We start from the raw sequence: 57,671 nt of genomic DNA on the forward strand, positions 1-57,671 counted from the left end.
GGCAGCCTTTGCTGCATCGTTGAGTATGAACGTACCTTGTGATCCAGCAATCAGGCAATCTATCAAATGGCCTGCACCGTAAAAGTCTTCCAGACTGAATTCACCTGAATTCCCCGAACAAACGATGAGGATCGTTTCTGTTTTATGATATTTTTTTATTTTTTCCGCAACAGACGGATTATTCAACAAAGAAGCAATATAAACCCTTTTGGCAGCGGCTGAATTCCTCAACGCGACCGTTCCATTAGTAGTGGACAATATTAAAGTTTTGCCGCGTACCAACTTACTCAATAGCGTCGGACTTGGATACATTAAATCATCAACCGGCTTTGCTTTTAGTTCTCCTGCCACTACAAAATCCCCATGGTCCAAGTCCTGGCTTTTCACCAAGGCATCCAGTGGATCCATGACAGGTATCACCTGGCGTGCTCCATCATGAAGTGCTGAAATAATCGTTGTGGTCGCTAATAACACATCCAGGATGACCGCAACTTTCTCCCCTTCTTGAAGCTTTTCCACATCTATCTCTTCTTTTTTTAGTAGTAAATGAATGTTTTGAATATATTCCATTTTATTAAACTTCCTTCGCAGCTACATTTGCAGCATGAGTGAGTAAGCTTTTCACCGTTTTTCCAAGATTGGAAAAACGGGGATCATCAGTCTGGCCTTTTTTATATCGATAATAGATTTGCTGAAGGATGACAGCCAACTTAAAATAACCAAAGGTTAAATAAAAATCGACGTTGGTAACATCCCTGCCACTTCTTGCTGCATACGTCTCGATAAATTCCCTACGAGTCAGGAAACCAGTTAAAGTCGTGACGGACGCTTGACCCACACCGATTTTGATAAGTTCCGGGTCACCGCTTTCCGCCCAGTAGCTTAATGCCACTCCTAGATCGGCTAGCGGATCACCAACGGTGGACATTTCCCAATCAAATAAACCAACCATCTCTGTAAGGTCCTGATTGAACATGGCATTATTGATCTTATAGTCATAATGGATTATTGAAGTCTGGCTATACTTCGGGATATTCTGTTGAAAATAATTAATAAGCGGACGAATTTCCTTGATTTCATCAGTCTTTGCTCTCTCATAGCGGGAAATCCATCCGTGTACTTGTCTTTCAATGAACCCTTCAGGTTTGGATATTTCGACCAAACCCGTTTTCTCATAGGGAATCGAGTGAAGATCAGCAAGCCGATTCACCATCACATATGAAAGCTGTCGGCACTTTTCAACAGTAGGATCGATTCCTTTGGGAAATTCAGTATCTATTACAATTCCATGTTTCCTTTCCATTAGGAAAAAAGGGGCCCCCGCAACCGATTCATCATCCGAGAACAGAATAGGCTCGGGAGCTGCTTGGAAATATGGGTTGATTGAGGAAAGGATATGATGTTCACGCTTCATATCATGTGCCTTTGGAGCAACAGGGCCAAGCGGCGGCCTTCTGAGCACAGCCTCCCACTCACCAACTTTCAGCTGATAGGTCAAATTGGAATAGCCCATAGAAAATTGTTGTAATTCCAACGGTTCATTTGGAAGGTCCAATACATTTTTTCTTAGGAAACCTTCTAACGCACCAATATTCAATTCCTCGCCGGGCCGAACAGGAATCGTATCGTCAACCATGTTCTTCCACTCCTTTAGACTTTGTCATTCTAATTATGAACAAGATGTGAAATGAGCTTTTCTTTAATAAATTCAGGAATAGGTTCACTTTTTTGTTTCAAAAAATTAAAACAGACTAAAACTGCACTTCCTTTAGCAATCACTTCCCCAGTTTGTGAACAGAGGATATCATGGACCATATCAAAGCTTTTCGTACCTACCTTTGTCAAAGATGTACGAATGGTCAAGAGTTGATTGAAATATCCTTGAGCAATAAAGTCGCATTTAGTGGAGGCTAACAAAAAATTCCAAGATTCTACATTTGTCGCTAGGCCTAAAGCTTCAAAAAATTTCATGCGTGCTTCTTCGAGGTATACGAAATAGCTTGTGTTATTGATGTGGCCCAAAGCGTCCGTTTCGGAAAAACGGACGTTGACTTCCATTTCATGCATAAGACCCCTCCTTGATTAACGATGTACGAAAGCAGGTTTACGTTTATCCAAGAAAGCGGAAACCCCTTCTTTAACATCTTCAGTTTGGAAGATTTCTTCAAAAAGATTCGCTTCAATCTCTAGACCTTGTTCAAGTGTTGCCTCACTTCCTTCATTAATCGCCTTCTTGATTCTCGAAAGTGCCTGAAGTGAGTGCCTTGTCATTCGTGAGGCCAAGATTTTCGCTTCCGATAAGCCGCAGCCTTGCTCAACGACTTTATTGACAAGCCCGATCTTTTCCGCTTCCGCGGCACCAAGCGGATCACCGGTAAATATAATCTCTTTTGCCTTTGCATTACCTACAAGTCTTGACAAACGCTGTGTACCGCCAGCCCCAGGGAATAAGCCTAATTTCACTTCCGGCAGTCCGATTTGAACTTGTGTTTTAGCCACTCGCAAATCACAGGCCAGTGCCAGTTCGCATCCGCCGCCCAAGGTCAAGCCATTTAATACAGCTATCGTAGGTTTAGGAAACTGTTCGATTTTAGTTAGGACAGCATGACTTTCCTTTACCATTTCTTTTATATTCGGGTTCCCCATCATGCTAGGGAATTCTTTTATATCAGCGCCGGCCGCAAATGCGATATTGCCTGCACCGGTTATTAGTACCCCAACAGTTTCAGTATCTTTTGAAAGTTCATCGAAAGTTTCTCCCAATTCTCTGAATACTTGTTTGCTGATTACATTTAATGGAGGATTATCGATGGTGATGACCGCAAGCTTATTTTCCTTAACCACTTTAATTAATTTCGTCATCAATTCTTCACTCCTTCGTTTTGATAATCATACCAGCCTTTTCCTGTTTTCCTGCCTAAATGTCCTTTATTCACCTTTTCTTCTATACAAGCATTTGGCCTGTCTTCTGGATTTCCCGTTTCATTGAAACGCTGCTGCATGACAAAATATCCCACATCAATACCTGATAGATCCATCAGTTCAAAAGGACCAATTGGATGGCCTAAAGCTTTCCTGCAAATCAAATCGATATCCTTATAGTCAACAATTCCTTCTTCATACAAATATAAGGCCTCACGCTGCAACGCTCCCAAAATTCGGTTGGCTACGAATCCCGATATCTCTTTCCTCAACAAAACTCCTGTCCTATTCATATTCTCTGTGACTTCCATTGCAAGCTTCGCTGTTTCCTCGGATGTTTGGTCACTCATTACAACCTCAACACAATCCATTACTAGAGGCGGGAAAAAGAAATGCATATTAATGAACTTATCCGGACGATTCGTCACACTCGCAATCAGGCTATTGACAATCGTTGAACTATTCGTGGCAAAGATGGTTTCTGCTGGGGCCAGTTCCTCAAGTTTGGCGAAAACCTCCTGCTTCACATCAAGTTTTTCAATTACCGCTTCAATGATCAAATCAGCTCCACTGGCCGCTTTCTCAAGATCGGTGGTATATTGAAGACGACTAAAAGCAGCCAATTTACGATCTTCAGTCAATTTTCCTTTTTGGACCCATTTAGTCAAAATGACTTCCAATTTTTCTTTGGCTGCATTCAACGCGTTTTCATGAACATCCTGAAGAATCGTTTCGTAACCTCCTAGTGCAGCAAGCATCGCAATTTGATGCCCCATCTGCCCAGCCCCAATAACGGTAATTGATTGAATTTGCTTGTTGGCCATGCCTTCTATCTCCCTTCGACTAACCGGTTAGTATGTAACCTGGTCACGCTTCAATTCCCTGCAGAATCATCCCCATAAAAATGGCTGCAACTTCCTGTTCGGTTTTTTCACCTTCTGGGTCGAACCAATGATAGCTCCAATTTGCCACACCTAAAATTGCAAAAGAGATGATGGATGCATCGAGATTGGAACGCAGTTCTCCACTCTCGATGCCACTAACCAGAACTTGCTCGATTTTATGTCGGAACTCATCCCGCTTAGGAAGGATTTGTGCAAGCTTATCGTCACTTAGATTCTTCATTTCACGAAAAAAGACCGTTGCGCTGGATTTTTTGGTTTTAATGCTCTTTAAAAGCATCAAGACCATATCGAATAGTTTATCCTTGCAGCTTTTCCCAGGTTCCAACATGATTCTCTCCTGCTCACTAAGCAACTCGTCTATATATGCTAGATGAATATCCATAAGCAACTGCTCTTTGCTCGTAAAGTAATAATAAAACGTTCCCTTCGTCACCCCGACCGATTCGACGATATCTGAAATCGACGTTTCACTAAAGCCCTTCTTTTCAAATAAGCGTATGCTATGTTCTGTCATTTTTTCTTTCATGTATGCATCCTCGCAATCTGTTAAAATTTCAGCTGAATTGATATCATACGCTTTCGTGCCATCAAAGCCCTCTTATTTCCTGGAAAGTTCTTCTCTTAAAGCCCGCCTTAAAATCTTTCCGACATTTGTTTTCGGTAACTCTTCACGAAATTCAACGAAATGCGGAACTTTATAAGCCGATAGGTTTGCACGGCAGTATTCGATGATTTCCCTTTCATTGACCGTTTTATTATTTTTAAGTACAAGCACCGCTTTTACCGACTCCCCTCGGTAAGCATCTGGAACTCCGATGACAACCGCTTCCTGGACAGCTGGATGTTCATAGAGAACTTCCTCGACATCTCGCGGATATATATTATAACCACTTGCGATGATCAAATCTTTTTTCCTGTCGACAATATAGAGGTACCCATCTTCATCAACTTTGGCGATATCACCCGTATAAAGCCAACCATCCCTTAAGGTCACCGCCGTTTCCTCCGGCATATTCCAGTAACCTTTCATCACTTGAGGTCCTTTGACGACCAATTCCCCCAATTTGCCAGATGCCACTTCTTTTGTTCCATCTCCAAGGTCCATCACTTTATATTCAGTCGAAGGGACACCAATCCCGACGCTCCCAGGTTTCCTTTTTGCAAATGCCGGGTTACAATGCGTTGTTGGCGAAGCTTCCGTAAGACCGTAGCCTTCCAATATCTTCGCACCTGATTTTCGTTCGAACTCACGCAGCAGTTCCACTGGCATCGGGGCACTTCCGCTGTTACAGACCTGAATGGAGCCCATTCCATATTCTTCTGCCTTCGGATGATTCGTCAACGCTACATACATGGTCGGTACACCAGGAAAAGTGGTCGGCTGTTCACGCTTAATCGTTTCCAGCACTTCTTCTATTTCAAAACGTGGCAGCATGATGGAGTCACCCGAGATATACACGGATAAATTCATTGCGGACGACATTCCAAAAACATGAAAAAGCGGGATGACCGACAACGTTCTTTCAGTGCCTATTTTTAATTCATGCTTGAAGAATTCATACGTTTGAACGACATTGGCCAGAATATTGCTGTGTGTCAGCATCGCCCCTTTTGAACGGCCAGTCGTTCCTCCTGTATACTGAAGAACGGCTATATCATTTTCCGGATCGATTGATACGGGATTGATTTTGCCGTCTCCTGCCTTCATGAATTGATCAAAAGACGCATCAGGCTGAAAATCTGCACCCGAATTCTGCAGGCTAACTACGATAATATTTTTCAAATTTGCATGTTGCTGCACACTTTTCACTTTCGGGTATAATCCATCCAATACAACGATCGTTTCTGCACCGGAGTCCTGTAAAATATGCTGCAGCTCCCTTTCAACCAGCATTGGGTTGATTTGGGTGATAATGGCCCCTGTTGTCAATGATCCATAATAAGCTATTACGTACTGCGGACAGTTAGGCAGCATGATTGCGACACGATCACCTTTTTGAACACCTTTTTTTTGCAAGGCTGAAGCAAAGGCTCGCGACGCATGAAAAAGTTCCTGATAAGATATCTTTTGGTCATAAAAAGTAATAGCTGTATTGTTTGGATGGGACTCACATGCATTTTGAAGGATTCTTTGCATCGGGAACTCAGGGACTTTTATTTCCTTTGAAATTGAATCAGGATAAACGGAAAGCCATTTTTTTTCATTCATCATTTCAAACCCTCCAGCCATATTTACTTACCTTTCATTACTTTGCATGTGAACCCCCATCGACGATCAAAATATTTCCAGTCACAAAATCAGATGCCTTTGAGGCCAGGAAAACCGCTGCCCCTTTCAAATCATCATCACTCCCTAACCTTTTTAGCGGCGTGGAATCCAAAATAGGATTCTTTCCTTGCTCAAGAACCCCTTTTGTCATTTTTGTCGGAAAGAATCCGGGTGCGATTGCATTAACATTAATATTATGCTGACCCCATTTAACGGCTAAATCCTTCGTTAAAGTAATGACCGCCCCTTTACTCGTATTATATCCGACCGTATCGAGGACCCTCGGGTCGGTACCCCCTAATCCGGCAACGGAAGCGATGTTTATGATTTTCCCATGTCCCTGCTCAATCATGACCCTGCCTGTTGTCTGGCTCATGATAAAGGTTCCGGTTACATTGACATTCATCACCTTCTGCCACGCTTCAAGGGGCATGTCGACGGCTGGTGCCCCCCAGGATGCCCCGCTATTGTTCACTAATATGTCGATGGCACCAAATTCACGGTAAGTTTCGTTAACGACTTCCTGTACATCTGACGGATTGGTGATATCACACTTGAAGGAAAGCGCCTTGACCCCAAGCTTTTGGATTTGCGAAGCAACTTCATCACATGCTTCCTTCTTCCTTGAACAAAGTACGACATTTGCCCCAGCTTCGGCAAAGCCGGTCGCTATTTGTGCTCCCAACCCTCTCCCTCCACCGGTTATGATCGCCGTCTTTCCAGTTAGATCGAATAAGTCGGTAACTTTCATATTTTCACCTCATGCTTTTGTTGGTATTTTCGAAGTTCTATTTTAGCAACTTGTGAGCGATGAACTTCATCGGGACCATCAGCAAGCCTTAAAGTCCGGGCATTGGCCCAATGAGCAGCAAAAGGGAAATCATCGGAAATCCCTGCAGCTCCAAAGGCTTGTATGGCCCTGTCCAGCACATTCAATGCCATATTTGGTGCCACCACTTTTATCATCGCGATCTCCGCCTTCGCTTCCTTGTTCCCGACAGTATCCATCATATAGGCAGCTTTTAAGGTCAGAAGTCTTGCTTGTTCGATTTCAATCCGTGAATCAGCAACCCACTCCATGATTACACCTTGTCTCGCCAATGTTTTACCAAAGGCGACACGCCCTTGAATGCGCTTACATAATTCTTCAAGTGCTCTTTCAGCAGCGCCGATCAGCCTCATGCAATGATGTATCCTTCCCGGTCCGAGCCTTCCTTGGGCAATCGCAAACCCTTTTCCTTCACCCCATAGAATATTCGTTGCCGGGACCCTCACATTTTCAAACGTGATTTCGGCATGGCCATGCGGGGCATGATCATAACCAAACACAGGGAGCATTCTCTCGATTTTGACACCCGGTGTATCGAGCGGGACAAGAATCATTGACTGTTGTTCATGCTTGGCCGCCTCAGGATCTGTCTTACCCATGACGATGGCAATCTTGCATCGGGGATCGCCTGCTCCTGAAGACCACCATTTTCGGCCGTTGATGACATACTCATTACCCGTCCTTTCAATCCTGCATTCGATATTGGTCGCATCGGAAGACGCCACTTCCGGTTCCGTCATCGAGAAGCATGAACGGATTTCCCCAGCAAGCAAGGGCTTCAGCCAGCGCTCTTTATGTTCATCCGATCCATACCTCACCAACACTTCCATATTACCAGTGTCCGGCGCATTACAGTTGAAGATTTCAGGTCCTATCGTCGACCTACCCATGATCTCGCAAAGCGGGGCATATTCCATATTTGTTAAACCCGCACCATAACTGCTATCAGGTAAAAATAAATTCCATAATCCTTCTTCTTTTGCTTTTGCCGTCAATTCAGATAAAATCGGGGGGATTTCACTCCAGCGGCTTTCCTGTGCTTCGAGCTGCTTTTTGTATATTGATTCATTTGGGTAAACGTGCTTCTCCATGAATTCCGTTAACTTCTTTTCCAGATTTTTCACCTTTACAGTATGTTCAAAGTTCAAATTGAATTCCTCCTTTTAAACTTACTAACCGGTTAGTATGTTATTACCTTTAAAGTATATACATAAAATTCTGATTTTTTCAACAATTAAACTTTTGTTTTCTTGTCATTCAAGCTCCCGTATCTTGACCTCTTCGTTCTCACTATATTGCTTTTGTTGGACGGTTGGAAATATACAAACGATTTTCGTACCCTTTTTCAGTTCACTTGTGATGAAAACTTTTCCTCCATGCTTTTCGATGATTCTAAAACAAACGGAAAGACCCAAACCCGTTCCTGAAGTTTTTGTAGTGAAAAATGGTTCTCCTACTTTTTGAAGGGAGTTTTCCGGAATACCATCCCCTTCATCCAAAATGCTCAAAAAAACTTCCCCATTTTTTTCATTTATGCTCACAAAAATATTTCCGCCATTCGGCATCGATTCTATGGAATTTTTTATCATGTTTATTAGTACTTGCTTGATTTGGTTTTCATCAAAGTACATAAAAATTGGTTCTGAATCATAATTTTTATGAATTTGAATATTGTTCAGTACGGCATTTGTCTCCAACAGCGTTACGGCATGGTTGCAGCTTTCCTTTATATCCTTCTCAAGAAATACCGCCCCAGTGGGTTTCGATAGCAGCAAGAGTTCATTCAGCACTTTCTCGATTCGATTTATTTCCGAAAAAATAATATCGTAGTATTCCTCCTTTTCGGCACCGCCATCTTTAATCAGCTTCACGAATCCCATTATCGCCGTCATCGGATTCCTGACCTCATGTGCAATTCCAGCCGCAAGTTGGGCAGCCGTTGATAACTTGCTTGATGTGATTGCCAAATGTTCGTTTAGGCTCACAAGCTTTTCCTCTGCATGTTTTCGTTCATTAATTTCCGATAATATGCCCGCTGTCCCGATGAATTTCCCAGCGTCATCGTAAATAAGTTTAACGAATGCCTCAACCCAGCTTGTTCCCTTTTTCGCATTTAGTTTAATGTCCGCACGAAAATATTTATCCCCTCGATGAAAGGAGTCCGCAAAGGCCTTTAATACGTCTTGATAAGAATTGTTATCCATATGTTTAGAAAAGTGAAGCCCCAGGGATTCATTCACGGATGCACCACTCATCGATTTCCATGCCGGGTTTAAGTACAACCATTTTCCTTTATCATCCGTTTGGAAAATAACCTCATTGAAGCTATTGACCAATTCTTTAGAGTAATTGGAGAAAATGCGATAACGCCCTTCGCTATCCTGCAATATGGCTATCGTTTTCCGTTTATGGTCATAGATGGCACCCAAACACCAGGCTATGGTTAAAATTACGACTAAATATATTCCTGCAAAGGCGGAAAACCTGCGTTCTTCATGACCCAGCCACCCTATATAGGGTAATATCAATACAAAAAAAAGAGCAGGGACAATGATCCTTCCAGTATATTTTTTCACATTCTCCACCTCCTTTACTTCATCCGATCGAATTCCAAGTAAGGAATCAAATTATGCACTTATAGGTAAATTTCAACATTTTATCCATGATTCCTGCTAACAACACAAAAAACCTTCCCACGAGTGGAAAGGTCACTGTTCAACTTAAATCCTTTACCCAATGATGACGCGTTCTTTTGGATAATGGAAATTTTCCGTAACTTCTTTATGGCCTATGATATACAGGAGGGAGGTTATCCCGACACGGCCAATGAACATAATGATCATAATGACAATTTTACCGGTATTGCTGAGGTCAGGCGTAATTCCCATCGAAAGGCCGACTGAACCGAAAGCCGAACATACCTCAAAAATGATTTGCATCAAAGTGAAATTTTCGGTAATGGATAATATGAAGACCGCCATTATGCAAAGAAGCGATCCCATGATCATAACCGCTGTCGCTTTTCGGATATCATCGGGATGAATCTCCCGTTTGAAAACTTTTATGGAACGCCTTCCTCTCATGAAATTCCATAAAAATAGAATCATGATGGCCAGTGTAGTTGTCCGGATTCCTCCCCCGACTGAACTTGGGGAGGCTCCGATGAACATCAATATGCTCAACAATAAAAGGGTCGGTTCCGAAAAGTCACTCACATTCATGGTTGCCAAACCGCCGCTCCGCGTATTGGAGGACATAAATAATGAGTAAAAGAACGATTCATGCCAGTTCTTATTTTTAAAGAACCCATTTATTTCTAGAAGGTAAATCAGGATCGTTCCCCCAACGATAAGGGAAAAGAATGTGACTGAGGTCAGCTTCGTGAACAAAGAAAAATGAAACTTATAAGTTCGGGCCTTATTGGACAAAAACTCTTTCAGCTCAATCAAGACAGGAAACCCAATGGCTCCAAGGGTAAGCAGGATAATCGTAATGAACTGTACAAAATAATCGTCTTTAAATGGAATCATCGAAATACCGGTAATATCAAAACCAGCATTCGTGGTGGCACTTACGGCTAAAAATAAGCCATTTAAAAAGGCTTCTTTCCCGTTTGGAAAATAACTCAGAAAGTAAATGCCTAAAACGAGAGCCCCAATCATTTCAATTACGACAAATATCTGAATGATTTGGATCAATAATTTAACTAGCCCGGAAAGATTCGATTGGTTTTGATCTGTCATGATCAATTGTCTTTCCTTCAAGCCGATTTTCTTGCCCACTATAAGCCAGAAAAAGGTTCCGAGTGTCATGATGCCAATACCGCCAAATTGGAGAACGAACATGAGAATGAAATAGCCTACCTCATTATACACTTCGGGCAAACTTACCACTGTTAAACCTGTTACACTAACTGCACTTACGGCTGTGAATAAAGCATCCATGAATCCAAATTCCACGCCTGGCTTAAGAGCGACCGGCAGACTCAACAGTACGGTTGAGATGCTGACTGCCAAAACATAATAACCGACGATAAGCTGAGCTGGTGTTAACTTTGATAATATTTTTTTGATAGCAAACATAAAGAGTTTCCTTTCTTGCTCCTTTATAGTTATGCAAATCACATAACCATTAAATATCTAGTTTACCCTTTTTTCATTCTTTTTTCCATTCTCTTTTAAAACTGACTTACTTACAACAAAAAGGCAGGTTTACCAATAAGTTTGATGCTGCTCGTATAAGTAAAACTCCACATTCTACTTATACTATCATTACAGCGGCAAAAGCCGTTGAAAAAGTAAAGGGGAGATTCAAATGGCTAACAGCAGTAACAACCTTCTTGTTCCAGGAATCGAACAAGCATTAGAACAAATCAAATATGAAATTGCATCTGAATTCGGTGTACAATTAGGTTCCGATACTTCAGCACGTGCCAATGGTTCGGTTGGCGGAGAAATCACGAAGCGTCTTGTACAACAAGCACAATCTCAACTTAAAGGTCAATAATTCACAATTAAATATCCATGGCTAAGAGTCCAGCTGCATGCTGGACTCTTTTTAATGATTATGTCCATTTCCATTATTGCCTTTACCCCTTTTCGACTTATCCCAATCTTTCCTATCTTGTTTATACTGCTCACCCTGTTTACCTTGTTTAACTTGTTTTTCCTGTTTATCTTGTCTATCATGCCTACCCTGTTTATTTTGCTTATTTTTATTGTCGGGCTTTATAGAATCATCACTATTCTTTTCTTTGAGTGATGAAACTTTTTTTTCATCGATCTTTTTATCATTCTGTTCATTTTTCTGCTTGTCCTTTGATTGGTTGCTGTGATATCTATCCGATTTTCCTTTTGACTCGTTGCTTTTTTCCTTATATCCATTTATCGCATTCCGTTTTCCACTTGTATCTTCCCGTTCGGTTTGTTCCTTAATTTCGGTAACTTCCGTGTTTTTCCGTTCAGTCGGTTTGGCTTCATTGGCCGGCTTTTGTTTTATTTCAATTTCATTATTCTCTTTTTTCTTTTCTCCATCCGATTTGTTTTCCTTACTTAACGTTCCCCGCTTTTCTTTCGGAATAACAACGTTTTCCTCGACTTTTTTAACTGGCGCTGGGGCAGGCTCCCTCTTATTGACCTTTATCTTATCTTTATCTTCATTCAACTTCTTTTCGAGATACTTACCCGTGGATATGCCTTGTTCCCTAGCTTGCTTCCGATCGTTTTTTGTTGCCTGGATCACTTTCATTTTTGTTTTGGAAACATTATCCTGATCAGATATTTCTTTTATTTCCTTTTTTAAATTCTTATCCAGTTCTTTATTTTTTTCCATTAACGTTGTGGAAACGACTATTTGTTTATTTCCTTTCAAATAACCAAGTTGCTTCGTCGTTTCAACGATTCGGTTTGTGACAGCCTTTATATCCTTGCCTTTCCAGTCCTTCAGCTGACCGATCACAAGCTTTCCGTCTTCATTTAATCCGGTAAGCTTGAGAACTTCTAAATCATCATCAAGCTCCAATTCAATGCTTGGATTCACATCTATCGTCATATATGCCGACACAGGACCAGAGAAATAAGAAGGAAGAATTGAAAAGAGAATCAGGAAGGTGGAGGCAATGCTTAGCACGGCCGTTTTTTTGAAAGGTGAATGAATATTGGAAAAGGCTAAAGTGAATTTTTGTTTTGCAGGTAAAAAAGTGATTTCCTCACCCACTTCATATTCCCTTTCCTGCCTTTTGGTTTTCAGAAATTCACCCTCGGGGGTCAATAGGGTTACAAATCGTTTATTAACTGAAAGAATAACTCCTTTTTTCATTCATCGATAGCCCCTTTTATATAATCATTCAAATACAAAAAATCTCCGTTTATTATGATTGCCACTGCAATGATGTATTTTCTGTTCCGCTCAATCGTTTTTCTGCTAACTTCCACTTTTCCCTCAAGCTGTTTTACGGGCAGCCGCTTTTTTGCAAACAGGTTTTCCTTCAGTTCGTCATCTTCCATTAACAATTTAGCGATCATAATAGCTCCCTTCCTGGCATCTGCATGTTTGGGAGAGTTTTCAACTAAATCCTCAAATGACAGACCAAAATCCTCTAGATGGCTTATATAAAGCTGAATTTCTTCTTTTCTTCTTTCCGATTCCTTCTGCATTTCGTATTCATTGATGGAATTTTCATTATCGATATATATTTGGCTTTGATCATTATCATCATTCAGTGATAAATCCAATAGGATTTCTTTTTGTTTGGACTGGCTTCTTAAATAATCTATAACCCTTCGTTTAACGAGGGTTTCGGCAAATGCCAATAAAGAACGGCCTTTTTCCGGGGAATATTTTTCAATTGCCTCGTTAAAAGCAATCATTCCAATACTGAATTCATCATCTGATTCGTATATGTAACGTTTGCAAACCGATGAGACTGTTTTTGCAATAAAAGGTTTGAATGACTCTATAGTATCATTACGAAGGCTATTATCGCCTTGTTGAATTTTCAATACAGTTTCTTCTAAAGAACGCTTTTTTTTGAATGCTGTAAACAACAAACCAAGCATTTGCTCACCTCGCTCCTGTTGAACATAAAATACGCATCAACATACTTATCTTAAGCGGAGGGAGTCTAAAAGACAGTACCAAAAGAACTATTTTTACGATAAAAATGAAATCACACAATATATCAACATGATAAAATACTTAGTTTTTTCTCATTTGTTACAGTGCAATTACAGTAAAATATCTTTTTCCGTTTTTTGCCCAATACAATGGGACAATTGTCATTTTTATAACCGGAATTTAATATTCACATCTTTTAACATATCATTCGTAAACATACCTGCGCTTTTGAGGGTCATCTCCATAAATACTTTAAGAAGCAAAAAAAATAGGCGTGACCGGCACGCCTGTTTTTTACGCTTCCTGTATTTTTTTCTCTTCTTTCTCTTTTTTTTCTTTTTTGCTTGAAATGATCCATGCACCTGCTGCAATTCCAATCAATACAGTCCAGAAAATCGATTTCCAAAGAGTTGATTCAGGGAAATGATGATCAATGAAAGCAAGTGAAGGGTGTGCAAGTGTGTGTACCGCCAATTTCACACCAACCCAACCCACAATCAAAAATGCTGCCGTTTCAAGTGAAGGACGCCGATGAAGCAGCTTAACGAACGCATTTGCTGCAAATCGCATAATGATCAACCCGATCATGCCGCCGAGGAACATGACCGCGAATTGCCCTCCGTCAATACCGCCGACTTTCATCCAGCCTGTTGCAGGAAGTGTAACAGCCAGCGCGACGGCAGCCAACATCGAATCGATTGCGAAAGCGATATCAGCCGCTTCAACCTTTACCACGGTCATCCAGAAGCCGGATTGCTTTTTAGGTTTCGTGATTTCCTTCTCACCTTTACCAGCGTATTTTTTGTAAATGTGCTGAAAAGCGATGAAAAGTAAATAAATTGCACCGATTGCTTGAACTTGCCATACCTCGACAAGAAAGGAAATAAGGAATAGACTGGCAAAGCGGAAAACAAAAGCTCCCATCAGCCCATAAAACAAAGCTTTCCGCTGTTGTTCTTTTGGCAAATGCTTAACCATGACAGCCATGACGACTGCATTATCAGCAGCCAGTATCCCTTCTAATCCAACCAAGATAAGAAGGACCCAGCCATATTCCAATAACATTGATGCTTCCATCCATTCAACCTCCAATAGTAGTATTCCCTTCCTATTGGCATTGGCAAAATAAAAAGACCTCTGCCGTATAGGCAAAGGTCTTGCTGAACATGAAATCATGTCAACAAAGCCGATGAATGTTTGACATTCACGTAATGACGACTTTGTTTTAGGGCGAACCCTAACGCTACTCCCCTTTGAAAAGGAAAATCAGTTATTAAGTATATTAATAGTATACGCGCTCGTTATGAAAATAACAATCTTTTTTATAAATGGATCTCATTTTCTGCTCCTTTTGGATAATTTTATTAACGAAAAATATTCTTTGCCGAAACGAATCCAGTTCGGTTTGGCAGAAAAATAGTTCTGAAACAGCGCTAAAAAACTCGTGTATTTCCCTTCATATGGATACCATTGTATTTCTGTATCGTTTTTACCTTTATCGATCATGATCGCTTTTTCATGGCAGAAAATCTTCAATCCATGCTCGCCATGATAGCGGCCAACCCCACTTTGTTTGGCACCGCCAAATGGTAAATGATGATTAGCAACCGTAATCAGCACATCATTGATCGTCACCGCACCGGTTACTAACCGTGATGCAATCCGACTTGCCTTTTCCCTATCCATCGTCCAAACGCTGGAATTGAGTCCATATTCACTTTCATTTGCCAGGGCAATCACTTCTTCCTCCGTATCGAAAGGCACAACAGGCAACACGGGGCCGAACGTTTCTTCTTTCATGATTTTCATGGAATGATCGACATTGGAAAGAATCGTCGGCGGAATGAAATGAGTCTGCCCCGTTTTCCACTCTTTCGGAGGTGTTCCGGTTTCAAGTACGGCCCCTTTATTCAGTGCATCCTCCAGTTGGTCAGCCACAATATCGACCTGTTTAGGGAAGGTCATTGAACCGATATCATCCTGCGATTGCACCCCCTGCCTCATGGACTTCGTTTTTTCTTTAAGAAGCATTAGGAATTCCTTATAAACAGGACGTTCCACATAAACCCTTTCAACACTCATGCACACCTGCCCACTATTTGTGAAAGCACCCCAAAGAGCCCCGTTCACAGCCCGTTCCAGGTTAGCATCACGCAAAACGATCATCGGATCCTTACCGCCAAGCTCCAAAGTCGTTGGGATCAGGTCTCTTGCTGCAACCTCACCAATCATTTTTCCGGTCCTTACAGATCCAGTAAAAAATATATAATCTGGTTTTTGCTCAGTTAATGCCGCACCCAATTCTTTCCCTCCATGGGCAAACTGTATAGTTCCCTCTGGGAAACCAGCTTCAAGAAACAGGTTTTCGATGCACGTCCCAACTAAAGGAGTTACCTCTGATGGTTTGGCGATGACAGTATTTCCAGCCGCTAGGGCATTAAGAATGGGAACCATGGAAAGCTGCAGCGGATAATTCCATGGTGAAATGACGAGAATCGTTCCACGGGGCATATAATGGACATAAGATTTTTTACCAATTAACATGAGTGGAGTGGTGACCTTCCGTCCGGAAAGAGTTTTCACTGCATGCTTCTCGATATGCTTGATTGCATCGATCGTTGGCATGATGTCAGCAACCAGCGCTTCAATTTTCACTTTTCCCGCATCTTTTGAAATGACTTCTGCTATTTCATCCATCCTTTCAACCATCAATAAACGGAGCCGTTTTAAATAGTGCAGCCGTTCCTTGATGGGAAGATTCGACCATGATTGGAACGCATGTCTTGATTTCATATATATATGAGGAATCGACTTCAATGGTGTTGGGACGATTTCCGCAATCTTCTCACCTGTTGCCGGAGAAAACACTTCCAACTTGTCATGTATTTCTTCCATAACTACTCCCCTTGCTTTAACTTATTTTCATCGGTATATCAATTTTATACTTTTATATAAAGATCGACCGAGGAGGAAGCCCTCCTCTGAAATGCAGCAAAACTTCTCGGCTGCACTGCTGTCAAAACGCCCTTTTCAAGTGAAATTAGGATGTCAGGAAGAATTGATAAGAGCGCCTGAGCACTTTCCCTGAACAGTAATACGTTCATATACTTACTATACGTACAAAAATCCTTCCCCTGACCCTCTTTATATATGCTGGAGACGTAGCAGCCTGTATAATATAATCGCTTGGAACTAACTTCACAATCGGTTCCTTCTCTTCACAAGGTTCCTGACCGATTCCCTGCCTCCTAATCGGTGTATTCCCCTTAAGATGAATTACACTAACAAATTCGTTTACAGTATACAGTATCCACTGCATCACATCACGTTTTACAACTCAATGGTGAAGCTCCATGAAATCCATCCCCATCGCAAATACCATTAACTAGTAATCTCCCAGACATGATAGCACTCCGAAATGGAATATATAGTAAATTTTTTCGTTATTAAAAGGATTATTCACGTTTGTTATCGAAGGTAATGTATATAAGAATCGAAATTCTGATAATCCGGCAGACAAGTTTATCGGTTTTAGTGTTTAATACTGGGTACGGGAGGATAAATTCATATTATCGAATAAAAATTATTATCTATATAACCGATTTTCCGTTACTATATAAGAAGGCGATTTTTTCGCGCATACATATTTGAGGTGAGCGCACAAGTGAAAAGAATAATTAAAGCATACGACTTCCCTATTTTCATCGCTGTCGTATTACTCTGTTTGTTTGGTTTAGTCATGATTTACAGTTCGAGCATGATCACTGCTGTCGCTCGATACGGCTGGCCTATGGATTTCTTCTTTGAGAAACAAAAAACGGCCTTTCTCATTTCATTCGTGGCAATGATCGTCACGATGATTCTTCCTTATAAGATGTACAAAAACAAAATGTTCTTGATGTCTATGATGTTTGGAATGGCCGGTATCCTTTTGCTGCTCTTTATCTTCGGCCATACAGCAGGAAATGCCACAAGCTGGTTCAGGTTAGGGACAGCATCGATACAACCTGCGGAATTTTCCAAGTTAGCCATAATCATTTATCTGGCAGCCATTTACGGAAAAAGGCAGGATCGAATCAATAGTATTGATAAAGCCGTCATCCCGCCGATTTTCTTCCTGGTATTCATCTGCTTTTTAATCGGAATACAGCCTGATTATGGAACGGCAGCGGTCATTTTCCTGATTTCAAGTACTATGATCATTTCATCCGGGATGTCTTTTAAGAGTATATTCAAACTCTCTTTGATCACTGCGATATTCATAGCGATATTTGCATTGGGGGTACTCCTGACAGGAAATTTCTCAGCCGTTCTTTCTGAAAATAAGATGTCTCGTTTTACCGGATTTGCAGACCCTTTCGGAAAGGCAGGAGAAAGCGGGTATCAACTCGTGAATTCCTTGTTCGCAATAGGATCCGGCGGCCTTACTGGAGTGGGACTTGGTGACAGTGTACAAAAATACGGGTATCTGCCTGAATCACATACTGATTTCATCATGGCCGTCATTGCAGAAGAGCTCGGGATATTCGGAGTGGGATTCGTTCTATTGACACTAGGTTTTATCGTCCTGAGGGGATTTGTACTTTCAGCCAAATGCAAGGATCCATTTGGAAGTCTTTTATTGATCGGCATCTCATCCATGATCGGCATTCAAGTCGCTATCAACGTCGGCGGAGTGACCGGACTTATCCCAATTACAGGAATCACCCTTCCATTCATCAGTTATGGAGGATCTTCCTTACTGCTGCTCATGCTATCAATGGGCATATTCCAAAATGTCGTCATGCGAATGAATTTACTTGAACAGAAAGAAAAAGTCATATCCATCCCAAAAGATGAGATCGCGTCTTCAAAATAAACGATCAAATACCCCTGGCATTTCTGTTCATGTCAGTGGGTTCCCTTCTCTGTAGTTATGTAAGTTATCATGAAAAAACAGGCAGTCGAATCCGACCGCCTGTTTTTTTTTCATTTATAATGGATACCGATTTTAGTAAAGCCAGAAATCAGGCTGAGCAAAGGACAAAGTAGGCAGAAAAATGCAAATGGAGCATATTCAAGGGTTGAAACACCCAATACCTGTGTCAGGAATACACCGCAGACACCCCAAGGAACAAGAGGATTCACAACTGTTCCCGCATCTTCAAGCACCCTCGCAAGCGTTTTGGGCTGCAAGCCTAAATCTTCATATTTCTGCTGAAAGGCTTTCCCAGGCAGTATAACTGACAAATACTGTTCACCCACTAGGAAATTCACGCTGATACCTGCAAATACAGTAGCCGAAATCACTTTCGCTACACTCGTCAATGAATCCTGGATTGCATTTAAAATAGAAGGAATGACTCCCAATTCAAACAATAGTCCGCCCATCGCCAATGCCAACAACACCATCGAAACGGAGAACATCATACTTTCAATTCCGCCCCGCGATAGGATTGAGTCAAGTTGTTCCATTCCACTCTTCAGTACAAAACCGCCGTATAAGATATCCGCTAGTTTTGCAACCGTCAAACTTGGGGTTTGTATGAAAGCAATGACAGCCGCCGAAATGATTCCTGCTGACAATGTCGGAATCGCTGACACCTTTTTCAAAGCCATGATTAGAACGATGACAAACGGAATCAAACTCCATATGCTTATATTCGTTTCCATTTCCAGTGCTTTGGTCATGGCTTCGATTTCCTCAACGCGAGCAACTTTGACATTCGGTGAAAGGAAGTAAAAGATGATTAGCGATATGAAAAAACCTGGAATCGTAGTCCAAAGCATATTATTAATATGTTCAAATAATGGTGCTCCAACCGTTCCCGATGCAAGGTTGGTAGAGTCGGATAATGGAGACATTTTATCTCCAAGAAATGCACCGGAAATGATTGCACCGGCTGTAATCGCCAACGATAAATCCATCGCCGCCGCCATCCCTATCATAGCAACGCCGATTGTGGCTGATGTTGTAAGTGAACTCCCGATACAGAGCCCAATTAGCGAGCACACCAGAAATGTGATTGCATAGAAATATTCACCGGAAATCCAGTCAAACCCATAGAACATGATGGTAGGGATTGTCCCGCTTGCCATCCAGATCGAAATTAGCATTCCAATGAAAAAGAATATATAAATGGCTCCCATACCAGTGCCTGCACCTTTGACGATAGCCGCCTCCATAATCGAAAATGGCAGCTTCTTGAACTTTCCATAAACAAATAGAAATAGGATTGCCGCTATAATTGGAATATGGGGGGCAAGTCCATAATGAATGATACCAGTTGCAATGATTAAGAAAAGAATGGCCAAAACCCCAATTGCTTCAGGTAAGGAGAGTTTTAGCTTTGCATCTTCAAGACGCATGATGTATTTCCCCACTTTCATGTTGTGTATTCTCTGAGGTAAGGCTCGCACCTTTTAATTCCTCACAATTACTGAAACGCTTTTAAGTACTAAAGCACTAGCTAAATATAAAGGAGTTTCAGGAGATTGTCAAAGGAATAATAATCTATTTTAGTAGAATTCGATTCTTCATTCCTTTTTATCACAAAAAGAAAACCCATACTTTGCTTCGTATCGGCTCAGCCTAGTATACCCCTAAGATATAAGTCCTCTTCTTTGCTTTGCCCCCAAATAAGGCCCTGTCTTAATCCAATACCGGTGTCCTACAATTCTTTCAGTTATGTCGTAGCCCCACCTAAATGAACAGCAAACCATTCCTGATCATAGATAATTTGGCTTTTAACTATGATTCCTATACGCCGAAGATTTAGATTTAAAATTTCATCAACTGCTGCATTCGAATGTGTAATTACACAAATTCTTTTGCAATTGATACTTTTTGCGACGCATTTTCCTGGGCTTATACCTTTATTAAAACGCCATCCATACCTTTAAACTATCTATTTTATTAATTTACCTTTACCTTTAACATAGCCTTAAATAAAAATAGCCAACATCTCCTCTTTTCAAAAAAAGGTTAATGTTATACAATAAGTTTGTTAAGTATTTCACAAACTTCCGTTGAAAAGTATCCATCCAAGAAGGATGGATACTTAGAAGGCTACATTAACAAGGTTATATAGATAGGTAATGTAATTAAAGATAGAATGGTACTAATTACAAATGAAGATGCTGTTTCAGTTGATAACGAATCAAATCTAGTTGAAATCATTGCTGCTACAGCAGATCCCGGAAATGATACTAGCAAAATGGCTTTAATTGTATCTGCATGATCAAGGCCAATTAGATGAGCAACCAGAATCATATATAATGGAATAGCCACAACTTTTAAAATGGAAATACCAAAAGCAATTGGTCGTAAGCTAATCTTACGAATACCCACGGTTACACCAACAGCAAATAATGCAACCCCAGATGTCACTGACCCAATTTGTTCGAGTGCATTTTTTATGATATCCGGTGCCTGGAACCCTAATAGTGTTAATACAACAGCAAGTAAGGGAATACATGCAAGCGGTTCGCTAAGACCATGCAAAACGATACCCAGAATGTTTGTTTTTTCATCTTTAGATTTACCCAATCCGGATTGTCCGACCGTACCAACTATTGTTGCTAATGGATCCAGAAGGGCATTCACCACAATACCGGTAATCGCAATAGGTATAGCTATCTCTTGCGCCCCAAACAAGCTCCCTAATACAGAGATCCCCATAAAAGCAAAGGCTGGCTGAGTTGCGTTCAATGAAAACATAGATGCTTTAGTTAAATCGAATTTAAACACCAACCGAGCCACTATTAAAAGGATAATGTAAAAGCCAATAACACCTATGGTCATAGTTAAGAAAAATGACCATTGATTAATTAAGGTTTGTTTTGAGGTTGTTGTGATCCCAATGAATAAGTGTGCAGGTAATGCAAATTTTGTAACTAACGTGTTAAGCCCTTTGGATGATTCTGAATTAAAAACTTTAAAATACCCACCCAAATAACCAATAATAATTGTAAAAAAGATGGGTATTAATGTTAAAAATATATTCCCAATATTCACTCGAGATGCACTTCTCTTTCCAAAAAATTGTCCTATTTAAAAGATTACTATGACTGACTTATACGGAGATTCCCCTAAAAAGGGATACCCTTTCTTTTGAGACAACAAAATAAACTGGATTTATTTCCCACGAATAGTTTTGTACTCCGGCTTCCACATGGATTCTGTTATTGCTTTTTCAATATCTGTTATATCCGCTTTCGCAATGCCTTCTTCAATGGCTGTCTTTGCCACTTCAATGGCTACAGATTTAGAAACCTCTTGCAATTGTTTGATTGAAGGGAGTAAAGAAGCACCAGGCTTACTGCTATCCGATAATCTTGAAACAGCAGATGAGGCTGCTGCAAGCATTCCCTTAGAGACTTTTGTTGCTTCTGCGACAATTGCACCAAGTCCAAGTCCTGGGAAAATATATGCATTATTAGATTGTCCGATTGAATAAATCACATCATTATAGTCAACATCATCAAACGGGCTTCCTGTCGCTATTAAGGCTTTACCTTGAGTCCACTTTATAAGGTCTTCAGGAACAGCTTCCGCTAAGGAAGTCGGGTTTGACATCGGCATAATTATAGGGTGTTCCACGTGCTTTGCCATTTCTTTTACAACTTCTTCTGAGAAAGCCCCTGTTTGACCAGAAGTGCCGATTAAGATGGTTGGTTTAACCCTTTTTATTACCTCTAATAATGGAATAATTCCGACTTCATTCCGCTCCCATTCCTCGACTTCCTCAGCTTTCCGGCAATACGATTTTTGGAATTTCAAAACATCCGGAGTGTCATCTATCAACAATCCACGATAATCGACGGCCCAAAATTTACCATATGCCTCTTCTCTGGAAACGCCATCTAGGATCATGGCTTCAACCATTTGATCAGCATTACCGATCCCTGCTGCACCTGGACCAAAAACAACAACCCTTTGTTCCTTTAAAGGAACACCAGTTACTTGTAAGGCAGACATTACGGCGGCTAGTGTTACCGCACCTGTACCTTGTATATCATCATTAAAAGTGAGAATTTTCTCGCCATAATTATCGATTATATTTCGTGCATTTACATTTCCCAAGTCTTCCCAGTGAAGTAAAGCCCTTGGGAAGAAGGCTTGAGACATTTTAACAAATAAATCAATGAATTCGGTGTATTCATCACCGCGAACACGCCCAAACCTGTTACCAATATACAGTGGATCACTAATCAGGCTTTCATTGTCTGTCCCAACATCCAGGACAATAGGTAGCACCCTGCTTGGATCAATTCCCGCAGCTGCTGTGTAGACTGCCAATTTGCCAATGGCTATGTTAATTCCACCTACTCCCTGATCTCCAATTCCAAGAATACTTTCAGAATCTGTAACAACTATTAAATCGATATCATCAGATGAAAGGTCCAGGTTTTTAAATGCATCTTCCATTCCCTCCATATTATCAATAGATAGGTAAAGACCCCCTGGACGGTGATATTCTTGGGAGTACTGTTGAATAGCCTCTCCTACAGTAGGTGTGTAAATGATTGGCAGTATTTCACTTAGATGATCTTTAAGTAGACGGTAAAACAGGACCACATTCCTATTAAATAAATCATATAACATTCCATTCTTCCGAATATTGCTAGGTTGAGTGGAAAATTGTTCATAAGCTCTTTTTACTTGTTCCTCAAGAGTAAGCACCTGGGATGGCAGCAAGCCTACCAATCCTAGTTCCTTTCTTTCTTCCTTAGTGAAAGCGACCCCTTTATTAATAAATGGGTTTGACAGAACACCTTTTCCTCTTAAAGTTGTATCCAAACCCGTTTTTGTCTTTTCATAAGCTGTCATAGACGTTCCCTCTTCCTAAAAATGTATATTTAAAAATCATCATTACCAGGCAATAGAGTATATTCTTCCCTGGGGAAGTGTAATTACTAAAAGAAAACTGTAAAAAGGAAAATAAATATACAGCACAAAAAAGAATATTTCCCTCATTACTTTTTATTTGTTCAATCTAGTGGAAAATTTATAAATAACTCAATCGCCAGTCTTATCTTAGTAGTCATTTACGGAGGACACTAGCTTATTTAACTAATTTTAGTATTATGTAATTAAAAAAAGTAAGCAGCACTTTGGCTGCTTACAGATAACGTTGAATAATATGGCTCTTTTCATCATTAAATTTGTGTTGGGAGACTGGTCGGCCTACCGTTCCATAGATTACCTTAACATCAAGGACACCGATATCCTTCATGAATTTTAAATATTTCCTTACTGATACCCTGGATATACCCGCCACATTTACGACTTCCTCTGTTGAAAAGGGAGAATTTTTAAATACCAGTATCACATTCCATATAATCTTTAAGGTATCTTGAGCTAATCCTTTCGGTAATTCCTCTGGTAAATGAATTTCTTCTTGATGCAAAATTCGATAATCCAATTCTTCTTGATTTAGCATATTTTTAGCTTGAATAAAATCTAATTTATTCCGATATGCTGATAAGGCCGCGTTAAAACGGTCAAATTCAAACGGCTTAATTAAATAATCAACAGCACCTAGTCTTAATGCTTTCTGAATCCTCTCAATGTCCGACGCAGCAGAAATGACAATAACATCTATCTCTTTTCCACTTTCTCGAATTTGCGAGAGTAAATCGAGTCCATTTTTCCCAGGCATGAAAATGTCTAATAGAACTAACCCTATTCTTTGATCTTCCAATACATTCAGAGCTTGATCCACTGAGGAACAGACAGCAGCTAATTCGTAGCCATCGACTTGATTCAAATAGCGCTTATTGAACTCTGCAACCATCGGGTCATCTTCTACGATCATTACCTTAATCATCCTACATCATCCTTGCTTTGTATGGTATATAAACCACAAACGTTGTTTCTTGACCTTCTTTTGAACTAATATTGAGATCTCCCCCTAGCTTATCCAGGCTTGCCTTAACTAAATATAAACCAATCCCCCTGTCCACTCCTTTTGTTGTATATCCTTTTAGAAGGATATGATTAAGATTGGCATCAGATATTCCCTGTCCAGTATCATGAACTTCAATAGTTAAAATTTCATCTGCATAATCAAACTTTAATTCAATTCGTTTAACGGGCCTTTTTTCTACTGCTTCTATAGCATTGTCAATCAAATTTCCTATTATCGTAATTAGCTCATGAGTAATAGCTGCATTATCTGGTTCGGGCAATTGAAAGTCAGAGGATAATGCCAGCTTGGCACCTGCTTCCCTTGCATAACTTAGTTTTCCAATTAAAAAACCGGCTAGTACTGGATCTTTAACGGTTTTGGTAATAAAGCCAATCTCGTTTTCTCTGTGATCAACAAGGTCACTAATATATGCTGCAAGCTGATCATAATAATGCATATGCACCATACCAAGTATTACATGAAGTTTGTTCATGAATTCGTGCGACTGGGCCCTTAACGATTCAGCGTATAAGCGGACTCCAGTCAGCTGTTCCGCCAGCATATGTATTTCTGTTTTATCACGAAATGTAGCCACGGCCCCTACGATTTCATCCTTCACAAATACTGGTACCCTATTCACTAGTAAGACACTATCTTTTAAATCCTGCTCTTTATCTAATTCGACTTTTCCGGTCTCCAAGATTCTATCCAGGTTTGCGTCAGGCATATAACCAGTTACCTTTTTACCCGTTGGATTTTCATTAATGCCCGCTTTCTTAAATATCTTTAAAGCTGCTTTGTTTACGAGAGTAATGGTTGAACTCTGATCTACCGCTATGATTCCCTCTCGAACTGATTGTAAAATGGCATTTCGCTCTTTTAAAACCTTCGCAATAGCAAAAGGTTCCAGCCCAAATAATATTTTCTTAATATACCTTGCCAAAAGTATTGCGCCGGCAATTCCGGTTAATATTCCAAAAACTGTTCCTACATAAATATTAAAACGGCTTTTTAAAACAGCTTCATTAACTTTTTGAAGGGAAATACCGACCACCACGGCTCCAATTTGATTACCCTCTGAATTATAAACAGGGGTGAAAGAACGCAAAGACCTGCCTAAAGTTCCTTTGGAAATAGAAATGTGCTCTCTACCTCTTAACACATCTTTCTCATCCCCTCCAACAAATTTTTTTCCTATTTTACTTGGATCGGGGTGAGTTTTCCGAATTCCATTATTATCGATTATTACTACAAATTCTACATCTGTCGATTTTTTTATCCTATTGGTAAATTGCTGAACTTCCTTATTGTTCTCACTTCCACTTAACGTTTCGATTACAAGCGGAGTTTGCGCTGCCATGCGTGCTACGTTTACTGCTTTTTCAGTCTGGCTCTTTTCTATAGTATCTGCAACTGTTTGGCTAATGAGAATATCTGTAATGAATAATGAGAGGGCTACTACCCCACACACCAGTATCATAATAGTAAACTGTAGACTCCATTTACCTTTCTTCACTTCTACACACCTCTTTGGTCTAAAAACTCTATTAACTTTAAGGGATACTTTTATGTTAAGTATGTTCATTTTGCTTACATCACACAATTATTCGGTACTGTATCAAGTTCAAAAAGGTAGCCAAGTGATTTAAATCAATTGAGAGAAGATATATATAACCTAACCATTTGCTAATGTTATCCTTAAAAACACTGATTCAACCGCAATATTTTCCAAATAAAAAAAACAGACTATACCTTCGTAGGCTCGGATATAAATTAATTATTCCCCTTTAATGTCTTAACAACAACTTACCTCGATAGTTCAATATAAGTGATTTTTGCTATACTCCTCCTGCACCAAGGTTAAATCCACAAGTTTTCTATTAGCATTATGCAGTTCATAAGAAGTTTAGCGGAATATCCCAGCAATTCTTACAATGCTCGAAGTTACTATGATTTTCTTATTTAACCTTTCCAATTAGTTACTATTTAATTTTCAAAAATACAGCTGTATACCATCTTCTATCCCCATGTTTCCGTATATCTAAAATCGACATGTTTAAAACTGGAGGAATGATTAAAATACACGCATTTTCAACGGATTTCAAATCAACAAAGTAATAAAGAGAGTACTCAAGGTTAGACTTAGTCATCAATTGTGTAAAATGGACTAAACATAGAATTATTACTTTTATCTGGAATCTGTTATTTTTGATTTCACAAAAAAGCTTGCAGATTTAGACCCTAAAAGGGACCTTATTCTACAAGCTGAACAACCTCCACTATCCGGAGTTTTTCAGTTAAACTATTGATTAAAATGATTTACATCCCAAATGTCAGGGGTTACTGACCCAATGTACCAAGCTGTTACTCAGCCTAGTGATTTTGTTTTACAGGTTAAGTCGAAGCCCGATTGATTTTTTATCTTCTACCCTATCTAGACTTTTTGACCATTAAGGGTCGTCATTTTCCCTAGTATGGAACCATGTTTAAGGTACTATCAAAAAACCCTTTCGATATTTAAACAATGCCCCAGATAAAGGAAAAAGCCCGTGTATAAAACACGGGCTTTCAGACTGTAGACAAACTCGATGAAAATCGAGTTTGTCTATTTTTATGGCCTGTACAATTTGGACGTTGATTTCCACTACAGGCACTCGCTTTCCGCGGGCGGTCGGGGAGCCTCCTCGGCTTTCGCCTGCGGGGTCTCCCCTAGACGCGCTTTTCCCGCAGGAGTCTCGTACCTTCCGTTCCAATCAACTTTGTCTTACCTTTTAGATAGAACACTTTTGCCTAGAGTCATTTTTGTCTTAAAATAGAAGTATCAAAACGTAATGAAACGATTGAGCGTGTGTTCGCAGATGCAAAAGAAAAGCATGGTATGCGTTGGACTACTTTAAGGGGACATAAAAAATTGTCAATGCAGGCGATGCTTACTTTCGCTGCCATTAATTTAAAGAAGATGGCCAATTGGACATGGCGAGGTCCATAAATGGCCTAACATGTGAGCTCGTAGAGCCGCAATCTCTTAACTTTAGGCGAAAATTCAAAGGGAATTTCAAAAGGGGTTCAGAATTTTTTAATTCCGAACCCCTTTTGTCTATAAACTGAAAGCCCGTGCATAAAACACGGGCTTTCTTCTTTATTTCAAATCCATTGGATTATATAATTCCACGTCAGGATTTTTATCTTGGAACCAACGAAGTGCAAACTCATTTTCAAATAAGAATGCATATTTATCAAACCGGTCCTTAACAAGGATGCTTCTTGAGCTATGAAGATTTTCATCAAGTTTTTCATCTTCAGCCCAGCGTGTAATCTTGCTGCCCATGCGCTCCATCACGACTTCAACATTGTACTCGTTCCTCATTCGATGCTCGAATACTTCAAATTGAAGCTGCCCAACCGCACCAAGCAGATATTCTTCCATCCTAACCGTTTTGAAGAGCTGAATTGCCCCTTCTTGTACAAGTTGGTTAATACCCTTATGGAAATGTTTCTGTTTCATGACGTTTTTAGCTGTTACCCTCATGAATAGTTCCGGCGTAAACTGAGGCAGCCTTTCAAACTGAAACATGTCTTTGCTTGTGGTAATCGTATCGCCAATTTGATAATTACCAGTATCATATAAACCGATGATATCTCCGCTTACCGCTTCATTTACCGTGTTTCGATCATCAGCCATGAATTGGGTAGAGGAAGAAAGGTTGATCGGTTTCCCTGTCCTGCTCAAGTTGACGCTCATTCCCCGCTCGAATTTACCGGAGCATATGCGAAGGAAGGCGATTCGGTCACGGTGTTTTGGGTTCATGTTCGCCTGGATCTTGAAGATGAAACCGGAAAAATCATTGCTGACAGGATCCATTTCACCTGACGTTGTCATCCGTGCTTGTGGAGCTGGTGCAAACTTCAGATAAGCATCCAAAAACGTCTGAACACCGAATGTCGTTAAAGCACTTCCGAAAAATACAGGACTAAGTTTTCCATTCGCAATGTTTTCTTCTGAGAATTGGTTACCCGCTTCCGTCAACAGCATGATTTCTTCCAAAGTTTGCTCATATAACTGGGAATCCTTAAGTTTATGATCCACTTCGAGTTCACCATCTTCATTCAACGGAAGGAAACGCTCTTCCCCTTCAGTTTTGAACTGTTCAATCCGATTGTTGAACCTGTCGTAAATGCCCACGAAGTCTTTTCCCATCCCGATCGGCCAGTTCATTGGATATGTTTCTATTCCTAATACCTCTTCAAGTTCGGCAAGTAATTCGAGCGGCGTTTTACCTTGTCGGTCCATTTTATTGATAAAAGTGAAAATCGGTATACCCCTCATCCGGCATACTTTGAATAATTTAACCGTTTGATCCTCGATACCTTTTGCCGAGTCGATGATCATCACGGCGCTATCAACGGCCATCAGTGTACGATATGTGTCTTCACTGAAATCTTGGTGGCCCGGTGTATCGAGAATATTGACACGGAAGTCATCATAATCGAATTGCATGACTGAAGATGTAACGGAAATTCCCCGTTGCTTTTCAATTTCCATCCAGTCACTGGTTGCATACTTCCCTGTTTTTCTAGCTTTAACTGTTCCGGCATCGCGGATCGCGCCGCCAAACAGCAATAATTTTTCTGTCAAAGTCGTTTTCCCGGCATCCGGGTGAGAGATGATTGCGAAGGTCCGTCGGGATTGAACCTCGTCTTTTAAATTAGTCATAATATGTTCCTTTCGTTATTGGAGTCATCGATAAAAAAATTTATAGGAGGTTTACTGTATTTTTTACATTGGAATGGCAACCTTTCTTTGTATGCAAAAATCCTGATCATACACAATATATGTAAGAAGAAATATATCATAAGGCTTAAGCATTGGCTACTCAGCATTCATTTCAATCAACCTTTCTATTTTAACACGATATGAAGGAAAGATGTAGAGGTGAATGAAACACCCATTAGGGGATTTGTTCAGATGGCAAAACAAAAGACGCTTAAGCAGCGCCCCTTATCTTTATCCATATGATTACCGTTCATTTATTCATGGTTTATTCATTTACCTTGCAGTTTTAAACGTTTTTTGACTCCGCTTGTTCTTCCAGCGTTTTTTTACTTCCTTGAATATGATTGGAGCAGCAAAAATGAGAGCCCTTTTTAATAATTTCTTCATTTTTCATCAGTCCTTTCTTTCTTATCCTATACCCGATTATTTTCGCAGAAAACTTTAATGCCAAATTGTTTTCCTGATTTCAACCATAAAGGCATTTCATATTGGACATGGAATCCCCAGTCAAATTTCAATCAAGGAAAATTCCGCGCAACAATATCGTTATATTTCCCCATATAAAACCTATCTAATATTATTTTCCCCAAATGGGAATGTATAAATTACTTTCATTTGTTTTATCCTTTATAAAGGTGGGTATATACTAAAAAACTGGAAATTGTTCCAGAGGTTATTGTGGTAATTTTCCCTGTAGGCTTTCACATATTATCAAGCATCGCCGTATTATAATTTTACTTGAATGAGGGTGTTGGATAATGTGTGAAATTGATTTTTCCATCTAGGTAAAATCATCACCATTAATATTTTTTAACTTTTTAGGAGGATTCATCGAATGACAGTAACAGGTAAAGTGAAATGGTTCAATAGTGACAAAGGATTTGGTTTCATCGAAGTACCAAACGGAGATGATGTTTTCGTACATTTTTCCGCCATTCAAGGAGAAGGTTACAAAAGCCTTGATGAAGGTCAAGAGGTTGAATTTGAGATCGAAGAAGGAAACCGCGGACCTCAAGCTAAAAACGTCGTAAAACTCTAAAGCATTGATACACAAACATAATTGATAGGCAATGCAAAAGGATGCCGCCCATATTGGGCGGCATCCTTTCCTTTATGTGTACATGCGAAATATTCACGTTATTTTTCATTAAAATGACCCAAAATGAAATCAGGAACAAGTTCGCCAGAAAAACTCTTGATGTCCACATCTCTGCTTTCTTTATAATAAAAGGCAGCTAAATACTCCCCGCTCCAATCAATTTGGGCATTATCAATGGCTGTCTCGATTTCAGAAGCGTTCTTAATTTTCAAGCGATTTGGCTGTTGTTCAATCTGCTGTGCAAGTTCACTTTCAGAATTCGTGTGATAAATTTTTGATTCGGACTTCGCAACCAGGATATAAGAAATATCATCAGCCATTAACCGCGCTTGTTCCGATTGTCCGGTACTAACCATCCATTCAGAAAACTGAGAATATGAAGAGTCCCAATTCATATAAATGGTTTTGTTATTTTTCAAAAGAATCTCTATGGAGGCGTAATCACCAAAAGAAGAAGTCATTTGCGCGAAAGATTGATTATTCAGATCCTCCGACAATGCCTTCACTGCAGCTGCCAGCTGGTGGCGGTCCGTAATCGTTATGGATTTGTCCACTTGGCCGCTCGCCGTTATCTTGATTTTAGAAACGTCTTCAGCGGAAACATTCAATACCTGATTAACCATTTTTTTATATTCATTCGACTCATATATTTTTGCCAATAGCGGCATGTATGAGTCGTAATTCTGTAAATGATACTCTCTTGCTAACCGTTTTCCATTCTTGAGTTCATACATAAGAAATACGGATTGACCATCATTCCATTCACCAATGGAAACCTTTTTGCCCTTATCGATGATCTCCTGATGCAATAACCTGATCGCTTCAATATTTTCCTTCTCTTTAAGATAAGTGGAAGCACTATTCGAAGTGTCATCGCCATCAAAAAATAAAGGAGAATCACCAATATAAATTTGGCTAATCATCTTTTCATCAGGAATCTTGGTCTTATACTGAAGGGGATCTATTTTTATAATGAGTGCCAGCACAATGACAGCCGCTATAAATGCTACATAACCTTTCAGGTTGACCCGTATTCGCCAAGTCTTTTGCAGGACGATTTCCCCTAAATAATATCCAAGCAAAGAACCCACGGTATATCCAAAAAAAATCCACCCAGATTCGCCTGTCGTTTCGCTAAAATAAAGCCCTGTAAACAGCATCATGCATAATGTCAGGCCGAATTTAAACACTGGCTTAATCTTCGGGTAAACAAATGCCTGCGACACATGCTCCAGCTTTCTCCTCTCATATAGAAAAAGAGAGCTGATCAGAAATAGAGAGGTTAATATACTATAAATTAATGTATTAATAGAGAAGAACGTGATTTTTTCCATCTCCGTTGCTGCTAATAATGGGGAGATGCCCTTCATATTGGCACTTAGATAATACTCTGCAGAAAATCCTGCTATCAAAAATTTCACATTGGCTGCAAACAAAACAAAAAGCCCCACCGGCAAAGTAAGAAAAATATAGGTCAGCACTCCTTGAAAGGCTGATAATCCCGTAACCATTCCAAGTAAAACGGCAACAGAAAAGATCAAAGCTTCCAAAATGAATGTAGTCCCCATCCAAGACCATATATCCGTCATGGTATATAGCCGTTCTATATCAATTGCCGAATGAAATAATATCAATATTGAACCTGTAAGCAAAATCGGCAAACCCATGAAACCAATTCCCGTTCCAATCATATGAACGTAGATGCTGCGTCTCGTAATCGGTAAACTATGAATGAAGTCTGAGGCTTGTTTCATTTGTAAAAACCGAAAAAGGAAGATGGCAAGTAATACTGGAATAACGATGACCAAGACAAATTGTATCTTCTGCTGACAGGAAAAAAGGTTTTCGAATTCCACATATTCATTGTTCCCATTCAAGATAATCGCTAACATTTTCAGAGGCAGCGCAAATATGAGGCCTACAAGATATAGGAAACCAATCCAGCCAGTGCTTCTGAAAATATAGATAATCAGTTCCCTATTAAACCAGGTTATTCTGGATGACATAACCGATATCCCCCATTTCATAAATGAATATCTCCTCTAGAGTAAGGGGGAGAATATCTAATATTTCCGGCTGAAACTGATTAAAATGCGATTTAATCATGGCTTCACTACCTTTAACGATACAAACGATCACGCTGCCGCGTCTTTCCTTGTTAAGGATTTGAATTCCGCGGTATAAACCATGGGGAATTTTATACTTAAAGGCAATTTGCACTTTATGTACATCAGCTTTCAAGTCATTCAAAACCTTTTGGATAACAAGCTCACCCTTATGCAAAATCCCTACATGATCGGCTAAATCTTCAATTTCCCGGAGATTATGGGACGATAGTAAAATCGTCATATCCCTTTCCGAAACATCCTGAATCAACAACTGCCTCACATTTTTTCGCATGACCGGATCTAATCCATCAAACGGTTCATCCAATATTAGAACTTCCGGCATCGTCGAGAGTGCTAGCCAAAAAGCAACCTGTCTCTGCATCCCCTTCGATAGTTTATGTATTTTATTTTGGACGGGTATCGGGAATACTTCCTGTAATTGATGGAAACGTTCTTGATTCCACTCGCTATAAATATGGCTATAAAAACCTGCCATTTGCGTGATCGTATAGTTAGCCAGGAAATAAGGCGTATCAGGAAGGAAGAAACAACGATTTTTCACTTCACGGTTTTCAAACACATATGATCCATCAATAAGAACTTCACCTGCATCCTGTATCAGGTTGCCTGAAAGCATTTTTAAGAGAGTCGTTTTCCCCGCCCCATTTGAACCTAATAACCCGAATATGGAGCCTTTTTGTATGACCAAGGTGACGTTTTTGATTGCTTCTTTTCCTTCATATAATTTACTCACCTGTTTTATTTCAATCATGAATCCCCCCCCTTTGCCAATGGACTGATTTCCTTTATCATTCTATAAATTTCATGTTTATCGATTCCGATATACAGAGCTTCAGCGAGTACCTTTGAAAGCTCGTTTCTGATCTCTTCTTTCTTCAATGAATTTTTGAAGGATTTAGGAGGTGCCACGAAATTCCCTTTGCCTGGTAAGGTATATATAAACCCGTCAGACTCCAGCTGCTTGTAAGCTTTCTGGATCGTATTTGGATTGATGGTCAATTCCTGAGCCAATATTCGGATGGATGGGAGCTGATTATGTTCCTGTAAAACTTCATTGATCATTAGTTCCTTTAACTTATCCATCAATTGCTCATATACCGGCTTTCCACTTTGAACATCCAACTCAAACATCATAAACCCTCCTTGCAATGGGTGTATTACATCTCCTAATACAGTACATTATAAAACAATATCTTCCAATTTAAAACCAATTTAATACCATTTTCAAACAATACTCGCTTTCATTTTGTTTAACAAGACTTACAGCAGGGAAGTAATGATAGTAAGAATAATAAAGGAGTTGTTTTCATTGAAACCATTATATACAGCTACAGTTACCGTACACGGTGGTCGGGAAGGACATATTAAATCAGAGGACGGGATTCTGGATTTCGATGTGAGGTCACCGAAGGAATTAGGTGGTTCCGGTGAGCGCGCCACAAACCCTGAACAGTTATTCGCAGCCGGTTACGCGGCATGTTTTGACAGTGCCTTGAATCTTGTTCTGCAAAAAGAAAAGAAAAAGGCCGATACATCCGTGACTGCAAATGTCACGATCGGTAAAGATGAGGATGACGGCGGTTTTAAATTGGCGGTCAGGTTGGATGTTTCGATTCCCGACCTAAGCAGGGAAGAAGCCGAAGACTTCGCCAAAAAAGCACACATGATCTGCCCCTATTCAAAAGCAACACGCGGGAACGTCGATGTCACCTTGATTTTGGTATAAAGTTTTTGCAAGGGACTGAATACGGCATTAAGGCCGGCTCAGTCCCTTTTTCTTATTTCACCTCTTCCAATCCCTTCAGTTTCAAAAGAAAGCCAAGACCTATTATCGCCATGATGATCAATGACCCTAGTGCCATCCGGCTCGCCAATGTACCGAGGTCGTGGAATATCAACGTGATCGTTCCATATAATAGCGGACCGATTATTGAAGAGACCTTTCCAGAGAATGCAAATAGTCCAAAAAATTGCCCCCTCTTCTCATCCGGAGTCAATTCAATGATATACGTCCGTGAAGTCACCCACATCGAACCTAGCGAAATGCCGAACATACTCCCTGCAACCCAGAACCATAGGGCGGTTTGTGCGAAGACCGCTATAAATAAAGCGACCAAGAGCAGAACTCCCACATACGTTACAGCCAGCCGCGGTCCCTTCGACTGCGAGATGTATCCAAACAGAAACGATCCGGCAATGCTCGATACTGTCGATACCAGGTAAAGAAAAATGAATCCGCTGGAGGAAAATCCAACAACAGTCTTGGCATATACGGCCATCATGCCTATAGTGGTCGCAATTGCATCATTTAAAAAGAAATAAGCAATCATGAATGTAAAAACCGATCGGTAGGATCGCATCTCTTTAAATGTTGATTTAATTTCCTTATAACCTGATAAAAAAGGTTCTTTCGCTTTTTGCTGTTTTGGGGACTCTTTTAAAAAAAAGAATAAGGGAAGGGAAAAAACCAGAAATAAAATGGCAGTGGGAATGAAGGCTTCATGTGAACTCCCTTTATTTATGAATGGATAGATTGACAGTCCCACTAACGTTCCAAGATAGCCTACCGCCACGCCAAATCCTGATATAAGCGGCAATTGCTGTTTCGTGCCTAAATCGCTCATCATCGTATCATAGAAAACCAGACTCGAATGATAGAAAAACTTTGCTATCACAAATAAAAGAATGACGATCGCCAATGAAACGGGAATGCCCAGAATCTTTCCATCCAACGGCATTCCTCCGAATACCCCCATTAAAAATGTACATACAACGGAAATGAGTGTGAAAATCATAATGTATTTTTTCATTTTTCCCGTTCGATCGATCATGACACCGAACAGCGGGGAAAACAAAACGAGAAACAAACTGGCAATCGCATTAGCGTAGGAGATGAAGGTACTCGCAATCTGATCAAGAACGGCATTTTCCCCAATCTGTTCCTGGAGAAAGAATGGAAAGAAAATCGTATTGATATTAGAAGAAAAAATCGTATTGGCAAAATCGTAAAACGCCCAAGAGAGAATGGGAAGGGAAAAATATAAACCAAAATTCCCCTTCCATTTTTTAGACTTCGGTTTCACCTGCAATTCCATCTGCTTTCCCTCCTTACTGATACTTAAATTATATGTATTCCATACCTTTCCAATAAATCCTTTAAGTCGGATGATAACATTGTGTAAAACATGATTTTTTCCTGCCCAGCATGTAATATTATGAAATGAGACTGTCCTGCTAACTTTTAATCATTGTGCCTGATAGGAGTGTGAAAGATGACCGCATTTTTTCTTATTATCGTGATAACCATGCTTGTCCTGTTCGCTCTCTACGCTAAAAGATCAAAAAGTGATTTCCCTGAAAGCTTAATGATGGAGCATTCCCCCATTAAAATTGGACATCGGGGTGCATCTGGATATTGCCCCGAGAATACAATGGCATCATATAAAAAAGCCATTGAATTGGGAGCTGATTTCCTGGAAGTGGATATCCATCTCAGTAAAGATGATGTCCTTGTTGTTCATCATGATCCCACCTTGGATCGAACCACAAACGGCAAAGGGAATCTCCGTGATTACACGGCAGCCGAATTAAAGGAACTGGATGCAGGAAGCTGGTATCATTCTCGCTATAAAAACGAAAGGATTCCTTTACTAAGGGAAGTATTGGAGAATTTCGGGTCTGAAGCCGGAATTTTAATCGAATTGAAACATCCCTCTGCTTATCCCGGCATAGAAGTGAAACTTGCCGAAGAATTAGGTGAATTCCAAGAATGTTCAACAAGTAAAAATAAGATAATGGTTCATTCGTTCGATATGGAATCGATGAAAAGGTTTCATCAATTAATGCCTGACATACAAGTGGGCGTTTTGATAAAACGGCGAATCAATGACCAAAAAATAAAAGAGATTGCCAAGTTTGCATCATTTTTGAATCCAAAACAAACGATTTTGAGTACGAAGCTGCAAAAGCGAATCCAAAAGCACGGGATGAAAGTATTTACATGGACCGTCAACAATAAAAAACAAATACGCATGTTCAAAATGATGCAGGTAGATGGGATCATTTCCGATTTTCCAGATTATTTTTTGGATTGAATCTTTGAATGATAGTGATAACTAGTTCTTTACACGGTTCAGGGTGAGACCACTCCGAATCCCTTTTAAAATTCCCTTTGAAATTTTGTTTAAAGGTTAGGAACAAAAGAATTTAAGCAAAAAAATAGTTGATTGGAGCGGGTGTGCGAGACTCCTGCGGGAATATCGAGTTCAAGGGGGACCCCAAAGGCGCAAGTGCGCCGAGTCCGGACCGTCCGCGGAAAGCGAGTGCCCTACGTTCCAATCTATGTCCAAATTTGTACATTTTGAACAATCCGCAAATGCGGATTGTTTTTTGTTTTTTTAAAAACAATGAAAGTATTGTATTTCATGCGCGTCCGTTCCATAATAGGCCCATCGCTGTTGACTTCGTCTCCAACGATAACCTGCCACTGAATTATATCCGACATATGTTGGGTAAAACCAAAATGAACGGCCATTCTTAAGCCAAATATACGTATGTTTGTATAAGCACCCTTTCATTGACATAGTATCCATTGCCTTATACATTCCTTCATGAAGTTGTGGAGTGAATAATAGCGGAGCTATATGAGGCGGTCCTCCTCCGTACGGCGGCCGAGGCGGTGGCTGGCCCCCTCCGTAGGACGGACCAGGCGGGCCAGGAGGAGTCCTTACATCCATCATCTGATTCTCAAATGGATATGCCCCTGCCATGAAATGTTTGCCCATATTTCGGAGATGTGCATTTCGTTCATTACCGTTATGGTCGTTTTGTTGATTGAATGAATCGTAGGGTTTCATACCTTTTCACCTCATAATTGAACTTCCATTTATCCGTATGTAGACGAATGACCATTTGTACAGCCTCTGCTCTGAACAGTCTCGAATTTGATTTCCATTCAATCTATTTTTGAAATTAATGCATCAGAAAATATTCCCTGTTTATTTTTTGAAAAAACCCCTATATTTTTTAGCTTTCTTGCCCTAGAATTGATATAGTGTTGTTAATGATTTAAATATGGTCAATAGTCATGTTAGGCCCTAAATCATTTTTGGACAAATTTTCTTATCTTAGAAAAAACGAGGGATTCCTATGTGGGAATTATTATTAGAATTCGATTATCAAACCGTTCGCCATGCGGTATGGGCAGGTTACTTATTTACCTTTGTCTTTCCACTGGCCGCGTTTTACTTCTTAAATAAAAAGCAATCGCTCTTGAATGACAAATATCAAGCTTCCGTTCATACAGATAAAAGCAAATCCCCTGTTCATACAGGCAGCACCTTTGATTGGCGCGGTGCACAGCGCTTTTTCACATTTATCCGGCAAAAAGATTCACCAGATGATTCCGATGAGCCAAGCCTCCTTCTAGTTGTTTAAACAATAACAATTCGAGGAGGAAATTATATTGAAGAAGAAAAACATGTTTTTAATTGCCGTCCTATTTTTGGCAACGACCCTTATGACTGGTTGCTCAGCAGCAACGAGCGGCCCATTTCATACTGCATTGGTTAACCCCATGACAAAAATGCTGGAATTCAATGCTGGTTTATTTAATGGCAACTATGGTTTAAGCATCATCATGATGACATTTTTGATTCGCCTTGTTTTGCTACCACTGACTGCCAAACAATACAAAACACAGCTTAGCATGAAGACGAAGATGAGTGGGCTGAAACCGGAAATGACAGCAATCCAGCAGAAAATCAAAGAGACGAAAGATCCCGCTAAACAAAAGGCCCTTCAGCAGGAAATGATGCAGCTTTACCAAAAACATGGAGTCAATCCTTTAAACATGGGCTGTCTGCCGCTGTTAATTCAAATGCCAATCCTAATGGGCTTTTATTATGCAATTCAAGGTTCCCATGAAATTGCGACCCATAGTTTCCTTTGGTACAGCCTAGGTCAGCCGAATATTGCCATGGCGATAATCGCTGGTGTCATTTATTACTTCCAATCGGTCATTTCCGTGAGACAAATGCCGGAAGAACAGCAGAAACAAATGAAGATGATGAGCTTGCTCTCACCAGCAATGATCTTATTCATTTCTTTCTCTGCTCCTGCTGCATTGCCACTATATTGGTCAATCGGTGGTATATTCATGATTGTTCAGTCAATCGTGCTTCAGCGAATATATAAAAAAGACCATACCGCTGTCCCGGCTGCAAATGAAACGGTCATGAAAAAAAGCTAATCCACTTGGATTAGCTTTTTTCATACTTTCATTTTCCACTTGCACTGGAAAGCGATGGGATTTCCAGGGTGAGATCACTTTGTTTTATTTCTTCGGCAATGGATTTGTTGAAACCTTTTCGAAAAATCGCTCTACATATTCGAAATCCGTGTAAAAGAACAATAATAGGTCACCCGGTTGTGACTTCTCCCAGGCTTTTATGAATGCGTCCAATTCATTCGGTTCGATGAATGTCCGATCTTTTTGTAACCCAGCTTCTACCGCAGCATCCTGAAGCAGCCCGGCTACTTCTAACGGCTCCCTTCCCCGCAAATCATCGTCTTCTTTAATGATGAACAGATCGGAATTAATGGCCGCTACCTTGGAGAGTCTGATAAGTTCTTCATCAATACGGTCCCCTGGCCCTGCCAAAACAGTGATAAGATGATTTTTGTTATAGGCACTGACCGTTTCGAATATGGCCTTCAATCCCGCTTCATTATGAGCATAGTCGATGATGATCGTGCGCTCTTTCAACTTTTTCAAATTGAACCGTCCTTTGGACAAATTCGTATCAGGCATAAATGTGGCAGCCTTCCTTCTTAGTTCTTCCATGGAAATGCCTTGTGTTTCGGCTGCGGCTAACGCCTGAAGTAAATTGGCGATATTATGACGCGCCATGCCGGAGATCGTAATTGGAACCATGGTGCAATCCATAAATGGATGGATGACTCCATCAGCTGAATGACAAATGACGCCTTTTTCATTGACGCACCAAACTTTACATCCCTTATCTATCGCAGCTTTCACGTGAGGCTGGGTGGCATCTGTAGAGGTGTAAATGACCTCCCCATCTGTATAAGCGTTCATGGCAGCTACATTCGGATCATCTGCATTCAGTACACAATAGCCTGTTTTCATTACGACTTCAGCTACCAGCCTCTTTAATTTAATGAGATCATCCAATGTATCGATTCCATCACGGCCGAGGTGATCCTCACTTACATTGGTGATGATCCCCACATTACATTTACGAAAAGCAAGACCTTCACGCAGAATCCCGCCACGGGCCGTTTCCAATACGGCAATATCGACTTCAGGATGGGCCAATACCATTCTTGCACTGACAGGGCCGCTGCAGTCACCGTGATCCAATACCTCATCGCCGATATATACTCCATCAGAATTTGTCATCCCAACTTTTGTTTTTTCATTAGTAAGAAAATAATGAATCAATCGGGTTGTTGTCGTCTTGCCATTTGTTCCGGTCACTGCAATGATCGGTATAGCCGCCTCTTCCCTGGTTGGAAATAAATAATCGACAATGGCTTTGCCTACATCCCTTTTTTTCCCTTCACTCGGATAATGATGCATTCGAATTCCCGGTGCAGCATTCACTTCAATAATTGCAGTCCTTGAATGTTCGATCGGTTTTGATATATCCTCACAAATAAAATCTATTCCGGCGATATCCAAACCAATCGCTTTCGCAGCTGCAACAGCCATATTCTTAATGGTCGGATGAACCTGGTCCGTTACATCGATTGCCTTTCCGCCAGTCGAAAGATTTGCATTGCCGACAACTTGAACCAATTCCCCTTGATTCGGAATCGTATCGAGTGTCCGATTCGATTTTTCCAAGTAACACGTCACGGTATGTGTAAGTGGGATTTTTGACATCGGCTTTTCATGACCTTCTCCCCGCAAATCATTACAATTTTCCTTTTCTATCAAACTGCGTATCGTTTCCTTGCCATTGCCAATAACATAGGGTGGAAGCCTCAAACTGGCGGCGATAAGTTCTCCATTAACTATCAGTAACCGATAATCATGTCCTTCAATATGCCGTTCGATAATATACTTCTCTACATGCAACTCCAAACAATTGATTACATTGAATAGCTCATCCTTATTTTTGATATGGGTGATGACACCCTGACCCTGTCTCCCATTATACGGTTTTATGACCAGTGGAAAACCCAGCCTGTCCGCCGAGGCAAAGATATCTTCAATGGAATGGGCAACTTCCCCTTCAGGTACAGGGAGGCCACATCCTCTTAAAATGGATTTGGTCAATGCTTTGTCACATGAATTCTCAACCGCAAGATTCGAAGTCTGGCTAGAGATTGTCGCCTGGACATACTTCTGCCTTGCACCTGTTCCTAAACGCAATAAGCTTTCATCACCCATTCGCTCGACAGGGATATCTTTTGCTTGCGCTGCCTTAAAAATGGCTTCGGTACTTGGCCCCAGTTTATTTTTATAATATAACTGCTCTATTTGTTTTACATAAGATTGTACATTTATAAGTTTTTCACCATTCAGGATGGCTTCCGCGATATCTTTTGCTGCTAAAAAAGCTTGAAGACCTGAGTGAGGCTCCTGATAGTCAAAGGTAACATAATAAAAACCCTTCTTTTCCATCATTATCGTTTTTCCCCGAATGGCTTCGATTCCAGCCAAGTTTTGAAGCTCAATCGTCATATGCTCCAATATATGTCCCATCCATGTTCCTTTTCTCAGCCTTTCGGCGAATCCGCCTCGATACCCTTTTGAACATGTATGGCTTCCCAAGTTCGGGAGCACCTTTAACAATTTTTCATTGAATCCAGGTATTGAATCAGATGGTTTCTGTTCCAGTTCCCCTATATCCAATTCAATGCAAATCGTAGGTGTATAAGCAAAATAATTAGGTCCTTTTAAATAACGGACTCGATTGATCTTCATTGTTGGATCCCCTTTTTCATCAACAATTTCCTTGTAAGCAGGTCAAAACGGTATCCCCTGGTTAGTGCATGAAGGTTGAATCCCGAAAGAGTCAACTCTTCACTTCCATTATCAGAAGATGTGATATTTATATAATCACTGGTGCTGCCATCAAGAACCAATACTTGATGTTGGCCGACTACTTCAAAATGACCGTCTTTAACTAAAATTGCTGTATTTTCATCAATGCCAATACCCATAATTTCCTTTTTACCTGCTATTGCACTTAACAGACGATCAAACCGGCCACGCTGGGAAAAGTGTTGATCGATTATCAGTCCGTCCAGAAAGCCGAAACCTACGCCAATTTCAACCTTTAACTTATTGTCATTCAGCATCGTGTCAGCAGCAACGATCATATACTTACCTAAAATCGAAGCACCAGCACTTGTCCCTGCTATCACCATTCCTTCATGCCAGGCTTTAGAAAGGGCATCGTGGAACTTTGTTTTTCCAATCAGTTCAGACAGTCGGCTTTGGTTTCCCCCTGAAATGAAGATGGCGGAAAAAGATGCAAGCTGTTCACAAATTGCCGGATCGTTTGCATCCTGCCTTGAATCCAGCTTGATCACTTCCACCCTGTCCACACCTAAATCCCTGAAAATCTTGATATACTCTGTACTCACTTCCTCAGGAATTTCACTCGCTGTAGGCAATATTCCTATTCCGCCTTTGCTATGGGTAGCAAGCTCGACAAATTTATTTAATACTTCACCTTCAAGGCACTTATCCTCTGCCCCGCCAATGATAAGTAATTCACCACAATTCATTCATCATACTCACCTTTACAAATGGATTCACATCATGAAATTGCTCTAAACAGAACACATAATGACTAGTATGGCAACTTCTTTCGGTATTCATTCATAAAAATGGCAAACTGCATAATTTTGTTTAACTTAATGAAAAAAGAGGAAAAGTAATAAAGTAAAAAATAAAAGGAGTGTCAAAAATGAGCCAAAACCAAATAAAAGAAAAAGTATTGAACATCATCCGTGATCATAAAATAGGAGTTTTATCTTCAGTTGAAAACAACAAACCACATTCACGCTATATGACATTTTTTAATGATGAATTAACTTTATACACACCCACGAGTGGAAAGACGGAAAAAATCGACGAAATTGAAAAGAACCCTAATGTTCATATCCTGATTGGCTATGATAATGAAGGATTGGGTGATTCTTACCTGGAGATCTCAGGTACCACGAAAATAAACGATTCACAGGAACTGAAAGATAAATTATGGAATGAATCATTTGAAAAGTGGTTCGAAGGGCCTAAAGATCCAAATTATTTAATTCTGCAAATTAAGCCGGAAAGCATCCGGTTGATGAACAACAATGGTGAACCTCCACAAGAATTATCATTATAAATCTTTATTTTTGTACTTACGCCAATTGACGAGTATTACGCTCAAACTCACGAGTAAATGGCCAATATTCACGAGTAAAACACCGAAACTCACGAGTATTTGATCGAAATTCACGAGTAAATGACCGTGTAAAACACCAAAATTCACGACTATAATGAAAATATCACTAAAAAACAAGAAAAGCCCGCACTACTATTATAGGAGTGCGGGCTTTTCTCACGATTATACTGACTCTGATTGGATATAATGCAAAATCAGATTGGCTGTATGCTTTAATGAAGAGACATGTGTCCGCTCGAAGGCATGTGAAGCATCGATTCCCGGTCCGATCAGGCCATGTACGACATCATATCCTGCCCGGATCGCAGCGGAAGCGTCCGATCCATAATATGGATAAATATCTACTCGGTAGTCGACAGCATTTGCTTGGGCAAGCGAGACCAGATGCTGGCGCAGTTTATAATGATAAGGACCCGAGGAGTCTTTTGCGCAAATGGAAACGCTGAATTCATCCGTCGTTTGTCCATCACCGATCGCGCCCATATCGACAGCTAGATACTCGACTGTTTTCTCAGGGATATTGGAATTTCCGCCATAGCCGATTTCTTCATTGTTGGAAATCAGGAAATGGGTCGTATATGCCAGTTTTATCTTTCCTGCGGAAATGAGGTCAATGATATGAAGAAGGATGCCAACGCTAGCTTTATCATCCAAATGCCTTGATTTCAAAAAGCCTGTATCCGTCACTTCCACTCTCGGTTCAAAGGAGACAAAATCTCCAACAGAAATGCCAATGGCCTCGGTTTCCGCTTTAGTTTTCACGATAGCATCTATCCGGACCTCAATCGTTTCATCATCACGCTTGGCATCCCCGGCATTTTTATATACGTGGACAGAGGTCTGATTGATTAAAATGGTCCCAGTGATGATTCTTCCGTCAGCTGTATGAATTTTACAATACTCCCCTTCCACCGAGTTCCAGCGGAAACCTCCGATCATCGTCAATTTGAGGCGGCCATTCGCTTTGATTTCCTTTACCATGGCTCCCAGTGTATCGACATGGGCAGTCAGCAAGCGTTGTTTGTTATCATCTTCGCCTTTTAATGTAGCAAGCAATGCCCCTTTATTCGTGATGTTATATGAAACCTTCCTCTGCTCCATGAAATCAGCCGCGTATTTAATGGCTTGTTCAGTATAGCCGGAGGGGCTGGGTATGGACACCAATTCTTTTATGTAAGATATGATTTCTTTTTCTTCGATCACGCTCATGCATATCTCTCCTTTCCTCTTTGTTCATTATATCTTTTCATGGCAACTTTTAACATATTAAAAGACCGCCAAAAGGCGGCCCTTTAATAGATTTAACTCATAAAAGCCATGACAGGCAAGATGGCCATAGCTAATGTTGCAATTCCATATAACGCCAAGTTCTCCATATTCACTCTTCTTTTCCACTTATCGCGCCATACCTTGTATCTGTCCATATCTTCGTTCCTCATAAAAAAACCTCCTTCATGATGAAAGTTCAACTTCACTTCAATTGTCTTTGTTTGTTGGACATTTCCTTCATATATTCCAAGAAGGCAATTCTCTTTTCGTCTGGATAGGCTATAATGTCTGCAATGATTTCCTCTTCGAGAGGTTTCAGTAAACGGCCAACCGATTCAGTAAACAATATTTCTAACTCTCTCTTTGTTTCATTAGGATTTCTCACTTCCATCAATATCACCCTTCCAATTACTTACTATTATCTATATAACCTTTAGCCACTCCATTGAAACAAAAAAAAAATCGACCGCCATAAAGGCAGCCGATAGTCATCTTAAATTATTTCGTTACCCCAACATTATGCCATTGATATTGACGGCCTGCGAGATAATCGTAACCTGTGACGCGTTCATTCACTCCAGCCAATTGATAACGGAATAATGTCGGAATGACCGGAACCTCTTCATGAATCAATTCTTGCCACTCATTATACGTATCGATTCGATATTGATCATCGAAGGCTTCCTCTGAAATCCCTTTAGCAAGAAGCTCATCATTTTTTTCATTCACCCAGCGGGTATAGTTAAATTCCGCAGATCTAGCCCATAGACCAGATGGATCCGGATCGGAAGCGACTCCCCATGCTGCTGAATAAACATCAACTTTATCATTATCCTTTTTCAGCAGGTCGTAGAATGAATTGAACTCATGCAGCCTTCCATCCTGCAATTCGACGTCCAACCCTACTTGTTCCCATTGCTGGATATAATATCTTGCCAGTGGCTCAGAAACATCGGAACCGCTCATGGAAGCAAAGTTGATCTTGAACTCTTTTCCATCAGCATCCTCACGAATGCCATCATTATTCGTGTCAACAAATCCTGCTTCATCCAAAAGTTTTTTAGCTTTTTCAGGATTATATTCATATGGTTTTACATCTTTATTGTTATATTTAAAGTTCGGTGTAATGACAGAGTTGGCAGGGAAGCGAAGGCCCTTGTACATTTTTTCGCCAACTTCTTCATTATTGATGGCATATGCCATCGCCTGACGAAGGCGTTTGTCACCGAACTTCGGATTCTCATCCATAACATTCTCTTCTTTTTCCTTATCATAGTAGCCGAAGTTGAAACCAATATAGGAATAAGCCAATTCAACTTTCCCCAATAATTCGACATTGTCCAATTCCTTGGCCTGCTCATATTGCTCAGGCAGGACCTCGGCTACATCGAGGTCACCATTTTCAAGTGACTTGACGACAATAGACGGATTCACGACTTTTAATGTGACACTGTCCAATTTAGGTGCACCGCGGTAATAATCTTTATTCGCTTCAAATTCGACCGCTTCCCCTTGAACGATTTTCTTCACTTTGAATGGTCCAAACCCAATCGGATTTTTACGGATTTTATCCGATGATTCCAAATCTGCAATCGGAACATCTTTTAAGTATTCTTTATGAAGCGGGTATGTCCATAATCCGGTCGTGACGGACGGATTCGCTTTTTTGAACGTGAAAGTGATTTTCTTGCCATCGACTTTAATGCCTGAAATCTTATCCGCTTTCCCTTCATGATACTCTTCCATACCCTCGATCAAAGCCATTTGTTCATCATAGCGGACACCTTTGTAATCTTTGCTTCCTATGACAAGGTACGCATATTCTAAATCAGTGCCTGTCACAGGCTTTCCATCATGCCAATTTACATTATCCTTGATCGTCAGCGTGACCGTTTTATGATCGTCCGATATCTCATAGGAAGCGGCGCCTTCATTCGTGAATACATAGTTTTCGTCTGTATCCAATAAATCTTCATCATCCAGGAAAGTGATGATTTGGTGATCGGGTTCGCCTTGATAGAAAACTTTGTTTAATATCCCTTCAAACGGGGTATCGGATACCAATCCATATGTCAAATGGCCGCCTTCAATCGGCTCTCCTTGATTTGTCGTCTTTGTCGGGAATTTAGAGGTATCGACCTGTTCGACATCTTTCCCTTTTTTCTCTTTCGTTGACGACTTCTCCGTATCATTCGAACATGCAGCAAGCAGTAGAGACGAAATGGCCAATGCACTTAATACCTTACTGTAGCTTTTGATTTTCATATCATACACTCCCCTTTATTTATCCTCTTCTTTGTCTTGCATCGGCTGCGCGTTTTAACGCTTGACCAACGAAATTTATACTCAGCATCAACACTAAAATCATGAGTGATGCGGGTACCCATATCCACCACTTGTTTTCCAGAACATCTGGATTTCGAGCATAACTGATGAGCGTACCGAGACTCGGTGTGCTCTCCGGAAGGCCGAATCCTAAGAAAGTCAAACTGGATTCTAAGCCAATATTGCCTGCAAGGTTCAAAATGAAGTTAACGATGATCAATGAACTGACATTGGGCAGAAGCTGAAACAGGATGATTTTCCAATGCGGCGTCCCAAGTGTCTGTGAAGCATGGATATAATCCAGCTCACGCTCAGACAAAGCCTTTGAACGAATCAGCCGTGCCTTGCCTGTCCATAAAAACATCGTCATGATTAAAATGAAAACATATACATTGAAGATTGGCACAATCACGACTACAACGATGATGAACATCATTTGCGGCAGGGCAATCACGAAATCGATAATACGCATGATCACATTATCGGTTGCCCCGCCGAAGTAGCCCGCCAGAAGCCCTAATGATAAACCGATGATAGCCGTGAATAATGTAATGAATAAACTGATCGTGAATGAATTTCTGGTACCTATTATCAGTTGTCCGAATACATCCCGGCCGCCATAATCGGTTCCTAGCCAATAGTCTGAAGATGGTTCCATATAAATGGAGAGAAAATCGACCTTAGCTATTTCCTTGGCGTCCATGAAGAACGACGCACCGTAAACAAAAAGCAATATGGCTGCTAATATAATCAATGAGCCCATGGCAAGTTTATCCTTTTTGATTTCCTGCCAGATGATCTTGATTCCTGAAGGGCTCACATCGTTGACTTGTATGTTCTTACCGGTTTCCACTTTCATTTCCATACGACTCACCCCGCTCCTATTCTATCCGTATACGCGGATCGACCGCACTAAGTATGATGTCCGAAAGAAGGGTGCCAAGCAGAGTGGCAAATCCCGTCATCATGACGATGGCAGTGACAACACTGAAATCCCGCAGACTTACTGAACTAAGGAAAAGCTGCCCCAGTCCCGGATAACTGAAAATGGTCTCGATTATGACCGCGCCGCCGATCAATCCAGTAATTTCATAACCTAAGAATGCTGCTATCGGTAAAAAGGAATTTCTCAGGATATGCTGTGAATACACTTTTGATTCAGGCACACCCTTCGAACGGGCTGTCCTTACGAAATCCTTGATTTTATTATCGATGATTTCATTTCGCAAATATTGGATCGTACTTGTTGTTGCAATTAAAGCTGTACTTAAAGCTGGTAAAATCAAATGATTGATCTTGCTTACAACGTAGGCGAATGTTCCTTCATCCACTTTTGAATCGACACTGCCGCCAGACGGGAACCAATCAAGGGCAAATCCGAAAACGAATAACATGATTAAAGCAAAAATGAAAATTGGCGTGCCAAACCCTACATAACTATAACCCGTAACGGTTTTATCCACCCAGGTATCGTTATACCTTCCGCTAAGTATGCCTAATGGTATCGCAAGCATATATGTAAAGATCAACGTGACCAACGCCAGGAACACTGTGTTCCAAAGCCTGTCTTCGATCACATCCATAACGGGCGTCTTATGTGTATAGGAAACACCGAAATCCCCCTGTACTGCATTGGATGCCCACCTTAGATATTGTTGGTACCAAGGATCATTCAAACCCAGTTCTTCCCTGATCCTATCAAGCTCGGCTGGATTGGCCCTAGGGTTGATTTCCTGGCCGGACAGTGCATCTCCCGGCATTGCTTTTGCCATCATGAAAACGATGATGCTCAATAAAAAGAGCTGCGGGATCATTACTAATAATCGTCTTAGAATAAATTTCCACATATTCCTTCCACCTCCTTATTGTAATGCGACTCTATGTGTCGATGAGATTGGCTTCAAATCGTAAGCACGTCCATTCTCATCGAAATATTTTGAGTAGGTAGACTCATATTCCGAGGTGAGTTTTTTTCTAAGCTGCACTTTATCTTCGCGGACTTCCGGCTCTAAATCCGGAATGGCGGCAATCAGGCGCTTCGTGTATATATGTTGGGGATTTTCATAGATTTCCTCGCTTTTGCCTTCCTCTACCAATCTACCCCGATACATAACACCCATCCGGTCACACATATGCCTGATTACGCCTAAATCATGCCCGACAAATAAATAAGTCAAATTGAACTCCTGTTGGAGATCCTGAAGAAAATTCAATACTTGTGCCTGAACGGAAACATCCAATGCTGACACCGGTTCATCCGCAATGATCAGTTTAGGTTTCAATGTCAATGATCGGGCAATCCCGATTCGCTGGCGCTGACCACCTGAAAATTCATGAGGATACTTGTGAATCGATTCAGGACTCAGTCCGACTTTGTCCAAGAAGTCCTGTACGATTTTCTTTTCCTCTGAAGGGGATAACCGTTCGAAGTTCCTCAGCGGTTCGGCAATTATGTCAAGTACCCTCTTCTTGGGATTCAATGATGAATACGGGTCTTGGAAAATCATTTGGATATCTTTTCTGAATGGTTTAATTTCTCTTCTACTTAAAGATGCTAAATCCCTGCCTTCAAACAGGATTTGCCCGGATGTCACCTCATTCAGTTTGACCACTGCCTTGCCTGTCGTGGACTTGCCGCTTCCGGATTCCCCGACCAAACCATATGTTTCCCCTTGCTGCAGCTCAAAGGAAACACCGTCCACTGCCTTTACGTGATCGACCACCCTTCGAAAAAAACCGCCCCTTATTGGGAAATGCACTTTCAGATTATCTACTTTGAGTAATGTCATGGGCCGATGCATCTCCTTCAGCTTGAAAATAGAATGCTTTATAGCAGGTACAGCGGACAAAATGACCGTTACCCACTTCGTGAAGCCGGGGTGTCTCTTCATGCGCATGTTTTGGTATCCATGGAATCCTATCTTGGAAGCGGCATCCGATCCGATCCATTTTGGCTATCGATGGAACGATTCCCTCGATAACATGCAAACGGTTTTTCTCGTTTGCGGCCGAAGGAATCGAATTCAATAACGACCTTGTATATGGATGCAGCGGATTGTTGAATATCTCTTTAACACTTCCCGTTTCCACTACCTGACCTGCATACATGACAACGATCCTGTCAGCGACCTCTGCTACTACGCTCAGATCATGTGTAATTAAGATGATCCCCATTTTTGTCCTGCTTTGGATATCCTTCAGCAGATCGAGTATTTGCGCTTGGATCGTAACATCGAGTGCCGTCGTGGGTTCATCGGCGATGACCAGGGCAGGGTTGCAAGCAATGGCAATCGAGATCATTGCCCTTTGCCGCATTCCGCCCGAGAGCTCATGCGGATATTGCTTGTACGTCCGTTCAGGGTATGGAATTCCCACTTGTGTCAAAAGTTCGATCGTCCTGTTCTTTTTTTCAGCACTGGAGAGTCCAGTATGATAATCAAGATTCTCCTCGATCTGTTTTCCGATGGTCATGAGCGGGTTCAAAGCTGTTAAAGGTTCCTGGAATATCATACCCAATTCCTTACCACGGACTTTATTCATTTGCACATCATTCAACTTTAATAGATTTTGGCCTTTATAATTGATGTTTCCTTCGGATTTCGTTCTCTGCTTATTATGTAATTGCATGATGGATAAGGCCAATGCACTCTTTCCACAACCTGATTCTCCTACAACTGCTACAATTTCATTTTCATTTACCGTAAACGAAACATCATCCACAGCTGCATGATATTTGTTTCCGATTCGAAATGAGGTAGTTAGGTTCTCTAATTGCAAAATAGCTTTCTTCATCCTTGCTCCCCCTAAACTATTTTATCGGGAAAATAATTAATCTTCTGATAATTAGTTAAAATTTTAATCATTTTTTTACAATTACACAATAGTTTTTTTAGAAAATAATCACATTTTTTTCATATTTTATAACTTTAGGAATAATTTTCTGCAACATAAAAACGTTTCCTTTATAACTGTTATACAGTAAAGTTTTGAAGTCCGATTAAATATATAGAATCAATCATTTCGGATTTATTATTTCGAAATATCTTTTTTGAAGTTTATTTCTATTTATTGACCTTATCGTTTTACTTACCGCGGAATGGTCCCGTTTAAAGTATTTTAATATTTCAGAAGAATTGGTATATTTGCAAGAATATCATAGAAAAGGTAATTACTTCATATATATTTCAATACTTTTAAAAAAACACCAAATTTTCATTGTATGCAATGAAACCTTTTTAAAACAGATTCGTAGAAAACGGTAGAAAATAAATGATGGGGTGATTGAATGTATTCACAAACTGTACAAACATATATGCCGTCCGTCATGCGGACGTTCGCTTTATCTCTTGCCGTTTCCGTTTTAGGTATGGCTCTCGGCACTCTTGTTCCGCCATCCTTGTTTCTTCCCTTGGCGATACTTGAGATCGCCATGTTGATTGGAGCATTCATATTGCGAAGGAAAAAAGCCATAGGTTACACATTTTTGTATATTTTCACGTTGATTTCCGGAATTACGACCTATCCGATCATTGCCCACTACCTAGCCGCAGCAGGGGTAAATGTGGTGATCCTGGCAGGTGTTACGACGACAGTCGTATTTGGAGGACTGGCGGTTTATGCCACAACCACCAAAAGGGACCTTTCATTCTTGGGGGGAATGTTATTTGCGGCCTTGCTAGCTTTAGTCGTCATTAGCATTTTCAACATTTTCTTTCCATTAAGTTCTACAGCAATGCTGGTCTTTTCATTTATAGGGATTTTAGTTTTCAGCGGTTATATTTTATATGATTTCAATCGAATGAAGCATTACGGGGTAACAGCCGAAGAAGTACCGCTCATGGCTTTGAACCTATATCTTGATTTCATTAACCTATTCATTAACATCTTGCGCTTCTTTGGTATTTTAGCTAGCGATGACTAAAAGATCTGAAAGGTACCATAAAAAAGACGCTTGGAATTATCCAAGCGTCTTTTCACGTAATTTTTTCCATATGGTCTCGATCATCAATAAGAACGGCTGAAGGGATGTCTATCTTATTTATATAATCCTGGATTTGATTGATCGGTCCATGGCAGTTTCACACCGAAAGTACTTGCAATGAACTGTGTATCTTCCCTTCTTTTTTTCCTTATTTGGGCCCGTTGTTTTGCTGATTCATTTAAATTCATTTCCATCTCCGTTTCCGGAACCAAACGGGGAACAGGAATTGGTTTACCTTCTTCATTAATGGCAACAAATGTCAGGAAGGAAATGACGCATAAATTTCGGGCTCCTGTAACTAAATCTTCTGCAATCACTTTTACGATGATTTCCATTGATGTTCTGCCCGTATAAGTCACGAAGCTTTCAAGGCAAACTGCATTTCCTTCGTGAATAGGGTGCAGGAAATCGACGGAATCAGTTGATGCCGTAACGACGTTGCTTCGCGCATGACGCATGGCTGATATAGCCGCTACATCATCAATGTATGCCATTAATTTGCCTCCGAACATCGTACCAATATTATTTGTATCCGGCGGGAGGACAAGGCTTGTTTTTATGACCAAAGAGTCCCGGCAATTTTTTGTTTCTTCCATGGTGATTGCACTCCTTTATGTCTGATTTCTCACTAGTTCACTTTATCGAATTCTTACCTGTAAAGCAATTCACATGCTTATTTTCCTGCTATTAATCAAAATTATGCGGCTTATAATGAAGCCAACCACTTTCACTGCCCTTTTGGCTGCTTGCCTTGCTGCAGCTCACGCAGGCTTAAGCCAAATGTCATTTGTAAATGGGGATAATCCTTGAACCCTGCCCAATCGAAACCTAACCCTTTAGCGATTGTTACGACTTCCATCCAATCCGACTTTCCATTATCGTTGCCGTCATAACTCATATCCCAAATGGCCTCGCCTTGTTTGTTAAGGAGGGCAAAATCTATCGCCAAACCGAAATTATGCAGCGACTCGCCACCTCTTGCATTCGTTACGATGTTGCCCGGGTCTGATCGGCCCTTTTCATAGAGTTCATTTTGCTCGGCTATAGACCGGTATCCGGCCGTAATGATTACCGGGATGCCTTTGTCCTTAGACTGTTTGATGAGCTCATCTTTTTTTTCGGCGACGATCGGATTCAGCTCTTCAGTCAGTTCGATTTCGTCTAGATCAGGCGGAAGCATATACTTGAACAAGAGCCACAGCAGCAATCCGAAAAAGCCCAATACCAAACATGTCCTTACCCAAGTGGCTTTCACTTAAAAAATCCTTCCTTTACGAATATCTGTCTGAAAATGAAAAACTCAACCAAAGAGGGATGAGTTTTTCTTCTATTATAACTTTGCTTTTAATTCTTCAATTTGCAATAAATGCCGTTTTTCATGCAGTCCCACGAACGGAATCCATTGCTTCAGGCTTAAATCTTTGAACAAAGGATGTGGAAAAGACTTTTGTTCGAGATCAATTTCCTTCGCATGGTCAACGACCTGTATAAAAGCTTTTCGGGATTCGGACAACTTCTCCTTAACTTCACTCAAGGATTGGTATGATTCTGACGGAGTGACAAATGGCGGGGCCTCGACCTTCACTACACGATTTAACGTAAGTTCTATCGGTTTATCCACAGCAGGAATGCTTTCATCGCTTTTCAATTTATCGGAAATGCTCTTTGTTATGGCCCTCTCCATTAAATATAAATGATCCAAAACCTGGATGATGCTCCATCTTCCTGTTTCAGGTTGGGCGTTCAGCTGTTCATCCGATAGTCCGTTGACAGCATTTAAAAGTTCTTCCCTGATTTTTTCATTTTCATTCATTTTAGCATCTCCTCTTATCAGCCTCGCTAATCTCCCTTAATTATTCCATGTCCTATAGGAAAGTGTAAAATAATAATACTTTTTGCCAATACGAACCGATTAAAAGTTATCTATTTTTTAAAAAGCTCTATGATAGTCATAAAGGCACAAATCATCTAGGACAGTAAATTAGGAGTGATTGCCATGAGTGGAGGACATATTCCATTCAGCCACAAAGCCGCAGTACTATACATGCAATACCCTCAAAAGGAAGCATATGGTTGATGCTTAAACAAATGTTCAATCGGGACCCATCGAAATGGAAGTTTTGCTCTTTGGTTTTATGTATCATGCTTTTCATTTCATTGCTTGAGTTCTCCATCCCCCAATTGACACAGTTTACGATTGATAAAATCATTCCCGAAAAAAGATATGGCTCGTTCATCTGGATTGGTGCAGGCATTCTTTGTGCTGCAATCTTATTGGCTAAACTGAACTACTTTAACAGCTATATCGTTTCCAAGGTCGGTCAAAAGGCCATCATGGATATACGTAATAGCATGTATGAACATATTCAAACACTGGATATGAAATTCTTTGATAAAAACCGGACTGGTGACTTAATGTCTCGGTTGACCAATGATGTCAATTTACTGCAGCAGCTCATCTCTTCGAGCATGCTTCAAGTCTTGACTGATACGGTGACCTTCATTGCCGTATCGGTATATATGCTTTTCATTAACTGGAAGCTTACCATTGTCCTTCTTATTACATTCCCTTTCATGTTCTATATCACAAGGTTATTCGGGAAACGCATCAGGATTTCATTTTCGGGGACAAATGGGAATTGTTTCTCAGGATATCATTCTATTCAATGGTTCCATCCGTGATAACATCGTGTATGGCAAACTTAATGCTACAGATGATGAAATCATCGAATCCGCCAAAGCGGCAAATGCACATGACTTTATCAGTGCCTTTCCTGATGGTTATGATTCTCAGATCGGAGAGCGCGGAGTCAAGCTTTCAGGCGGACAAAAACAGCGCATTGCCATTGCCAGGGCACTTTTGAAAAATCCGCAAATCATCATTCTCGATGAAGCAACGGCGGCCTTGGATACAGAATCTGAACATTTGATCCAGCAAGCCTTGTCACGTTTAATGAAAAAACGGACTTCAATAGTCATTGCACATCGTTTATCGACCATTCATGACGCCGATCAAATCATTGTTCTGGAAATGGGCAGGTTCTTGAAAAAGGAACACATGACCAGTTATTGCAAAACAACGGCAGATACAAGCAGATCCATGACTTACAGTTCCCTCAACTAAGCGATATCAAATACCTAGCAACTTAGCAGGCAAACATGCACAGAAAGTCCTTTCTGTGCATGTTTGCTTTCATTTGAAATCATATCTTTCCAAAACCCGATTCGCAATGAGCTGATACCCTTTTTCATTCGGATGTAATTTATCACTGAAATACACTGTTTTCTTTTTATCTTCAAAAAGATCATTCGTAGGAATGAATAACATCCTTTTATCTTTATCCGCTATTTCCTTTATTGACTCGTTATAATCTCGAATATGCTTTTCAAGTTTATGATTGTCTTTGATTGGGTTATATAGTCCCACTACCAGGATATCCGCTTTATCGTTTGCCTCTATCAGTGTTGATGTAATCTTCTTCAGATGGTTGATATACTCCCGTTTACCCTCGTTGATTTTTCGGTCACTTATTTTCTCCAAGTCCCCGCCGTTACTATTGATCAAGTCATTCGTTCCAATAAAAACAATGAAAGTATCGGCTTCATCCAGTTTCGTTTTAATGCGGTAATCATCAAGCTGTTTCATCACCCCATCCGTTTCCTGGCCTTTTATACCGTAATTCCAAAAACTCACTTTTTGTTCCGATTCCGGATTATTCAATTCATCCTCAAGGCCTTCTATATATCCTTCCCCATCCTTATCCCCTTTTCCATAGGTTAACGAATCTCCAAAAGCCATGACCCTTTGCACATCTTCCGACTCCGAGGCATGAAATTCATATGCAGCAAAACATATAACCAGTATGATAATCAATATACCTGCCAATTTTTTCATTTGGTTCTCCTCTTGTCTTTTTAATAGAAGTATTTAATCTTTTTCATACCCACAAAATCTGCAGTACTAACTTAAAAAAGAATTGTCAGATAAAGAGTAAAGAGTGTATGATAATATAAAACTTTCAATGGATTGGGTGTCATTCAACGTCCTGAAACCAAAAACGGGATTACCCTTCATTCTGGAGATTGAATAAATGATAGTTAGGAGTTAAATCATGGAAGAACACATAGAGTTTAGAGAGGCAGAACTATCTGATCTACCCAGAATTGTTGAAATATATAATTCGACAATTGCTTCAAGGATGGTCACGGCAGATACGGAACCTGTATCCGTCCAATCGAGGGTTAAATGGTTTGAGGAACATCATTCAGAAGGTAGACCGCTATACATCATTACTATAGAAGGGAAAACCGCTGGATGGATGAGCTTTCAATCCTTCTATGGCCGACCGGCATATAATTCCACTGCCGAAATCAGCATTTACATTGATGATTATTTCCGGGGAAAAGGAATCGGACAAATTTCGATTCGAAAGGCAATTGAATTGAGTCCAAAATTGGGTGTTAAGACTTTATTGGGTTTCATTTTTGCCCATAATACACCAAGCCTTAAGCTTTTTTCCAAATTTGGGTTTGAAGAATGGGCACATTTACCTCAAGTTGCCGAACTTGATGGTATTGAGCGGGATTTGATCATTCTTGGTAAACGTGTCGATATTTAATGTATAATTCTTTAGAGCTATTGCCTTGAGCAGTAGCTTTTTCAAATTTATACAGGTCGAATTGGCTAATTTAAAAATACCTATATGCTTTTTGAAGGGAAAAATCAGAATCTCTTTTACTTGCTAACGCATTTAAAAGCGTATCCAATTCTTGACTGGCTTGAACAGTCAGCAGATTTGTTAAGCCGTAAATCGCCCCCAACTTTATCATTTCCTGTCTCTTTTCTTCTACTTTTTCTATAGTAACCTTACGGCAAGTCATTATAGTAACCTCCCATTTATTCAATATTTTTACACTTTCATCATAATGAAATCACTAGTTAAAATCAACTATTTTCCAGCAATTAAATGTGTTATTTTATAGAATAAATGTGACAAAACACCTATTTTGTTATTTAATTATGTATATTTTGTGTCATTTTCTAATAAACGCAAAAAAAAGCATCCACTAGTGTAGACTGCGAATGCTTACATCATATCCCTTATCCAAAAACCCAAATATTGTATTTCATTTACTATGTCATCCATTCAGAAGGTGACTCGTTATTTGGTCTATTTATAACAATCTTATATTCATCTTCAAGTACTTTTAATGGGGCATCATAAAGGTGCCTTTCATCAGAGGTTTTGTATACTCCATTGGCCAAAAGCTCTTCAATGAGTTTTGCCTTCCTCTGTTCAATCCTCTTAAATAATTCTGCCATGTAAATGGCTCCTTTCCTAGTCATCGAGCCTGCTTCTAGTTAGCTAAACTTCATCAACTTGTTTGATTTCACCAAATTATATATACCTTTTATAGTATGTCACTAAACGTTATTTCCCAAAAATAAAAGCCCCTTCCAATTTAAGAAGAGGCTGACAGTGTCCGTACGGCTCTTCTTATCTTCCAAGCATATGCTTGTTGGATTTAGCACAGTTCCCAAAACGGGTCCGCTGCCGAGGTTTCTTAGGGCCAAGTCCCTCCACCTCTCTGGATAAGAATTCGATATATAATGATGTAGAAATGATTCTATCCTAATAATCTTCAAAAGTCAATTACCTGGTTCTCCCTTTTTTCCTGGACATAAAGTGATTCCTCTTTCAAATACGGGTTGCATTTTCTTGTCTTTCTGATATGATGTCAGTAATTACATACAATTCACACCACTAGGGGAGTCTTTTTTAAGACTGAGATGGAATTAGTTCCGGACCCTTTGAACCTGAACCGGCTCATACCGGCGGAGGGAAGTGGATGATATCGTCCATTTACAGACTATATCCATCTACCCCGTTCCGTATTCAGGAACGGGTTTTTTTATTTAACAAAGGGAGCCATTCTATAGGAGGATGAACAATGGAGAATACAAAATTAGAAACATTCAGTGATAGACTGCATGCACGGGCAAAAGACATTTGGAAAAGGAACCATTCACATCCCTTTGTCCAGGCAATTGGAAACGGTACACTTCCTGAAAAGAAATTCGCCTATTACCTGAAGTAGGACTATATCTATCTCATGGATTATTCCAAGCTCTTTGCTTTAGGTGTCATCAAAGCCCATAACATCGAAACCATGGCAAAGTTTGCGAGCATTTTAAATGAAACCCTTCAAGTGGAAATGGATATTCATCGGC

Annotated in this window: 55 protein-coding genes, 2 pseudogenes and 2 riboswitches (2 of these 59 cut by a window edge); of the genes and pseudogenes, 14 read left to right on the plus strand and 43 right to left on the minus strand. The window is 40.4% G+C overall.

The window, feature by feature from the left end; translation table 11 throughout:
* The 11 genes from J7I90_RS05215 to J7I90_RS05265 all read right to left on the minus strand — a co-directional run.
* Nucleotides 1-570, minus strand: the 5' portion of a protein-coding gene (locus J7I90_RS05215) for a 2-phosphosulfolactate phosphatase (RefSeq protein WP_251025101.1). It extends 189 nt beyond the left edge of the window; 570 of the gene's 759 nt are visible here — the first part of the coding sequence; the start codon lies at nt 568-570; its stop codon lies beyond the left edge, outside the window.
* Between the two features lie 4 nt (nt 571-574).
* Nucleotides 575-1,636, minus strand: a complete 1,062-nt coding sequence (locus J7I90_RS05220) for a phosphotransferase family protein (protein WP_214768792.1) — start codon at nt 1,634-1,636, stop codon at nt 575-577.
* A gap of 29 nt (nt 1,637-1,665) precedes the next feature.
* Complete coding sequence (locus tag J7I90_RS05225; RefSeq protein WP_214768794.1) at nt 1,666-2,067, minus strand: acyl-CoA thioesterase; 402 nt, start codon at nt 2,065-2,067, stop codon at nt 1,666-1,668.
* 15 nt (nt 2,068-2,082) lie between these two features.
* A complete protein-coding gene (locus J7I90_RS05230) occupies nt 2,083-2,862 on the minus strand; it encodes an enoyl-CoA hydratase/isomerase family protein (RefSeq protein WP_214768796.1) in 780 nt (259 codons plus the stop codon).
* A complete protein-coding gene (locus tag J7I90_RS05235; RefSeq protein ID WP_214768798.1) occupies nt 2,862-3,746 on the minus strand; it encodes a 3-hydroxyacyl-CoA dehydrogenase family protein in 885 nt (294 codons plus the stop codon). The genes J7I90_RS05230 and J7I90_RS05235 overlap by 1 nt, the downstream gene beginning before the upstream one ends.
* Before the next feature lie 43 nt (nt 3,747-3,789).
* Nucleotides 3,790-4,353 carry a TetR/AcrR family transcriptional regulator gene (locus tag J7I90_RS05240; protein ID WP_214768800.1) on the minus strand — a complete coding sequence of 188 codons (564 nt, stop codon included), beginning with the start codon at nt 4,351-4,353 and terminating at the stop codon, nt 3,790-3,792.
* Between the two features lie 72 nt (nt 4,354-4,425).
* Complete coding sequence (locus J7I90_RS05245) at nt 4,426-6,036, minus strand: long-chain-fatty-acid--CoA ligase (RefSeq protein ID WP_214770083.1); 1,611 nt, start codon at nt 6,034-6,036, stop codon at nt 4,426-4,428.
* Nucleotides 6,037-6,073: 37 nt separating this feature from the next.
* Entirely contained in the window at nt 6,074-6,847 is a 774-nt protein-coding gene (locus J7I90_RS05250; protein ID WP_098184732.1) for an SDR family oxidoreductase, read from the minus strand.
* Nucleotides 6,844-8,073 (minus strand): acyl-CoA dehydrogenase family protein, encoded by a 1,230-nt coding sequence (locus J7I90_RS05255; protein WP_214768807.1) that lies wholly within the window; start codon nt 8,071-8,073, stop codon nt 6,844-6,846. The genes J7I90_RS05250 and J7I90_RS05255 overlap by 4 nt, the downstream gene beginning before the upstream one ends.
* Nucleotides 8,074-8,178: 105 nt before the next feature.
* Nucleotides 8,179-9,501, minus strand: coding sequence for an ATP-binding protein (locus J7I90_RS05260; protein WP_214768809.1), 1,323 nt, complete (start codon nt 9,499-9,501; stop codon nt 8,179-8,181).
* A 153-nt stretch (nt 9,502-9,654) separates the two neighbouring features.
* Nucleotides 9,655-11,064, minus strand: coding sequence for a TrkH family potassium uptake protein (locus J7I90_RS05265; protein WP_311315184.1), 1,410 nt, complete (start codon nt 11,062-11,064; stop codon nt 9,655-9,657).
* A 175-nt stretch (nt 11,065-11,239) separates the two neighbouring features.
* Between J7I90_RS05265 and J7I90_RS05270 the strand changes: the two genes are divergently transcribed.
* Nucleotides 11,240-11,431: an alpha/beta-type small acid-soluble spore protein gene (locus tag J7I90_RS05270; protein WP_034314196.1), complete on the plus strand. Its 192-nt coding sequence runs from the start codon at nt 11,240-11,242 to the stop codon at nt 11,429-11,431.
* Nucleotides 11,432-11,482: 51 nt separating this feature from the next.
* Here J7I90_RS05270 and J7I90_RS05275 read toward each other — a convergent pair whose 3' ends face one another.
* From J7I90_RS05275 to J7I90_RS05290, 4 genes are all read right to left on the minus strand, one after another.
* Nucleotides 11,483-12,742 carry an anti-sigma factor domain-containing protein gene (locus J7I90_RS05275; protein ID WP_214768816.1) on the minus strand — a complete coding sequence of 420 codons (1,260 nt, stop codon included), beginning with the start codon at nt 12,740-12,742 and terminating at the stop codon, nt 11,483-11,485.
* The gene (sigI, locus tag J7I90_RS05280; RefSeq protein ID WP_214768818.1) at nt 12,739-13,482 is read right to left on the minus strand and encodes an RNA polymerase sigma factor SigI; all 744 of its coding nucleotides are present in this window, start codon (nt 13,480-13,482) and stop codon (nt 12,739-12,741) included. The genes J7I90_RS05275 and sigI overlap by 4 nt, the downstream gene beginning before the upstream one ends.
* A 352-nt stretch (nt 13,483-13,834) precedes the next feature.
* The gene (locus J7I90_RS05285; protein ID WP_048689105.1) at nt 13,835-14,617 is read right to left on the minus strand and encodes a TerC family protein; all 783 of its coding nucleotides are present in this window, start codon (nt 14,615-14,617) and stop codon (nt 13,835-13,837) included.
* 258 nt (nt 14,618-14,875) lie between these two features.
* Complete coding sequence (locus J7I90_RS05290; protein ID WP_214768820.1) at nt 14,876-16,435, minus strand: aldehyde dehydrogenase family protein; 1,560 nt, start codon at nt 16,433-16,435, stop codon at nt 14,876-14,878.
* Between the two features lie 769 nt (nt 16,436-17,204).
* On the opposite strand from J7I90_RS05290, the gene J7I90_RS05295 reads away from it, so the two are divergent.
* Nucleotides 17,205-18,398 (plus strand): FtsW/RodA/SpoVE family cell cycle protein, encoded by a 1,194-nt coding sequence (locus J7I90_RS05295; RefSeq protein WP_311380986.1) that lies wholly within the window; start codon nt 17,205-17,207, stop codon nt 18,396-18,398.
* 110 nt (nt 18,399-18,508) lie between these two features.
* Here J7I90_RS05295 and nhaC read toward each other — a convergent pair whose 3' ends face one another.
* The 5 genes from nhaC to dcuS all read right to left on the minus strand — a co-directional run bounded on the left by nhaC (nt 18,509) and on the right by dcuS (nt 25,948).
* Complete coding sequence (gene nhaC / locus J7I90_RS05300; RefSeq protein WP_251025103.1) at nt 18,509-19,909, minus strand: Na+/H+ antiporter NhaC; 1,401 nt, start codon at nt 19,907-19,909, stop codon at nt 18,509-18,511.
* A 679-nt stretch (nt 19,910-20,588) separates the two neighbouring features.
* Nucleotides 20,589-21,536, minus strand: coding sequence for an AEC family transporter (locus J7I90_RS05305; RefSeq protein WP_214768822.1), 948 nt, complete (start codon nt 21,534-21,536; stop codon nt 20,589-20,591).
* A 120-nt stretch (nt 21,537-21,656) separates the two neighbouring features.
* The gene (locus J7I90_RS05310; protein ID WP_214768824.1) at nt 21,657-23,351 is read right to left on the minus strand and encodes an NAD-dependent malic enzyme; all 1,695 of its coding nucleotides are present in this window, start codon (nt 23,349-23,351) and stop codon (nt 21,657-21,659) included.
* Between the two features lie 292 nt (nt 23,352-23,643).
* On the minus strand, nt 23,644-24,351 hold the full coding sequence (locus J7I90_RS05315; RefSeq protein WP_214768831.1) for a response regulator: 708 nt from the start codon (nt 24,349-24,351) through the stop codon (nt 23,644-23,646).
* Nucleotide 24,352: 1 nt separating this feature from the next.
* Nucleotides 24,353-25,948: a DcuS/MalK family sensor histidine kinase gene (gene dcuS / locus J7I90_RS05320; protein ID WP_311315178.1), complete on the minus strand. Its 1,596-nt coding sequence runs from the start codon at nt 25,946-25,948 to the stop codon at nt 24,353-24,355.
* Between the two features lie 1,305 nt (nt 25,949-27,253).
* On the opposite strand from dcuS, the pseudogene J7I90_RS05325 reads away from it, so the two are divergent.
* Nucleotides 27,254-27,421, plus strand: a pseudogene (locus J7I90_RS05325) (transposase); the annotation flags it as partial.
* Nucleotides 27,422-27,571: 150 nt separating this feature from the next.
* Here the strand turns inward: J7I90_RS05325 and J7I90_RS05330 are convergent.
* Entirely contained in the window at nt 27,572-29,146 is a 1,575-nt protein-coding gene (locus tag J7I90_RS05330; RefSeq protein WP_034314233.1) for a peptide chain release factor 3, read from the minus strand.
* A gap of 895 nt (nt 29,147-30,041) precedes the next feature.
* Between J7I90_RS05330 and cspD the strand changes: the two genes are divergently transcribed.
* The gene (cspD, locus tag J7I90_RS05335) at nt 30,042-30,245 is read left to right on the plus strand and encodes a cold-shock protein CspD (RefSeq protein WP_134783366.1); all 204 of its coding nucleotides are present in this window, start codon (nt 30,042-30,044) and stop codon (nt 30,243-30,245) included.
* 98 nt (nt 30,246-30,343) lie between these two features.
* Here the strand turns inward: cspD and J7I90_RS05340 are convergent, their stop codons facing one another.
* From J7I90_RS05340 to J7I90_RS05350, 3 genes are read right to left on the minus strand one after another with little or no spacing between them, the layout of a single operon-like run.
* A complete protein-coding gene (locus tag J7I90_RS05340) occupies nt 30,344-32,311 on the minus strand; it encodes a DUF6449 domain-containing protein (RefSeq protein ID WP_214768834.1) in 1,968 nt (655 codons plus the stop codon).
* On the minus strand, nt 32,286-33,185 hold the full coding sequence (locus J7I90_RS05345; RefSeq protein ID WP_214768836.1) for an ABC transporter ATP-binding protein: 900 nt from the start codon (nt 33,183-33,185) through the stop codon (nt 32,286-32,288). The genes J7I90_RS05340 and J7I90_RS05345 overlap by 26 nt, the downstream gene beginning before the upstream one ends.
* Nucleotides 33,182-33,565 carry a GntR family transcriptional regulator gene (locus tag J7I90_RS05350; protein WP_214768838.1) on the minus strand — a complete coding sequence of 128 codons (384 nt, stop codon included), beginning with the start codon at nt 33,563-33,565 and terminating at the stop codon, nt 33,182-33,184. Before J7I90_RS05350 ends, J7I90_RS05345 begins: the two co-directional genes overlap by 4 nt.
* Before the next feature lie 178 nt (nt 33,566-33,743).
* Between J7I90_RS05350 and J7I90_RS05355 the strand changes: the two genes are divergently transcribed.
* Nucleotides 33,744-34,160 carry an organic hydroperoxide resistance protein gene (locus tag J7I90_RS05355; protein ID WP_096338351.1) on the plus strand — a complete coding sequence of 139 codons (417 nt, stop codon included), beginning with the start codon at nt 33,744-33,746 and terminating at the stop codon, nt 34,158-34,160.
* Nucleotides 34,161-34,212: 52 nt separating this feature from the next.
* On the opposite strand, the gene J7I90_RS05360 is transcribed toward J7I90_RS05355, so the two are convergent.
* Entirely contained in the window at nt 34,213-35,529 is a 1,317-nt protein-coding gene (locus J7I90_RS05360; protein WP_214768840.1) for an MFS transporter, read from the minus strand.
* A gap of 177 nt (nt 35,530-35,706) precedes the next feature.
* Here J7I90_RS05360 and J7I90_RS05365 point away from each other — a divergent pair, with 177 nt between their 5' ends.
* Nucleotides 35,707-36,528 (plus strand): glycerophosphodiester phosphodiesterase, encoded by an 822-nt coding sequence (locus J7I90_RS05365; protein WP_214768842.1) that lies wholly within the window; start codon nt 35,707-35,709, stop codon nt 36,526-36,528.
* A gap of 303 nt (nt 36,529-36,831) precedes the next feature.
* Here the strand turns inward: J7I90_RS05365 and J7I90_RS05370 are convergent, their stop codons facing one another.
* The gene (locus J7I90_RS05370) at nt 36,832-37,290 is read right to left on the minus strand and encodes a hypothetical protein (RefSeq protein WP_251025104.1); all 459 of its coding nucleotides are present in this window, start codon (nt 37,288-37,290) and stop codon (nt 36,832-36,834) included.
* Nucleotides 37,291-37,582: 292 nt separating this feature from the next.
* Here J7I90_RS05370 and J7I90_RS05375 point away from each other — a divergent pair, with 292 nt between their 5' ends.
* Nucleotides 37,583-37,870 (plus strand): hypothetical protein, encoded by a 288-nt coding sequence (locus J7I90_RS05375; RefSeq protein ID WP_034314256.1) that lies wholly within the window; start codon nt 37,583-37,585, stop codon nt 37,868-37,870.
* Between the two features lie 28 nt (nt 37,871-37,898).
* Nucleotides 37,899-38,684, plus strand: a complete 786-nt coding sequence (gene yidC / locus J7I90_RS05380; RefSeq protein WP_251025105.1) for a membrane protein insertase YidC — start codon at nt 37,899-37,901, stop codon at nt 38,682-38,684.
* An 84-nt stretch (nt 38,685-38,768) separates the two neighbouring features.
* Here the strand turns inward: yidC and cphA are convergent, their stop codons facing one another.
* Complete coding sequence (gene cphA, locus J7I90_RS05385) at nt 38,769-41,390, minus strand: cyanophycin synthetase (protein WP_214768850.1); 2,622 nt, start codon at nt 41,388-41,390, stop codon at nt 38,769-38,771.
* Nucleotides 41,387-42,199, minus strand: coding sequence for a cyanophycinase (locus J7I90_RS05390; RefSeq protein WP_214768852.1), 813 nt, complete (start codon nt 42,197-42,199; stop codon nt 41,387-41,389). Before J7I90_RS05390 ends, cphA begins: the two co-directional genes overlap by 4 nt.
* Nucleotides 42,200-42,381: 182 nt before the next feature.
* Here J7I90_RS05390 and J7I90_RS05395 point away from each other — a divergent pair, with 182 nt between their 5' ends.
* Nucleotides 42,382-42,804 (plus strand): pyridoxamine 5'-phosphate oxidase family protein, encoded by a 423-nt coding sequence (locus J7I90_RS05395; protein WP_214768859.1) that lies wholly within the window; start codon nt 42,382-42,384, stop codon nt 42,802-42,804.
* On the opposite strand, the gene J7I90_RS05400 is transcribed toward J7I90_RS05395, so the two are convergent.
* The 9 genes from J7I90_RS05400 to J7I90_RS05440 form a co-directional block, all read right to left on the minus strand.
* On the minus strand, nt 42,799-42,951 hold the full coding sequence (locus J7I90_RS05400) for a hypothetical protein (RefSeq protein WP_214768861.1): 153 nt from the start codon (nt 42,949-42,951) through the stop codon (nt 42,799-42,801). The genes J7I90_RS05395 and J7I90_RS05400 overlap by 6 nt on opposite strands.
* A 75-nt stretch (nt 42,952-43,026) precedes the next feature.
* A complete protein-coding gene (locus J7I90_RS05405; RefSeq protein ID WP_214768863.1) occupies nt 43,027-44,073 on the minus strand; it encodes a M42 family metallopeptidase in 1,047 nt (348 codons plus the stop codon).
* A gap of 92 nt (nt 44,074-44,165) precedes the next feature.
* Complete coding sequence (locus tag J7I90_RS05410; protein WP_156319562.1) at nt 44,166-44,303, minus strand: hypothetical protein; 138 nt, start codon at nt 44,301-44,303, stop codon at nt 44,166-44,168.
* Nucleotides 44,304-44,335: 32 nt separating this feature from the next.
* A complete protein-coding gene (locus J7I90_RS05415) occupies nt 44,336-44,524 on the minus strand; it encodes a hypothetical protein (RefSeq protein ID WP_214768865.1) in 189 nt (62 codons plus the stop codon).
* 107 nt (nt 44,525-44,631) lie between these two features.
* Nucleotides 44,632-46,398: an oligopeptide ABC transporter substrate-binding protein gene (gene opp4A, locus J7I90_RS05420; protein ID WP_214768867.1), complete on the minus strand. Its 1,767-nt coding sequence runs from the start codon at nt 46,396-46,398 to the stop codon at nt 44,632-44,634.
* Between the two features lie 19 nt (nt 46,399-46,417).
* Nucleotides 46,418-47,317 (minus strand): ABC transporter permease, encoded by a 900-nt coding sequence (locus J7I90_RS05425; RefSeq protein ID WP_396020057.1) that lies wholly within the window; start codon nt 47,315-47,317, stop codon nt 46,418-46,420.
* 22 nt (nt 47,318-47,339) lie between these two features.
* Complete coding sequence (opp4B, locus tag J7I90_RS05430) at nt 47,340-48,305, minus strand: oligopeptide ABC transporter permease (RefSeq protein WP_214768871.1); 966 nt, start codon at nt 48,303-48,305, stop codon at nt 47,340-47,342.
* 15 nt (nt 48,306-48,320) lie between these two features.
* Nucleotides 48,321-49,247: an ABC transporter ATP-binding protein gene (locus J7I90_RS05435; RefSeq protein ID WP_133348540.1), complete on the minus strand. Its 927-nt coding sequence runs from the start codon at nt 49,245-49,247 to the stop codon at nt 48,321-48,323.
* Nucleotides 49,225-50,250, minus strand: coding sequence for an ABC transporter ATP-binding protein (locus tag J7I90_RS05440; RefSeq protein ID WP_214768873.1), 1,026 nt, complete (start codon nt 50,248-50,250; stop codon nt 49,225-49,227). The genes J7I90_RS05435 and J7I90_RS05440 overlap by 23 nt, the downstream gene beginning before the upstream one ends.
* 493 nt (nt 50,251-50,743) lie before the next feature.
* Between J7I90_RS05440 and J7I90_RS05445 the strand changes: the two genes are divergently transcribed.
* A complete protein-coding gene (locus J7I90_RS05445) occupies nt 50,744-51,379 on the plus strand; it encodes a Bax inhibitor-1/YccA family protein (protein ID WP_214768875.1) in 636 nt (211 codons plus the stop codon).
* A 113-nt stretch (nt 51,380-51,492) separates the two neighbouring features.
* Here J7I90_RS05445 and J7I90_RS05450 read toward each other — a convergent pair whose 3' ends face one another.
* From J7I90_RS05450 to J7I90_RS05460, 3 genes are all read right to left on the minus strand, one after another.
* Nucleotides 51,493-52,035 carry an acyl-CoA thioesterase gene (locus J7I90_RS05450; RefSeq protein ID WP_034314279.1) on the minus strand — a complete coding sequence of 181 codons (543 nt, stop codon included), beginning with the start codon at nt 52,033-52,035 and terminating at the stop codon, nt 51,493-51,495.
* Between the two features lie 131 nt (nt 52,036-52,166).
* Nucleotides 52,167-52,631, minus strand: a complete 465-nt coding sequence (locus J7I90_RS05455; RefSeq protein ID WP_396020410.1) for a M15 family metallopeptidase — start codon at nt 52,629-52,631, stop codon at nt 52,167-52,169.
* 138 nt (nt 52,632-52,769) lie between these two features.
* Nucleotides 52,770-53,252 carry a DinB family protein gene (locus J7I90_RS05460; protein WP_214768878.1) on the minus strand — a complete coding sequence of 161 codons (483 nt, stop codon included), beginning with the start codon at nt 53,250-53,252 and terminating at the stop codon, nt 52,770-52,772.
* A 263-nt stretch (nt 53,253-53,515) separates the two neighbouring features.
* Here J7I90_RS05460 and J7I90_RS27220 point away from each other — a divergent pair, with 263 nt between their 5' ends.
* The gene (locus J7I90_RS27220) at nt 53,516-54,121 is read left to right on the plus strand and encodes an ABC transporter ATP-binding protein (RefSeq protein ID WP_251025106.1); all 606 of its coding nucleotides are present in this window, start codon (nt 53,516-53,518) and stop codon (nt 54,119-54,121) included.
* Nucleotides 54,072-54,563 carry an ATP-binding cassette domain-containing protein gene (locus tag J7I90_RS27225; protein ID WP_251025107.1) on the plus strand — a complete coding sequence of 164 codons (492 nt, stop codon included), beginning with the start codon at nt 54,072-54,074 and terminating at the stop codon, nt 54,561-54,563. Before J7I90_RS27220 ends, J7I90_RS27225 begins: the two co-directional genes overlap by 50 nt.
* Before the next feature lie 69 nt (nt 54,564-54,632).
* On the opposite strand, the gene J7I90_RS05470 is transcribed toward J7I90_RS27225, so the two are convergent.
* Nucleotides 54,633-55,334, minus strand: coding sequence for a DUF459 domain-containing protein (locus J7I90_RS05470; protein WP_214768881.1), 702 nt, complete (start codon nt 55,332-55,334; stop codon nt 54,633-54,635).
* Between the two features lie 217 nt (nt 55,335-55,551).
* On the opposite strand from J7I90_RS05470, the gene J7I90_RS05475 reads away from it, so the two are divergent.
* Nucleotides 55,552-56,058 carry a GNAT family N-acetyltransferase gene (locus tag J7I90_RS05475; protein ID WP_214768884.1) on the plus strand — a complete coding sequence of 169 codons (507 nt, stop codon included), beginning with the start codon at nt 55,552-55,554 and terminating at the stop codon, nt 56,056-56,058.
* A gap of 70 nt (nt 56,059-56,128) precedes the next feature.
* On the opposite strand, the gene J7I90_RS05480 is transcribed toward J7I90_RS05475, so the two are convergent.
* A complete protein-coding gene (locus J7I90_RS05480) occupies nt 56,129-56,320 on the minus strand; it encodes an aspartyl-phosphate phosphatase Spo0E family protein (RefSeq protein WP_214768887.1) in 192 nt (63 codons plus the stop codon).
* A gap of 253 nt (nt 56,321-56,573) precedes the next feature.
* Nucleotides 56,574-56,762, minus strand: a complete 189-nt coding sequence (locus tag J7I90_RS05485; protein WP_034314291.1) for a Fur-regulated basic protein FbpA — start codon at nt 56,760-56,762, stop codon at nt 56,574-56,576.
* A 172-nt stretch (nt 56,763-56,934) separates the two neighbouring features.
* A riboswitch (SAM riboswitch) is annotated at nt 56,935-57,039 on the minus strand.
* A 157-nt stretch (nt 57,040-57,196) separates the two neighbouring features.
* Nucleotides 57,197-57,301, plus strand: a riboswitch (TPP riboswitch).
* 90 nt (nt 57,302-57,391) lie between these two features.
* Between J7I90_RS05485 and tenA the strand changes: the two are divergent.
* A pseudogene (gene tenA, locus J7I90_RS05490) lies at nt 57,392-57,671 on the plus strand (thiaminase II) (it continues 410 nt past the right edge of the window).

It is taken from the genome of Bacillus sp. ISL-57, assembly GCF_018613135.1.
GTDB lineage: Bacteria > Bacillota > Bacilli > Bacillales > DSM-1321 > Peribacillus > Peribacillus frigoritolerans.

Bases quoted from the DNA above. Each gene is read 5' to 3' on its own strand.
- J7I90_RS05220 (WP_214768792.1), bottom strand. From the start codon at position 1,636: ATGGTTGACGATACGATTCCTGTTCGGCCCGGCGAGGAATTGAATATT.
- J7I90_RS05225 (WP_214768794.1), bottom strand. From the start codon at position 2,067: ATGCATGAAATGGAAGTCAACGTCCGTTTTTCCGAAACGGACGCTTTG.
- J7I90_RS05230 (WP_214768796.1), bottom strand. From the start codon at position 2,862: ATGACGAAATTAATTAAAGTGGTTAAGGAAAATAAGCTTGCGGTCATC.
- J7I90_RS05235 (WP_214768798.1), bottom strand. From the start codon at position 3,746: ATGGCCAACAAGCAAATTCAATCAATTACCGTTATTGGGGCTGGGCAG.
- J7I90_RS05240 (WP_214768800.1), bottom strand. From the start codon at position 4,353: ATGAAAGAAAAAATGACAGAACATAGCATACGCTTATTTGAAAAGAAG.
- J7I90_RS05245 (WP_214770083.1), bottom strand. From the start codon at position 6,036: ATGAATGAAAAAAAATGGCTTTCCGTTTATCCTGATTCAATTTCAAAG.
- J7I90_RS05250 (WP_098184732.1), bottom strand. From the start codon at position 6,847: ATGAAAGTTACCGACTTATTCGATCTAACTGGAAAGACGGCGATCATA.
- J7I90_RS05270 (WP_034314196.1), top strand. From the start codon at position 11,240: ATGGCTAACAGCAGTAACAACCTTCTTGTTCCAGGAATCGAACAAGCA.
- J7I90_RS05275 (WP_214768816.1), bottom strand. From the start codon at position 12,742: ATGAAAAAAGGAGTTATTCTTTCAGTTAATAAACGATTTGTAACCCTA.
- sigI (WP_214768818.1), bottom strand. From the start codon at position 13,482: ATGCTTGGTTTGTTGTTTACAGCATTCAAAAAAAAGCGTTCTTTAGAA.
- J7I90_RS05285 (WP_048689105.1), bottom strand. From the start codon at position 14,617: ATGGAAGCATCAATGTTATTGGAATATGGCTGGGTCCTTCTTATCTTG.
- J7I90_RS05290 (WP_214768820.1), bottom strand. From the start codon at position 16,435: ATGGAAGAAATACATGACAAGTTGGAAGTGTTTTCTCCGGCAACAGGT.
- nhaC (WP_251025103.1), bottom strand. From the start codon at position 19,909: ATGAAAGTGGGGAAATACATCATGCGTCTTGAAGATGCAAAGCTAAAA.
- J7I90_RS05310 (WP_214768824.1), bottom strand. From the start codon at position 23,351: ATGACAGCTTATGAAAAGACAAAAACGGGTTTGGATACAACTTTAAGA.
- J7I90_RS05315 (WP_214768831.1), bottom strand. From the start codon at position 24,351: ATGATTAAGGTAATGATCGTAGAAGATGACCCGATGGTTGCAGAGTTC.
- J7I90_RS05330 (WP_034314233.1), bottom strand. From the start codon at position 29,146: ATGACTAATTTAAAAGACGAGGTTCAATCCCGACGGACCTTCGCAATC.
- cspD (WP_134783366.1), top strand. From the start codon at position 30,042: ATGACAGTAACAGGTAAAGTGAAATGGTTCAATAGTGACAAAGGATTT.
- J7I90_RS05340 (WP_214768834.1), bottom strand. From the start codon at position 32,311: ATGTCATCCAGAATAACCTGGTTTAATAGGGAACTGATTATCTATATT.
- J7I90_RS05345 (WP_214768836.1), bottom strand. From the start codon at position 33,185: ATGATTGAAATAAAACAGGTGAGTAAATTATATGAAGGAAAAGAAGCA.
- J7I90_RS05350 (WP_214768838.1), bottom strand. From the start codon at position 33,565: ATGTTTGAGTTGGATGTTCAAAGTGGAAAGCCGGTATATGAGCAATTG.
- J7I90_RS05360 (WP_214768840.1), bottom strand. From the start codon at position 35,529: ATGGAATTGCAGGTGAAACCGAAGTCTAAAAAATGGAAGGGGAATTTT.
- J7I90_RS05365 (WP_214768842.1), top strand. From the start codon at position 35,707: ATGACCGCATTTTTTCTTATTATCGTGATAACCATGCTTGTCCTGTTC.
- J7I90_RS05370 (WP_251025104.1), bottom strand. From the start codon at position 37,290: ATGAAACCCTACGATTCATTCAATCAACAAAACGACCATAACGGTAAT.
- J7I90_RS05375 (WP_034314256.1), top strand. From the start codon at position 37,583: ATGTGGGAATTATTATTAGAATTCGATTATCAAACCGTTCGCCATGCG.
- cphA (WP_214768850.1), bottom strand. From the start codon at position 41,390: ATGAAGATCAATCGAGTCCGTTATTTAAAAGGACCTAATTATTTTGCT.
- J7I90_RS05390 (WP_214768852.1), bottom strand. From the start codon at position 42,199: ATGAATTGTGGTGAATTACTTATCATTGGCGGGGCAGAGGATAAGTGC.
- J7I90_RS05395 (WP_214768859.1), top strand. From the start codon at position 42,382: ATGAGCCAAAACCAAATAAAAGAAAAAGTATTGAACATCATCCGTGAT.
- J7I90_RS05405 (WP_214768863.1), bottom strand. From the start codon at position 44,073: ATGAGCGTGATCGAAGAAAAAGAAATCATATCTTACATAAAAGAATTG.
- J7I90_RS05410 (WP_156319562.1), bottom strand. From the start codon at position 44,303: ATGAGGAACGAAGATATGGACAGATACAAGGTATGGCGCGATAAGTGG.
- J7I90_RS05415 (WP_214768865.1), bottom strand. From the start codon at position 44,524: ATGGAAGTGAGAAATCCTAATGAAACAAAGAGAGAGTTAGAAATATTG.
- opp4A (WP_214768867.1), bottom strand. From the start codon at position 46,398: ATGAAAATCAAAAGCTACAGTAAGGTATTAAGTGCATTGGCCATTTCG.
- J7I90_RS05425 (WP_396020057.1), bottom strand. From the start codon at position 47,317: ATGAAAGTGGAAACCGGTAAGAACATACAAGTCAACGATGTGAGCCCT.
- opp4B (WP_214768871.1), bottom strand. From the start codon at position 48,305: ATGTGGAAATTTATTCTAAGACGATTATTAGTAATGATCCCGCAGCTC.
- J7I90_RS05435 (WP_133348540.1), bottom strand. From the start codon at position 49,247: ATGACATTACTCAAAGTAGATAATCTGAAAGTGCATTTCCCAATAAGG.
- J7I90_RS05440 (WP_214768873.1), bottom strand. From the start codon at position 50,250: ATGAAGAAAGCTATTTTGCAATTAGAGAACCTAACTACCTCATTTCGA.
- J7I90_RS05445 (WP_214768875.1), top strand. From the start codon at position 50,744: ATGTATTCACAAACTGTACAAACATATATGCCGTCCGTCATGCGGACG.
- J7I90_RS05450 (WP_034314279.1), bottom strand. From the start codon at position 52,035: ATGGAAGAAACAAAAAATTGCCGGGACTCTTTGGTCATAAAAACAAGC.
- J7I90_RS05460 (WP_214768878.1), bottom strand. From the start codon at position 53,252: ATGAATGAAAATGAAAAAATCAGGGAAGAACTTTTAAATGCTGTCAAC.
- J7I90_RS27220 (WP_251025106.1), top strand. From the start codon at position 53,516: ATGCTTAAACAAATGTTCAATCGGGACCCATCGAAATGGAAGTTTTGC.
- J7I90_RS27225 (WP_251025107.1), top strand. From the start codon at position 54,072: ATGGGAATTGTTTCTCAGGATATCATTCTATTCAATGGTTCCATCCGT.
- J7I90_RS05470 (WP_214768881.1), bottom strand. From the start codon at position 55,334: ATGAAAAAATTGGCAGGTATATTGATTATCATACTGGTTATATGTTTT.
- J7I90_RS05475 (WP_214768884.1), top strand. From the start codon at position 55,552: ATGGAAGAACACATAGAGTTTAGAGAGGCAGAACTATCTGATCTACCC.
- J7I90_RS05480 (WP_214768887.1), bottom strand. From the start codon at position 56,320: ATGACTTGCCGTAAGGTTACTATAGAAAAAGTAGAAGAAAAGAGACAG.
- J7I90_RS05485 (WP_034314291.1), bottom strand. From the start codon at position 56,762: ATGGCAGAATTATTTAAGAGGATTGAACAGAGGAAGGCAAAACTCATT.